This window comes from Aeromonas encheleia, assembly GCF_900637545.1.
In the GTDB taxonomy this organism is placed as follows: Bacteria; Pseudomonadota; Gammaproteobacteria; order Enterobacterales; family Aeromonadaceae; genus Aeromonas; species Aeromonas encheleia.
Window position 1 is genome coordinate 4,165,001 of record NZ_LR134376.1, and the last position, 57,022, is coordinate 4,222,022.

General features: G+C 62.2%; 50 protein-coding genes and 1 pseudogene (2 of these 51 cut by a window edge). 23 read left to right on the plus strand and 28 right to left on the minus strand.

Going from position 1 to position 57,022, the window contains the following annotated elements; translation table 11 throughout:
- Positions 1–662: the 3' portion of an NnrS family protein gene (locus EL255_RS19380; protein WP_042653379.1), read on the plus strand. It extends 535 nt beyond the left edge of the window; 662 of the gene's 1,197 nt are visible here — the last part of the coding sequence; its start codon lies beyond the left edge, outside the window; it ends in the stop codon at positions 660–662.
- Positions 663–665: 3 nt separating this feature from the next.
- Here the strand turns inward: EL255_RS19380 and EL255_RS19385 are convergent, their stop codons facing one another.
- On the minus strand, positions 666–1,235 hold the full coding sequence (locus tag EL255_RS19385; RefSeq protein WP_042653380.1) for a helix-turn-helix domain-containing protein: 570 nt from the start codon (positions 1,233–1,235) through the stop codon (positions 666–668).
- Between the two features lie 116 nt (positions 1,236–1,351).
- On the opposite strand from EL255_RS19385, the gene EL255_RS19390 reads away from it, so the two are divergent.
- The gene (locus EL255_RS19390) at positions 1,352–2,503 is read left to right on the plus strand and encodes a benzoate/H(+) symporter BenE family transporter (RefSeq protein ID WP_042653381.1); all 1,152 of its coding nucleotides are present in this window, start codon (positions 1,352–1,354) and stop codon (positions 2,501–2,503) included.
- 148 nt (positions 2,504–2,651) lie between these two features.
- Entirely contained in the window at positions 2,652–3,713 is a 1,062-nt protein-coding gene (locus EL255_RS19395; protein ID WP_042653382.1) for a DUF3103 family protein, read from the plus strand.
- A 73-nt stretch (positions 3,714–3,786) separates the two neighbouring features.
- Here EL255_RS19395 and metF read toward each other — a convergent pair whose 3' ends face one another.
- On the minus strand, positions 3,787–4,683 hold the full coding sequence (gene metF, locus EL255_RS19400; protein WP_042653383.1) for a methylenetetrahydrofolate reductase: 897 nt from the start codon (positions 4,681–4,683) through the stop codon (positions 3,787–3,789).
- 328 nt (positions 4,684–5,011) lie between these two features.
- Here metF and EL255_RS19405 point away from each other — a divergent pair, with 328 nt between their 5' ends.
- On the plus strand, positions 5,012–5,827 hold the full coding sequence (locus tag EL255_RS19405) for a GNAT family N-acetyltransferase (RefSeq protein ID WP_042653384.1): 816 nt from the start codon (positions 5,012–5,014) through the stop codon (positions 5,825–5,827).
- 51 nt (positions 5,828–5,878) lie between these two features.
- Here the strand turns inward: EL255_RS19405 and EL255_RS19410 are convergent, their stop codons facing one another.
- The 6 genes from EL255_RS19410 to EL255_RS19435 form a co-directional block, all read right to left on the minus strand.
- Positions 5,879–7,321, minus strand: a complete 1,443-nt coding sequence (locus EL255_RS19410) for an ABC transporter substrate-binding protein (RefSeq protein WP_042653385.1) — start codon at positions 7,319–7,321, stop codon at positions 5,879–5,881.
- A gap of 8 nt (positions 7,322–7,329) precedes the next feature.
- Positions 7,330–9,303 (minus strand): methyl-accepting chemotaxis protein, encoded by a 1,974-nt coding sequence (locus EL255_RS19415; protein ID WP_042653386.1) that lies wholly within the window; start codon positions 9,301–9,303, stop codon positions 7,330–7,332.
- Between the two features lie 202 nt (positions 9,304–9,505).
- Positions 9,506–10,117: an OmpW family outer membrane protein gene (locus EL255_RS19420; RefSeq protein ID WP_042653387.1), complete on the minus strand. Its 612-nt coding sequence runs from the start codon at positions 10,115–10,117 to the stop codon at positions 9,506–9,508.
- A 416-nt stretch (positions 10,118–10,533) separates the two neighbouring features.
- Complete coding sequence (locus EL255_RS19425; RefSeq protein WP_042653388.1) at positions 10,534–12,240, minus strand: sensor domain-containing diguanylate cyclase; 1,707 nt, start codon at positions 12,238–12,240, stop codon at positions 10,534–10,536.
- Positions 12,241–12,375: 135 nt separating this feature from the next.
- On the minus strand, positions 12,376–15,204 hold the full coding sequence (uvrA, locus tag EL255_RS19430; protein WP_042653389.1) for an excinuclease ABC subunit UvrA: 2,829 nt from the start codon (positions 15,202–15,204) through the stop codon (positions 12,376–12,378).
- A 95-nt stretch (positions 15,205–15,299) separates the two neighbouring features.
- A complete protein-coding gene (locus tag EL255_RS19435) occupies positions 15,300–15,938 on the minus strand; it encodes a LuxR C-terminal-related transcriptional regulator (protein WP_170176034.1) in 639 nt (212 codons plus the stop codon).
- Between the two features lie 517 nt (positions 15,939–16,455).
- Between EL255_RS19435 and EL255_RS19440 the strand changes: the two genes are divergently transcribed.
- Both EL255_RS19440 and EL255_RS19445 read left to right on the plus strand, forming a co-directional pair.
- Positions 16,456–17,037 carry a single-stranded DNA-binding protein gene (locus tag EL255_RS19440; RefSeq protein ID WP_042653391.1) on the plus strand — a complete coding sequence of 194 codons (582 nt, stop codon included), beginning with the start codon at positions 16,456–16,458 and terminating at the stop codon, positions 17,035–17,037.
- A gap of 168 nt (positions 17,038–17,205) precedes the next feature.
- Positions 17,206–17,976: a substrate-binding periplasmic protein gene (locus EL255_RS19445; protein ID WP_042653392.1), complete on the plus strand. Its 771-nt coding sequence runs from the start codon at positions 17,206–17,208 to the stop codon at positions 17,974–17,976.
- Between the two features lie 48 nt (positions 17,977–18,024).
- Here EL255_RS19445 and EL255_RS21705 read toward each other — a convergent pair whose 3' ends face one another.
- A complete protein-coding gene (locus EL255_RS21705) occupies positions 18,025–18,147 on the minus strand; it encodes a hypothetical protein (protein ID WP_126623417.1) in 123 nt (40 codons plus the stop codon).
- 546 nt (positions 18,148–18,693) lie between these two features.
- On the opposite strand from EL255_RS21705, the gene yjbD reads away from it, so the two are divergent.
- Both yjbD and cspE read left to right on the plus strand, forming a co-directional pair.
- On the plus strand, positions 18,694–18,978 hold the full coding sequence (yjbD, locus tag EL255_RS19455; protein ID WP_042653393.1) for a DUF3811 domain-containing protein: 285 nt from the start codon (positions 18,694–18,696) through the stop codon (positions 18,976–18,978).
- Positions 18,979–19,376: 398 nt separating this feature from the next.
- A complete protein-coding gene (gene cspE, locus EL255_RS19460) occupies positions 19,377–19,589 on the plus strand; it encodes a transcription antiterminator/RNA stability regulator CspE (RefSeq protein WP_025328559.1) in 213 nt (70 codons plus the stop codon).
- A 291-nt stretch (positions 19,590–19,880) separates the two neighbouring features.
- Here cspE and EL255_RS19465 read toward each other — a convergent pair whose 3' ends face one another.
- Positions 19,881–21,266: an ATP-binding protein gene (locus EL255_RS19465; RefSeq protein WP_042653434.1), complete on the minus strand. Its 1,386-nt coding sequence runs from the start codon at positions 21,264–21,266 to the stop codon at positions 19,881–19,883.
- A 10-nt stretch (positions 21,267–21,276) separates the two neighbouring features.
- Positions 21,277–21,999: a response regulator gene (locus EL255_RS19470; RefSeq protein ID WP_042653394.1), complete on the minus strand. Its 723-nt coding sequence runs from the start codon at positions 21,997–21,999 to the stop codon at positions 21,277–21,279.
- Positions 22,000–22,199: 200 nt separating this feature from the next.
- Here EL255_RS19470 and EL255_RS19475 point away from each other — a divergent pair, with 200 nt between their 5' ends.
- On the plus strand, positions 22,200–22,559 hold the full coding sequence (locus EL255_RS19475; RefSeq protein ID WP_042653395.1) for a hypothetical protein: 360 nt from the start codon (positions 22,200–22,202) through the stop codon (positions 22,557–22,559).
- A gap of 159 nt (positions 22,560–22,718) precedes the next feature.
- Here EL255_RS19475 and EL255_RS19480 read toward each other — a convergent pair whose 3' ends face one another.
- From EL255_RS19480 to EL255_RS19490, 3 genes are all read right to left on the minus strand, one after another.
- Entirely contained in the window at positions 22,719–23,138 is a 420-nt protein-coding gene (locus EL255_RS19480; RefSeq protein WP_042653396.1) for a hypothetical protein, read from the minus strand.
- 126 nt (positions 23,139–23,264) lie between these two features.
- Positions 23,265–24,272, minus strand: a complete 1,008-nt coding sequence (locus EL255_RS19485; RefSeq protein ID WP_042653397.1) for a sensor domain-containing diguanylate cyclase — start codon at positions 24,270–24,272, stop codon at positions 23,265–23,267.
- A 186-nt stretch (positions 24,273–24,458) separates the two neighbouring features.
- A complete protein-coding gene (locus EL255_RS19490) occupies positions 24,459–25,379 on the minus strand; it encodes a helix-turn-helix transcriptional regulator (RefSeq protein WP_232018882.1) in 921 nt (306 codons plus the stop codon).
- Between the two features lie 57 nt (positions 25,380–25,436).
- Between EL255_RS19490 and EL255_RS19495 the strand changes: the two genes are divergently transcribed.
- Positions 25,437–25,835, plus strand: a complete 399-nt coding sequence (locus EL255_RS19495) for a VOC family protein (RefSeq protein ID WP_042653398.1) — start codon at positions 25,437–25,439, stop codon at positions 25,833–25,835.
- Positions 25,836–26,118: 283 nt separating this feature from the next.
- On the opposite strand, the gene EL255_RS19500 is transcribed toward EL255_RS19495, so the two are convergent.
- The 9 genes from EL255_RS19500 to EL255_RS19540 form a co-directional block, all read right to left on the minus strand.
- A complete protein-coding gene (locus EL255_RS19500) occupies positions 26,119–26,598 on the minus strand; it encodes a GNAT family N-acetyltransferase (RefSeq protein WP_084228331.1) in 480 nt (159 codons plus the stop codon).
- A gap of 417 nt (positions 26,599–27,015) precedes the next feature.
- Positions 27,016–27,621, minus strand: coding sequence for an HNH endonuclease (locus EL255_RS19505; protein WP_170176020.1), 606 nt, complete (start codon positions 27,619–27,621; stop codon positions 27,016–27,018).
- Positions 27,599–28,720 carry an AAA family ATPase gene (locus EL255_RS19510; RefSeq protein ID WP_084228332.1) on the minus strand — a complete coding sequence of 374 codons (1,122 nt, stop codon included), beginning with the start codon at positions 28,718–28,720 and terminating at the stop codon, positions 27,599–27,601. The genes EL255_RS19505 and EL255_RS19510 overlap by 23 nt, the downstream gene beginning before the upstream one ends.
- 29 nt (positions 28,721–28,749) lie before the next feature.
- Positions 28,750–30,849, minus strand: coding sequence for an exodeoxyribonuclease V subunit alpha (gene recD, locus EL255_RS19515; protein ID WP_042653400.1), 2,100 nt, complete (start codon positions 30,847–30,849; stop codon positions 28,750–28,752).
- Positions 30,846–34,466 carry an exodeoxyribonuclease V subunit beta gene (recB, locus tag EL255_RS19520; RefSeq protein ID WP_042653401.1) on the minus strand — a complete coding sequence of 1,207 codons (3,621 nt, stop codon included), beginning with the start codon at positions 34,464–34,466 and terminating at the stop codon, positions 30,846–30,848. The genes recD and recB overlap by 4 nt, the downstream gene beginning before the upstream one ends.
- Positions 34,466–37,840: an exodeoxyribonuclease V subunit gamma gene (recC, locus tag EL255_RS19525; protein ID WP_042653402.1), complete on the minus strand. Its 3,375-nt coding sequence runs from the start codon at positions 37,838–37,840 to the stop codon at positions 34,466–34,468. The genes recB and recC overlap by 1 nt, the downstream gene beginning before the upstream one ends.
- 229 nt (positions 37,841–38,069) lie before the next feature.
- Positions 38,070–38,462 carry a DoxX family protein gene (locus tag EL255_RS19530; RefSeq protein WP_042653403.1) on the minus strand — a complete coding sequence of 131 codons (393 nt, stop codon included), beginning with the start codon at positions 38,460–38,462 and terminating at the stop codon, positions 38,070–38,072.
- Positions 38,463–38,546: 84 nt separating this feature from the next.
- Entirely contained in the window at positions 38,547–39,233 is a 687-nt protein-coding gene (locus tag EL255_RS19535; protein ID WP_042653404.1) for a pirin family protein, read from the minus strand.
- Between the two features lie 30 nt (positions 39,234–39,263).
- The gene (locus tag EL255_RS19540; protein ID WP_042653405.1) at positions 39,264–39,596 is read right to left on the minus strand and encodes a hypothetical protein; all 333 of its coding nucleotides are present in this window, start codon (positions 39,594–39,596) and stop codon (positions 39,264–39,266) included.
- A gap of 255 nt (positions 39,597–39,851) precedes the next feature.
- Between EL255_RS19540 and EL255_RS19545 the strand changes: the two genes are divergently transcribed.
- Both EL255_RS19545 and EL255_RS19550 read left to right on the plus strand, forming a co-directional pair.
- Positions 39,852–40,766, plus strand: coding sequence for a LysR family transcriptional regulator (locus EL255_RS19545; protein ID WP_042653406.1), 915 nt, complete (start codon positions 39,852–39,854; stop codon positions 40,764–40,766).
- 442 nt (positions 40,767–41,208) lie between these two features.
- Positions 41,209–41,973, plus strand: a complete 765-nt coding sequence (locus tag EL255_RS19550) for a helix-turn-helix domain-containing protein (RefSeq protein WP_042653407.1) — start codon at positions 41,209–41,211, stop codon at positions 41,971–41,973.
- Between the two features lie 155 nt (positions 41,974–42,128).
- Here the strand turns inward: EL255_RS19550 and EL255_RS19555 are convergent, their stop codons facing one another.
- A complete protein-coding gene (locus EL255_RS19555) occupies positions 42,129–42,914 on the minus strand; it encodes a UTRA domain-containing protein (RefSeq protein ID WP_042653408.1) in 786 nt (261 codons plus the stop codon).
- A 239-nt stretch (positions 42,915–43,153) separates the two neighbouring features.
- Here EL255_RS19555 and EL255_RS19560 point away from each other — a divergent pair, with 239 nt between their 5' ends.
- The 6 genes from EL255_RS19560 to EL255_RS19585 all read left to right on the plus strand — a co-directional run bounded on the left by EL255_RS19560 (position 43,154) and on the right by EL255_RS19585 (position 48,564).
- Complete coding sequence (locus tag EL255_RS19560) at positions 43,154–44,200, plus strand: ABC transporter substrate-binding protein (RefSeq protein ID WP_084228333.1); 1,047 nt, start codon at positions 43,154–43,156, stop codon at positions 44,198–44,200.
- 9 nt (positions 44,201–44,209) lie between these two features.
- Entirely contained in the window at positions 44,210–45,049 is an 840-nt protein-coding gene (locus EL255_RS19565; RefSeq protein WP_042653410.1) for an alkaline phosphatase family protein, read from the plus strand.
- Positions 45,049–45,945, plus strand: a complete 897-nt coding sequence (locus EL255_RS19570; RefSeq protein WP_042653411.1) for an ABC transporter permease — start codon at positions 45,049–45,051, stop codon at positions 45,943–45,945. The genes EL255_RS19565 and EL255_RS19570 overlap by 1 nt, the downstream gene beginning before the upstream one ends.
- A gap of 95 nt (positions 45,946–46,040) precedes the next feature.
- On the plus strand, positions 46,041–46,817 hold the full coding sequence (locus EL255_RS19575) for an ABC transporter permease (RefSeq protein WP_042653412.1): 777 nt from the start codon (positions 46,041–46,043) through the stop codon (positions 46,815–46,817).
- A 6-nt stretch (positions 46,818–46,823) separates the two neighbouring features.
- The gene (locus tag EL255_RS19580) at positions 46,824–47,831 is read left to right on the plus strand and encodes an ABC transporter ATP-binding protein (RefSeq protein ID WP_042653413.1); all 1,008 of its coding nucleotides are present in this window, start codon (positions 46,824–46,826) and stop codon (positions 47,829–47,831) included.
- A 73-nt stretch (positions 47,832–47,904) separates the two neighbouring features.
- Positions 47,905–48,564, plus strand: a complete 660-nt coding sequence (locus EL255_RS19585) for an HAD family hydrolase (RefSeq protein ID WP_042653414.1) — start codon at positions 47,905–47,907, stop codon at positions 48,562–48,564.
- Positions 48,565–48,579: 15 nt separating this feature from the next.
- Here the strand turns inward: EL255_RS19585 and EL255_RS19590 are convergent, their stop codons facing one another.
- Complete coding sequence (locus EL255_RS19590; protein ID WP_042653415.1) at positions 48,580–50,142, minus strand: sensor domain-containing diguanylate cyclase; 1,563 nt, start codon at positions 50,140–50,142, stop codon at positions 48,580–48,582.
- Between the two features lie 167 nt (positions 50,143–50,309).
- On the opposite strand from EL255_RS19590, the gene EL255_RS19595 reads away from it, so the two are divergent.
- The 3 genes and pseudogenes from EL255_RS19595 to EL255_RS19605 form a co-directional block, all read left to right on the plus strand.
- Positions 50,310–50,750: a DUF2214 family protein gene (locus EL255_RS19595; protein ID WP_042653416.1), complete on the plus strand. Its 441-nt coding sequence runs from the start codon at positions 50,310–50,312 to the stop codon at positions 50,748–50,750.
- A 168-nt stretch (positions 50,751–50,918) separates the two neighbouring features.
- The gene (locus EL255_RS19600; protein WP_042653417.1) at positions 50,919–51,830 is read left to right on the plus strand and encodes a DMT family transporter; all 912 of its coding nucleotides are present in this window, start codon (positions 50,919–50,921) and stop codon (positions 51,828–51,830) included.
- A gap of 17 nt (positions 51,831–51,847) precedes the next feature.
- Positions 51,848–51,946, plus strand: a pseudogene (locus EL255_RS19605) (EamA family transporter); the annotation flags it as partial.
- 161 nt (positions 51,947–52,107) lie between these two features.
- Here the strand turns inward: EL255_RS19605 and EL255_RS19615 are convergent.
- Entirely contained in the window at positions 52,108–52,983 is an 876-nt protein-coding gene (locus EL255_RS19615) for an AraC family transcriptional regulator (RefSeq protein WP_042653418.1), read from the minus strand.
- The gene (locus EL255_RS19620; protein ID WP_042653419.1) at positions 52,980–53,471 is read right to left on the minus strand and encodes a GNAT family N-acetyltransferase; all 492 of its coding nucleotides are present in this window, start codon (positions 53,469–53,471) and stop codon (positions 52,980–52,982) included. The genes EL255_RS19615 and EL255_RS19620 overlap by 4 nt, the downstream gene beginning before the upstream one ends.
- A gap of 163 nt (positions 53,472–53,634) precedes the next feature.
- Between EL255_RS19620 and EL255_RS19625 the strand changes: the two genes are divergently transcribed.
- The gene (locus EL255_RS19625) at positions 53,635–55,080 is read left to right on the plus strand and encodes a catalase (protein ID WP_042653420.1); all 1,446 of its coding nucleotides are present in this window, start codon (positions 53,635–53,637) and stop codon (positions 55,078–55,080) included.
- Between the two features lie 302 nt (positions 55,081–55,382).
- Here EL255_RS19625 and EL255_RS19630 read toward each other — a convergent pair whose 3' ends face one another.
- Positions 55,383–55,700, minus strand: a complete 318-nt coding sequence (locus tag EL255_RS19630) for a YnjH family protein (protein ID WP_042653421.1) — start codon at positions 55,698–55,700, stop codon at positions 55,383–55,385.
- 223 nt (positions 55,701–55,923) lie between these two features.
- On the opposite strand from EL255_RS19630, the gene EL255_RS19635 reads away from it, so the two are divergent.
- A protein-coding gene (locus EL255_RS19635; protein ID WP_042653422.1) for a hypothetical protein crosses the window boundary here: on the plus strand, positions 55,924–57,022 show its 5' portion. It continues 122 nt past the right edge of the window; the window shows 1,099 of its 1,221 coding nt (coding positions 1–1,099); the start codon lies at positions 55,924–55,926; its stop codon lies off the right edge, out of view.

Below are 57,022 nucleotides of genomic sequence, written 5' to 3' on the forward strand. Positions count from 1 at the left end.
CGGTGCTGCTGTTCAGCACCCTGATTGCGGTCATGGGCGGGCGGGTCATCCCCTTCTTCACCGCCAGGGGAACGGACCAGGAGAAAGCGGCCCCCCTGCCATGGTTGGAGCGCGGGGCGCTCATATCACTGTGGCTGATCATGCTGCTCTGGTTGCTGCTGCCCACCCCATGGACCACCAGCCTCTATATGCTGCCTCTATATATAGTGGCGGCACTCCTTCATCTGTGGCGACAACTGCGCTGGCGGCCGCTGACGACGCTCACCCATCCCCTGCTGTGGTCGCTGCATCTCGCCTACCTGTTTATTCCCCTGGGTCTGCTTGCCCTGGCGGCTCAGGCCGCGGGTTGGCCCATAACCCTGTCGCTGGCCAGCCATCTGTTCAGTGCCGGCAGCATGGGCGCCATGATCCTGGGGATGATAGCGCGGGTCTCCCTCGGCCATAGCGGCAGAGCCTTGCAGGCGGGGCGCAGGATCACCCTGGCTTTCGCTCTGATCATCCTGGCCGCAGTGATGCGCACGCTGATCCCGCAATTCTGGCCCGCCTTCACCCTCGACGGCTGGAACCTGAGTGGCTGGAGCTGGATAGCGGCCTATGGCCTGTTTGTCTGGGTTTATACCCCCATCCTGACTCGGCCCAGGGCCGACGGACGACCAGGTTAATTCTCAAGGACGGGGCGCGGGATAGTGGATCAGGTTGTGGAAGACCACGGGCGCTACCCCGCCATTGCGATAACCATGGGGCCGATCGGCGGCAAAGCGGACCGCCTCCCCCTGTTTGAGTGAATGCCAGCCCCCGTCTATCAACACCTCCATGGTGCCGCTGATGACGATGACATGCTCGGTCACGCCCGGCTCGTGAGGCTCGGACTCCCGCACATATCCCGGCAACAGGGTGAGCTCGAACAGTTCGAAGCCAAAACGGCCTTCATAAGGAAACAGCGGCGCCACCTGCATGCCCTCGCCCGCCGGCTGCTGGCGAATGGCATCGGCGACGCGATACAGGGTCTCATTCTGCACGGCCGGGGCCGGCTCGATAAAGCTGGAGAAGGAGACCCGGAACCCGGTGGCAATCTTCCACAGGGTGGCCACCGTCGGGCTGGACTCTCCCCGCTCGATCTGCCCCAGCATGGCCTTGCTCACCCCCGTCTCTCGGGCGGCCGCATCCAGGCTCCAGCCCCGCTCGGTGCGCAGCCCCTTCAAGTGCTGAGCCAGGTGTTGACCCATCTCTTGCATATCTCCCCCTGAATTTTCCATGACACACCTTGTGCGTCATAACGCACGCGCTTATAGTCAAAAGTACATTGTACGTAATAACGCACGAGCTGCCAGCATCCAACAAGGAAGTCATCATGCCCTTTGCCCTACCCCACCTGGTCGCAGGTCTGATCGCCGTCATGGTCGGCTATACCAGCTCGGTCGTGCTGATCATTCAGGCCGCGACCGCCGCCGGGGCCGACGCGGCCCAAGTCTCCTCCTGGCTATGGACGCTGGGGATTGGCATGGGAGTGAGCTGCATCGGCCTCTCCCTTTACTATCGCATCCCGGTGCTGACCGCCTGGTCGACCCCGGGCGCCGCCCTGCTCATCACCAGCCTGGGCAACTTCAGCCTGGCGGAGGCCATAGGTGCCTTCATGATCTCCTCGTTGCTGATCACCTTGTGCGGTGTCAGCGGCTGGTTCGATCGGCTGATGCGCCACATTCCCGCCCCCCTGGCCGCCGCCATGCTGGCCGGGGTGTTGCTCCGCTTCGGGCTGGATCTGTTCAAGGTGGCCCCGCAGGATCCTCTGCTGCTGGGCACCTTGCTGCTGGCCTTCCTGATCGGTCGCCACCTCTGGCCCCGCTATACCATGGTGCTGGTACTGAGCGCGGGGATGCTGCTCTGCACCCTGAGAGGGGAGCTGCAGCTGAGCATGGTCAGCTGGCAACTCTCCAGCCCGGTCTGGACCTGGCCCGAATTTTCCTCGGGCGCCCTGCTGGGCATAGCCCTGCCGCTGTTCCTGGTCACCATGACGTCGCAGAACATGCCGGGCATCACCATTCTGCGCGCCCATGGCTATCAGCCGGCGACCTCGTCCCTGATCGGCTGGACCGGCCTGACCGGCCTGTTGCTGGCCCCGTTCGGTGGCTATGCCTTCAACCTGGCCGCCATCACGGCCGCCATCTGCATGGGCAAGGAGGTGGATCCCGACGCCAGTCGCCGCTGGCCAGCCGCGGTCTGGGCCGGTGGCTTCTACCTGTTGACCGGCTGCTTCGGTGCGACCGTGGTCGCCCTGTTCGGCGCCTTCCCCGCCGAGCTGGTGACCTGCGTGGCGGGACTCGCCCTGCTCGGTACCATCGGTAGCAGCCTGCACGGGGCACTGCAGCAGGATGAGGAGCGGGAGGCCGCACTGTTGACCTTCATCATCACCGCCTCCGGGATCAGCCTGCTTGGGGTGGGCGCCGCCTGCTGGGGACTGCTGGTCGGCATCGGATTGCATCTCGTCAACCGGCGCCGCGCCTGACCTGACCATCTGGGGAGACTCCAGTGAGACGCCGCACATAATTCAGCAAAGAGGGTTCACAGTTGAAACCTATTGCCGTCTAGTGCGCTTGAGGCGGCGACCCTTCCCCGATGCGCGCCTCTGTCAGACTCAATACTGGAGAACAAGAATGAGGAATCAGGCTGTCATTGTATTACTGGCCTTGCTGGGCACCACGGCTCAGGCCGCCGATCAGGATCGGGAGCTGGCACGCCAGCTCGCGTTGCAACAGAAGAACCTGCAGCCCCTGCTCGGCAACCCGCAGTATCAGAGCCCGCTGCCCAAGCTGTTGCAAAAGGCCAGCCCCAGGCTGAAGCGGCAGGCCACCGATGCCGATCAGGCCGCCATCCGCAGGCAGGGACTGGAGGGCGAGGTCACGCAGTTGATGCAGCTGAGGCTGGCCAACCCCGAGCAGGCTGTCGCACTGAAGCAAGGTGTCGAGCCGCTCGTCGCCTATGTTCCCAGCGGCGATGAGCAGAGCTGGAGCGCCATCGAGGCCTTCGACACGGCCGGCAATCCTGTTTACCTCGATGTGAATCAGCCACCGGCACGCCCGGTACTGGTGGTGGAGGCCGACCCCGTCAAGGCCAAGAATGCCGGTTTGAGGGTGATGCGCAAGGCGCTGGCCGAGGCTGATCTGCAGGCCGCGCCGCGCGCCGCCGACAGCACGGCACCTCTCAAGACCAGCATTCTGAAGAAGATCCGGCTGCAGGACGATCAGGAGCCCTGGCTGCTCGGCGCCGCCGAGGTGTATGCCGTGGTGGCCGGGGTCAATCCCAGCCGGGATGAGCCCGTGGTGGACATAGTCGACCTGCCCTACCTCGACCATGACAACACCGACTACAGCCCCAACCAGATACTGGTGTACTGGGATCGCTATCGCTGGGGCGCCGTCGATCTCGTCATGATGGAGCAGGATGACAACGTCAACTACAAGGAGCTCAGCGCCCTGCTGATTGAGGCGCTCAAGCTCGGCTTCACCGCCGGTGGCGTGCCGGAGGCCCTGCCCTTCCTCGATCTCGGCGGTCGCATCGTCAAGGCGTTGCCCGACTCCTGGATGACCAACAACGACGACTACCTGGATACCTTCTACACCCTGGAGCAGGATCAGATCTATCACCAGTACCCCGGTGCGGCCGGCAATGCCGTCATCACGCTGGAACCAAAAGAGATCCAGCCAACCCGACCCTGACAGACCAGCCAAAACAAAAAGCCAATGAGGTGACTCATTGGCTTTTTTTTTGTCCTGTTCCTTCTGCTCGGGATCAGGCCTGGCCCTTCGGTCTGACCCCCAGGGTGTGGCAGATGGCATAGGTCAGCTCGGAGCGATTCAGGGTGTAGAAGTGGAAATCCTTCACTCCTTCCTGGCTCAGCACCCGCACCTGATCGATGGCGATGCTGGCGCCCACCATGTTGCGCGTCATCTGATCGTTCTCCAGCCCCTCGAAGCGCTGGTGCATCCAACCCGGGATCTTCACGTTGGTGAAGCCGGCAAACTTGGTGAGCGTCTGGAAGTTGGAGACCGGCAGTATCCCCGGCACAATTTCCGTATCGATGCCGATGGCGGCGCAGCGATCCCGGAAACGCAGGTAGGTCTCCACATCGAAGAAGAACTGGGTGATGGCCCGATCAGCCCCCGCATCTATCTTGCGCTTCAGGCTCAGCAGATCGGACTGCGCACTCCTGGCCTCGGGATGACCCTCCGGGTAGGCGGCCACCGAGATGTCGAAATCGGCCTCGGACTTGAGCAGGGCGACCAGATCGGTGGCATACATGTCGGGCTTGTCGATACCCGGCGGCAAGTCACCGCGCAGGGCGACTATATGACGAATGCCGCTGTTCCAGTAGTCACGGGCGATGGTCTTCAGCTCGTCGCGGCTGGCATCGATGCAGGTCAGGTGCGGCGCGGCGATGAGGCCGGTGCGCTCCTTGATGTCCTTGATCACCTTGTGGGTGCGATCCCGGGTGCCCGAGTTGGCGCCATAGGTCACGGAGACAAACTTGGGTTCCAGCACCTGCAGCCGCTCGATGGACTGCCAGAGGGTGTTTTCCATCCCTTCGCTGTTGGGCGGGAAAAACTCGAAGCTGACCGATATGTCGCCACCCAGATCAGCCAGACTCTGGTTGAGTGCCTCTACCTGACGCGCGCTGTGAAATCCCATCTGTTATCTCCCTGTCCTACAACCGATTCCTGTACGTCAAAACGGATGTTTGGACGTCTAAACGTCTTGCTATCTTTATGAGAAAACGGATCAAAGTCAACACCGATTTACCGTCAGGGCGGGATCAGCGGCTTTTTTATTTGGCGATTCAATTTAACTAACCCTGTCCCCCCATCCCAAAATGGCCCCAGTCGCGTTATGATGCGGGCGGATCGTCCTGGACGTTCTGAATCTGCGTGTGATTGTTTGGCCGGGCTTTCCCGGCCTTTTTTTTAACTTCCTCCCCTTCCTGCCGATAATCAATTGAGTCACTTGCAGGAACCCCATCATGGAAGATCATCCCGGCTTTGCCACCGATTTGCTGTTCGATCGCTATCAGGGCGAGGTGGTGGACCATGAGCAGTTCTGGGCCGTACGAACCCCGACCGCCCCGGATTACTATTTCGGCAACTACCTGTTGCTCCCCACCCCGCCCAGCGATCGTGACAAGGGCTGGCTCGAGGCCAGCTTCGACAAGCTGATCGGCAGTGACCCAAGAGTGCGCCACCGCACCTTCCAGTGGCCACTTGCCCCGGGCCAGAACAGCCGGGTCGCCGGCTTCGTGGCGGCGGGTTATCAATATGTGGAATGCGTGGTGCTGGCACTGGATGCCACCAGCTGGCAGCAGACGACCCCGCCACCCGCGACTACCCATGCCCGCCCCTTCACGGCGGCCGACTGGGATGATTGGCTGGTGCTGGAGTGCGATGAACGGGACCCGAGCCACGAGGAGAAGCGCTACCTGCCCTATCTGCAGTCACGCCGCAGCCTGTATCAGGCCATGATCGCCGATGGATTGGGGCAGTGGTGGGGGATCTGGCAGGGGGAGCAGCTGGTCGCCAGTTGCGGCCTGTTCTTCACCGGGACCATGGGGCGCTTTCAGCTGGTGCGCACCCACCATGACTGGCGCAACCGGGGGCTCTGCCGCCAGCTGCTGAGCCAGGTAGCCCGCCAGGGCCTGACCTGCGCCGAGCGCCTCATCATAGTGGCCGACGAGCACTACCATGCCCAGCGCGTCTACCGCTCGCTGGGATTCGTGCCCGTGGCCCGCATCGGCAGCCTCTGTCGCTGGCACTCGACGGCCGTCGACCGCCCGCAGCAATAAAAACGGGAGGCTGATGCCTCCCGTTGTCGATGCTTCCTTTTATTGTGCGCTTTATTGTGTGGGCGTCGCCAGCTCGCTGGCGAGCGCCTCTTCGACCCCGGCTGCCGGTAGCAGGGCCGCCGCAGGCGTACTCATCGAGGGTGCGAGGGAAGCCGATGCTCCTGACACCGCGGCCGAGGGTGCGAGGGAGGCCGATGCACCCGACACCGCGGTCGAGGGAGCCGCCGGCACCTCACACTGGCAGTCAGCCCCCTTGGCCTTGCCCTGATGGGGGCCATACCAGCCCTTCAGCCCCTGCTCCAGCTGCTGCGCCGCAGCCTGTGGCGTCAGCTTGCCCAGCAACACCGCTTGACTCACCTCGGCCAGTTCATCCCCCAGCTTGGGGGTGCCACGGGAGAGGATCTGGGTCGCCACCCGGATGGAGGAGTCGCACTGATCGCGCCACTCCATCATCTCCTTCGCCGCCGGATTGGTCACCTCGAAGAAGTGGTTGGAGAGGGAGAAGAAGCCGGGCAACGAGTTGGTATAGAGCTCGGCAAACTGGGGGGTGGTCAGCCATTGCAGGAAGGCCATGCCCGCCTCCTTGTTCTTGCTGGCCGGGTTCAGCCCCATCCCGATGTCGGTGTGATCGGTGAAGAAGCAGCCGTCACCCTGCTTGGCCACAGGGGGGCGCATGACACCGAAGTCCACCTTGCCGGTGAAGGGGGCTATCTCCCAGGAGCCGGCCGCATAGAAGGCGGCCTTGCCGGAGGTGAACAGCTCGTTGGTGGTGGCATAGTCACGACCCTCGCCCCCCTCCCCCAGATAGGCGCGCCAGCGGGCCAGCTCGTCGAACGCCCGCACGTATTGCGGGTTGTCGAGCCGCTCCTGGCCGCCCAGCAGCGCCAGCCGGCCATCTTCCCCCTTCCAGTAGTTGGGCCCTATGTTCTGGAAGCCCAGCTCGGACGCCACCCAGCTCTCGGATCCGCTCACGGCCAGCGGCACATAGCGCCCGTCCGCCTTCACCTTGTCCAGCACGGCGAAGAAGTCGTCGCGGGTCTGCGGCACTGAGAGACCCAAGTCGCTGAATATCTTCTTGTTATAGAAAAAGCCGTGAATGACGGAGGCCATGGGCACGCAGAAGGTCTGAGCGCCGGTATCCGTCTGCCAGGGCGACTGGGCGAAACTGGGGAAGTTTTCCATCCCGGCCATCTCGCTCAACTCCACCAGATGGCCCGCCTTGAACAGGGCGAGGGAGTCGTCGAACGGGCGGCAGGTGATGAGATCCCCCGCCTTGCCATCCTTCAGGCTGGCCCAGAGGGTCGGCATGTAGTCGACGTTCTGCACCCCGTTGAACCTCACCTGGATGCCCGGATGGGCCGCCTCGAAGGCGGGAATGATCTTCTGCTCCCACAGGGCCTTGTCATCGATCCGCCAGCTCTCGATCACCAACTCACTGGCCATCAGCTGGCCGCATAACAGGAGACTCAGGGCCCCAATCCACTTGTTAGACATAAGCCCTCCTAGACCTTGAAATGTGCGATCAATTGCTGCTGCTTGGCGACCAGTTCCGCCAGCACTTCACTGCTGCCGGCCGACTCCCGCGCCTCCCGCTCGGTTTCGTAGGCCACGTCGGCGATCCCGGCGATATGACGGGCCACCCCCTGACTGACCGAGATCTGCTCCTGGGCCGCGTGGGCCACCTGATCCGCCATCGACTTGATGGCGCTCATCCGCTCGGCGATGGACTGCAGCGCCAGATCCATGGCGCGGGTCTGCTCCACGCAGCCCAGCGTCTGCTCCTGGCTGCGCCCCATCACCTCCACCACCTGCCGGCTCGAACTCTGCAGGTTCTCGATCATGGCCTGGATCTCCTCGGTCGAGGTCTGGGTCCGGTTGGCCAGAGCCCGCACCTCGTCCGCCACCACCGCGAAGCCACGGCCGGCATCGCCGGCCCGGGCCGCCTCGATGGCGGCGTTGAGTGCCAGCAGGTTGGTCTGCTCGGCGATGCTGCGGATCACATCCAGGATGCTGCCGATGTTGTTGCTGAATTCCCCCAGCTTGTGGGTGATGCCGACCGCCTCCTCCATGGCGCCCGCCAGCTGCTCGGTGATCTGGCGGGTGGCCGCGACCTGCCGACGACCGGCACGGGCCTCCTCGTCGGCCAGATCCACCTCCCGCTTGGTGCCATCGGTGGAGCGGGCCACCTCGGTGGCACTCACCTCCAGCTCGGTGATGGCGGCGGCGACCTGGTCGGTCTGGCTCTTCTGATCCTGCACCCTGGCCATGGCGCGCTCGCTGATCTCGGCGGCGCGGCTCGCCTCGCCCACCAGGTGGCGGGAGCCGGCGTTGATCTGGGAGAGCAGCTCTCCGGTCTTGCCCGCCAGGGTATTGATAGAGCGGACCAGGCTGCCGAACTCGCAGCGGCTCTGGTAGTCGATGCGGCGGGTCATGTCACCGGCCGCCATGCGGCCCAGCTCCCGATCGATCAGCTGCAGCGGACGCTGGATACTGCGCGCCGTGGTGTAGCCGATGAGCAGCGCGGCGGCGGCCGAGACGGTCGCCACTATCAGGATCCAGAGGCTGGCACTGCTGACCGCATCATCCGCGGTGAGACGGCTCTGGCTGGCGATGACGCCGGCCGACTGGCCCATCTCGTCGAGCAGAGCCAGGCTGTTGGCCAGGCTGGTATCGAGCCGCTGGTTCAGCTCCTGCTGCGACGCGGCCAGTTGCTGGGCGTGACGCATGGTAGCCAGCAGCCCCTGCGGGCCGAGCGCCAGCTCCTGCATCCGATCCAGGTTGGCGACGAAGCGCTGCTTCACGTCGTCGGGCACCAGCACCCGCTCGAGCCGCTTGCGGGCCATCTCTATGTCCTTGCTGAGCACCTTCTCCAGCTCGTTGAGATCCGTGCCGGCATCGGCCCGGCGGATATTCTTCAGATCCCGCGCTATGCCGGAGGTGATGAGCTCGGCCTTGTTACGCATGGAGCGCTTGCCGGACGCCTGTTGCAGCAACAGGTCGGCGGCCCACTGATAGGTATCTTCCAGCCGGATGAAGGCGATCTCCAGCTGGCGGCGCCGATCGAGGGCCTCGACCCATTGCACATGCTGGGTCAGCACCTGATCCGCCAGGCCGTAGAAGGTCTTGGTGGCATCATCGACCTGCCGGAAGCGCTCGTTCGCCTCGGTCACGAACTTGCCCATCCCCTGGCTCAGTTGCACGAAGTGCGCCTGCTGCGCCTTGAACTGGCTGGCCAGCTGCGGCAACTGGGCCGCATCCTCGCTGCTGCGGTAGACCAGCACCCAGCGGCTGCTGTCCTGCAGTGCCCCTTTGAGCCCCGCCACGGTAATCACCAGGGGGGTGGCCCGATCCGAGACCTGCGACAGCCCCTCGTTGATACCCCGGATCTTCAGGGTACTGATGAGGCCAAGCAGGATAAGAAGCAGCAACATCAACACAAATCCGGCGATGATCCGCTGCACGATAGACAAACCCATAGAGACATCCTCACTCGTTGGGAAAAATGGCGTGAATGCAGAGACTATCGGCAGGGTCGTTCAATAGGAGAGTGCTATCTGGCGCGATGATGGGCTGGATCAACGTTATGGCCCAGTCCCGGGCAGAAAAGGGCCCGAACAGAGCCGGGCCAAAGAGACGTGCTTAGCTGTCATGGCCTTGAGGCGGCCAACCCGCGTCCTATCAGAAGCGATAGCCGACGCCAAACATGAAGGCGACCGGATCGATGGAGGTGTTGATGGTCCCCACCGCGGTGTGCACATCGGTGTCGATATCGATGAGCCAGGCGGAGGCGTTGACGAACCAGCGATCGTTGATCGCCATGTCCAGACCCACCTGACCCGCCAGACCCCAGGAGGAGTCGACGCTGACATCCGTGCCCGCCAGGGCACCGCGTCCCTCTTCATCGAAGAAGGTGGTGTAGTTGATGCCGGCACCGACGTAAGGACGCACCTTGCTGTTGGCATCCCCGAAGTAATATTGCGCCATCAGGGTCGGTGGCAGGTGCTTGACCTTGGCAACCTCACCCAGCCCTGGGGTCGAGACCGAGTGGGAGAAGGGGGTGGCGGCCAGCAACTCGACGCCCCAGTTGTCCGTGATCATGTAGGAGAGGGTCAGCCCCAGTTGCATGTTGCTGTCGATATCCAGCTCGCCCGTACCCAGAACATCGTCACTGCTGGTCTGAGGGGAGACGAAGGCCAGACCACCACGAACCAGAATATCACCGGCCTGATGGGCCATGGCGGCAGGGGAAGCGAGGGCGGCTGCGATCAGCAGCGGCAGGATCTTTTTCATCACGTATTTCCTTTTTTGTTTTCTTTCTATGTTGTAAGCCCGAAAACTATAAAAGGATGTGAATGATCAGTTATTGATTTAGCTCAATAGTTGCCAAGAAATAGATGGATGTACATAACAGCTTTCATTGCTCATCAAATCATCAACAAATTAAAATAAGGCCATTAATTACAATAGATTAACGTGAGATATAACTGAGTCTTGCCCACTTAAATATAATTTAAATACACCTTTGCGGCCGCTCATTCCCGTCTTGACCGTTGTTTACCTATCCTGAAAGGCGTATTTTATTAAGGTGATGTAACACGCCTGTAAGCGATATTTTATGAAAGAGCAAACCACCAGAGACAAAGTATTAGGCATCCTGGCAGCCATCTGGGGCATAGGCTCCTTCCTGTTCATCTTGCTGGGATTTGTTATCGCGCTGGCGTGGCTGGTCCTGATGCACTAGTGTCCTCCGCCGGGCCGGACGTCCGATAATTCAGCACCCCACCGGCGACGATCTGCTCAGGCGACGACGCCCACCACTCGCGAGGCAACTCGCCGTCGAACCCCTGCCAACGATCACGCCCCTCCTGCTTGGCACGATAGAGCGCGATGTCCGCCAGCTTGAAGCTCAGCTCCCAGAACGACTCCTCCAGCTCCCGGTGCAAGGGGTAGTCGCAATAACCCAGCGAGACCGTCATGTGCAGCGGCGCCGTCTCTGGACCGAACGGATAGGCGGCGATCTCGCGGTGCAGGCTGGCGAGGCGGACCTGCCCATCCTGGCGGGAGAGCAGCAACAGAAACTCCTCCCCACCCAGTCGGATCAGCGGCTCCCCCTCCCTCAGCGAGTGGCGCAACAGCGCGGCCAGCTGGCGCAGTACCAGATCCCCCATGTCGTGACCGAAGTGATCGTTGACCCGCTTGAAGTGATCCAGATCCAGCAGCACCGCCAGCCTGGGCTCGGCCAGCTCGTAGCGGGCCAGCAACCACTCCTCCAGATAACGGCGATTGAAGGCCCGGGTCAGGGGATCCGTGTAGGCGGCCATCTCCAGCCGGGAGGAGTGCGCCTGCATGGCGCTGTGCTGCAGGCTGATCTTGGCCGCCATCTCCCTGAATTTGCGGCTGAGCAGGGCCATCTCCCAGCTGCTGTCGAAGATGGGCAGGCGGCTCACATCCGGCTGCTCGCTGAAATGCTGCAGGGCGGTCACCAGCTCGTTGACGGGCTCCAGCACTATGGAGCGCAGCCGCTGCCGGGCGATGAGGATGCAACACAGGCTGATCAGCAGCATGCCAAACAGCATCCAGAGGGTCCCCTCCAGCGCGCCCCGCAGCACGTCCCGCTCCTCCTCCACGATCAGCGTCAGCACGGGATTGCCCGCGCTGTCGAGCAGCAACCCCTCTCCCCGTACCCAGCGCAGGCCGAGATCCACCAGCCGATAGCGCACCCGGTTGCCGAGCGTGTCGAACCCCGCCATCTCTCTGGCCGACACCGGCGGCGCGAAGCGAAGGGGGATGGCGACGCGCTCGGCCAGCTTGGCCATGTAGCGTCGATCCAACCAGCGCAGCGCCAGCAAGAAGCCGTTGGGTTGGTGCAGCCCCGCACTGTCGGTCACCGGCTGCAACGAGAAGATGAGCGGCCCCCACTGGGAGCCCAGCACCCCGCTCAGGGCCCGCATCTGCCCCTGGCGCGACTCAGCCAGCAGGCGCGACGTCAGCTCATCCAGAAAACGGGGTAGCAGCGTCGTATCCACCCCCTCGGTGTCCGGCAGCATGGTGCGGGTCCAGACCTCCTCCCCCTGCAGATCCAGATAGCTCAGCAGGTTGAGCTCGAAATCCCGCATCGGGGTATCGACCAGCAGATTGGAGTTGATGTAGCCCCGGTTGGGTTTGGCGATGAAGGTTCGGGTCTCGTCCCAGATGCCCCAGTCCCGGGTGAAGGCGTTGATCGCATCGATGTCCCCCTGCACCGCCCTGCACACCCGTTGCAGATGCTCCCTCATCCTCTGCTCCTCGAGCCGCTCCACCGCCGGTATCTGCGACAGGGCGATCACGATCAGCAGCATCAGCACGGCGCCCACCCAGACGGGTAACATGGAGTAGGCCAGCAGATGATCGATGGGACGGGGATTGTGGGTCATAGACGCCGGGATCCTGATGACAGCAAACAAGGGCGGAGACGAGATCAAGTATGGGGCATGGCCCTGAGGGAGCAGCTCCCGCCAGCCCATAAAAAAACAAGGGGCCCTGGGCCCCTTGTTGCATGACTGAGACGCTTATTTTACCAACAAGGGCGCCAAAAAGCGCGCCGTATGGGAATCTTTGCAGCGGCTCATCTCCTCGGGCGTGCCGGTCACCAGGATACGGCCACCGCCGGCGCCCCCCTCGGGACCGAGATCGACGATCCAGTCGGCGGTCTTGATGACGTCCAGGTTGTGCTCGATGATGACGATGGTGTTGCCCCTATCCCGCAGCTGGTGCAGCACCTTGAGCAGTTGCTGGATGTCGTGGAAGTGCAGCCCGGTGGTCGGCTCGTCCAGGATGTAGAGAGTCTGGCCGGTGTCGCGCTTGGAGAGCTCCCGCGCCAGCTTGACCCGCTGCGCCTCGCCGCCAGAAAGCGTGGTGGCCGACTGGCCGAGCCGGATGTAGGAGAGGCCCACATCCATCAGGGTTTGCAGCTTGCGCGCCACCGCCGGCACAGGATCGAAGAACTCGCGGGCATCCTCCACCGTCATGTCGAGGATCTCGTGGATGTTCTTGCCCTTGTACTTCACCTCCAGGGTCTCGCGGTTGTAACGCTTGCCCTTGCAGACGTCGCAGGGCACATAGACGTCTGGCAGGAAGTGCATCTCCACCTTGATGACGCCATCCCCCTGGCAGGCCTCGCAGCGGCCCCCCTTGACGTTGAAGGAGAAGCGGCCCGGCAGGTAGCCGCGCGAACGCGCCTCCTGGGTGCCGGACAGCAGCTCGCGGATCGGGGTGAACAGGCCGGTGTAGGTCGCCGGGTTGGATCTCGGGGTACGGCCGATGGGGCTCTGATCGATGTCCACCACCTTGTCCAGGTGCTCCAGCCCTTCCACTTCGCGGTAGGGCGCCGGGGTCGATTCGGTGGCCTTGTTCAGCTCCCGGTGGGCGATGCGGAACAGGGTGTCATTGATCAGGGTCGACTTGCCTGAGCCGGAGACCCCGGTGACGCAGGTCATCACCCCTATGGGCAGATCCAGGTTGACGTTGCGCAGGTTGTTGCCGCTCGCCCCTTTCAGCTTCAGCCACTTGCCGGTGAGCGGGGTACGCTCGGCGGGAATGGCGATCTGCTTGCGGCCGGAGAGGTAATCCCCCGTCAACGAGGCGGGGTTGGCGATGATCTCCTCCGGCGTGCCCTGGGCGACGATGACACCACCGTGAACGCCCGCCCCGGGGCCTATGTCGAGCACGTGGTCGGCGAGGCGGATGGCGTCCTCGTCGTGCTCCACCACGATCACGGTGTTGCCGAGGTCGCGCAGGTGAGTGAGGGTCTTGAGCAGCCGTTCGTTGTCCCGCTGGTGCAGGCCGATGCTGGGCTCATCCAGCACATACATGACCCCCACCAGGCCGGCACCGATCTGGCTGGCCAGCCGGATGCGCTGCGCCTCGCCACCGGACAGGGTCTCGGCGCTGCGGGACAGGCTCAGATAGTTGAGGCCCACGTTGACCAGGAAGCCGAGCCGCTCGACGATCTCCTTGAGAATTTTGTCGGCGATCTGAGCGCGCTGACCGGTGAGCGCCAACCCCTCGAAGAAGGCCAGGGCATCGCCGATGGATTGCTCGGCGATGGCGGGCAGGTTGCGGTTATCCACGAACACGTGGCGCGCCTCCTCCCTCAGCCGGCTGCCACCACAGCTGGTACAGGACTTGTTGGCGATGTACTTGGAGAGCTCTTCCCGCACCGAGTTGGATTCTGTCTCCCGGTAGCGCCGCTCCATGTTGTGCAAGATCCCCTCGAACGGGTGCTTGCGCACCACCACATCGCCGCGATCGTTCATGTAGCGGAACTCGATCTCGGTGCGACCCGAGCCACGCAAGATCACCTCCTGGGTCTTGGCCGGCAGATCCTCCCAGGGGCTCTCCAGATCGAACTTGTAGTGCTCGGCGAGGGATTTCAGCATCTGGAAGTAATAGAAGCTGCGCTTGTCCCAACCGCGGATAGCACCGCTCGCCAGACTCTGGCTCGGGTCGTGGATCAGCTTGGCGGGATCGAAATATTGCTGCACCCCGAGGCCGTCACAGGTCGGGCAGGCGCCGGCCGGGTTGTTGAAGGAGAAGATGCGTGGCTCCAGCTCCGACATGGAGTAGCCGCACTCCGGGCAGGCGAAGTTGGCGGAGAAGGTCATGGGAACCACCCCCTTCTCCCCGTCCATGGGCGCTACCAGCACTATGCCGCCGGAGAGGGTCAACGCCGTCTCGAAGGATTCGGCGAGGCGCAGCGCCAGATCGGCACGCACCTTGAAGCGGTCCACCACCACTTCTATGGTGTGCTTCTTGTGCAGCTCCAGCGGGGGAGGATCGGAGAGATCGCACACCTCGCCATCGATGCGGGCGCGGATATAGCCCTGCGCCGCCAGATTCTCCAGCAGCTTGCTGTGCTCACCCTTGCGATCCCGTACCACGGGTGCCAGCAGCATCAGCTTGCTGCCCTCGGGCTGGGCCAGCACCTGATCCACCATCTGGCTGATGGTCTGGGCGGCGAGCGGGATGGCGTGGGTCGGACAGCGGGGTTCACCTACCCGCGCAAACAGCAGGCGCAGGTAGTCATAAATTTCGGTGATGGTGCCCACGGTCGAGCGCGGGTTGTGGGAGGTGGACTTCTGCTCGATGGAGATGGCCGGTGACAGCCCCTCTATATGATCCACATCCGGCTTCTCCATCAGGGAGAGGAACTGACGGGCATAGGCGGAGAGTGACTCCACGTAGCGGCGCTGCCCCTCGGCATAGAGCGTATCGAACGCCAGCGAGGATTTGCCGGAACCGGACAGACCGGTGACCACGATCAACTTGTCGCGGGGCAGGGTCAGATTGATGTTCTTGAGATTGTGGGTGCGGGCACCCCGAATCACGATTTTTTCCATCTTCTTGCACGCTCGATACACAAACCAGAGCGAACCAGTATGGCACAGTGACTACTGGATGAATAGACAGGCTTTTATCAGCCTGACCCCGCTCTTCAGAGATATTCCTTGGCCCAGCTCACCGCCTGCAAGCGGTTCTTGACGTTCAACTTCTTGAATACGTTATAGAGGTGGGACTTGATGGTGTGTTCGCTCACAAACAGGCTGTCGGCGATCTCGGTATTGGAGGCCCCCGTCATCAGATGACGGACTATCTCCTGTTCACGGGCCGTCAGCAGCGTCTGGTTGCGCAGCGGCTGGCCGCTGCCCTTGCGGTAGTAATCCACCAGATCACAGAGCAGATGGCGCGGGATCCAATACTCCCCCTGCAGCACCTTGCCGATGCCGATCACCAGCCGATCCAGGCTGTCCTGGCGGAAGAAGAGTCCGCTGGTGTGCGGCCACATCAGCAACAGCTCCCGGTCCGTACTGGTGGGGGCATTGAGCAGCACGGTGCTGGCCCCACCGAATCGACTGCAAAGCGTCTGGCTCCAGTCCGCCTGCTGAGTCGACTTGAGGTAATCCAGATCGATCATGAACAGGGACTGGCTGTCGGTATCTGCCGGTTCCGGCAGGGCATCCAGCTCTCCCACCAGCAGGATGGCCAAGCCCAGCTGCTCGCCGAGGTGACGCTGAAAACTGATAGCTTGTGCGTTATGTTCGGTGATCAGCACTAAGGGGTATTCGGGCGTCATCAAGAAGACTTCCTTGCACATTCGGATCTGGGCTTTTCGACGGGAGAGAGTACCAATCCCCCCTCCTGACTGAAGTATTAAAAAAGTATTAGGCGCTACTGTGATTCCTTTGAAGCTTGCCAATTTCTCAATCAATACAAATGACTAGCATACCCTCCCCATTTGGGGGGTCTACTAGTACCTGCCGGCACAGGCATGGCCCTCCCGGGTGGATACCGCTCTCACGGGTAGCGCCGCTTGCTGGCAACCCCGCACCTCGGGTAAGTTAATGAAGGATCCGACGGCGGGATTGACACCCGCCGGGCAGGAAGATGTGCCCTCATGCCCGCCAACTCTGTTACTATTGCGGGCAAACGCTGGGACGAGCGGCTGGTGATTTATTCGGCCAGATCGGGCGCAGCCATGACATGAGTGAAGATCCCCCATCCAGTGGGGCGCATCTCACCGAACACGAACGAAATGTTGAATTGGTCCGGGCATTTGGCCCGGCCGGTATATAAAGGGTGGAAGAGAGATTATGGCCAGTCGAGGCATCAATAAAGTCATTCTGATCGGTAACCTGGGGCAAGACCCGGAAGTGCGCTACATGCCGAGTGGCGGTGCCGTGACCAACATCACCCTGGCCACCTCCGAATCCTGGCGCGACAAGCAGACCGGTGAGCAGAAAGAGCGCACTGAATGGCACCGTGTGGTGTTCATGGGCAAGCTGGCCGAAGTGGCTGGCGAGTACCTGAAAAAAGGCTCCCAGGTCTATGTCGAAGGCAAACTGCAGACTCGCAAGTGGCAGGATCAGGGGGGTCAGGAGCGTTACACCACCGAAATCCTGGTCGACAGCTTCAGCGGCGTGATGCAGATGTTGGGTGGCCGTCCGCAAGGCGGCGCCGGTCAGAGCATGGGTGGCCAGCAATCCCAGGGCAACTGGGGCCAGTCGCAACAGGCCGCTCCTCAGCAGAACATGCCACGCCCCGCGGCCGCACCGCAGCAGAACATGCAGCAGCAAGGTGGCTACAGCCGTCCTCAGCAACAGCAGCAACCTCAGTCTGCCCCGCCGGTTTACAACGAACCGCCGATGGATTTCGACGACGACATTCCATTCTAGGCTCGCGTGACTGACTACCAGGCCCTGACTGTTCAGGGCCTTTTTTTGCCTGCTTCTGACGCAGCCATCGTCCCCATCACCCCGTTACCGGGACTGGCGAACAGGTTGGGTCTCTCTCATTGGGAGTTGTGGGTATCATCAGACCGAGTCATCCGCCTGAGAACAAGCATGGCCTTCCTTAACCGCCTGCTGCGCTTCACCCTGCTGCTGCATATGGGCACCCTGGCCGCCGAGCCACTACGGGTGGGCGTCAATTTCGCCATCCCGCCTTACGTGATCAAGCACCAGGGCCGCGGCATCGAGCTGGATCTGCTGACACAGGCCTTTGCCGGCAGTGGCTACGAGCCCCGGTTCATCTACCTGCCGCTGGAGCGTACCTTCCGCATGCTGGAAGAGGGCAAGCTGGATGCCATCATCAACGTGAAGCCCGGCATGCTGAAGCACGCCTATCTGTCGCAGCCGGTGATCACCTTCCACAACAGGGTCTTTACCCTGGACGATAGGGTCATCCACTCGATCGCGGATCTGAAGGGGTTGCGTGTCAGCGCCTTCCAGCGGGCACGGCAAATCCTGGGGGAGGATTTCGCCAGCATGGCCGCTCAGAATCCTCGCTATGAAGAGGTGGCCAGGCAGCAGAGCCAGGTACAGATGCTGCTGTTGGGCCGCACTGATGCCGTGATCCTGGAGCAGAGGGTGTTCTACTACTATCTGGCGCAGCAACGCGAGAGTGAATCGGACAGCGGGCGCCATGCCCCCGTTCGGGTCAGGCAACATACCCTGTTCGCCCCCACCCACTATCACTTTGCCTTTCGTCGGGTCACCCAGCAGCAGTGGTTCGATCGCCAGCTCGCGCGCATGAGAGAGGATGGGCGCTATGAACGGATCTTGGCGAGCTATGAGGCGAGCTCATCGGCCGAAAACATAAAAGCCAGCCCATGATGGGCTGGCTTGATACTGGCTCCAGAGGAACAACAGTGTAGCGGAGCGTTACTTCAACACGCTGCCATTTTTCAGGTCGGCTTTCTGCCGTTTGGCATCGCGCTTCTCTTTCAGTGACATCTGCGGTTTTTTCTTGGCATCTTTGCCGTGATGCTGTTCTTTGTTACTCATCATCAGACTCCAAAAATGTTACCCAGACAGGCTGGAACCGGGGCTCCAGCGTGTCAGCCGAATCATAGATCACAGTACGCTAACAGTGACGATCGGGGATCGCACTGGTACCAGCATACCCCCAACCTCAGGCCAGGATCCAGCCTCACACAATAACAGCAGATCGCCGACCAGGCACGCTCACCGCCAGCACAGCCCAAATGGCCCGCCACGCCGCCCACACCGCAGTACCTACTGCCAATCCGGCCAGGACATCTCCCGATGCGATGACCTGCCGATCTGTTGAAAGCACTGTGACGGGACCCAGTCGCCCCATTCCTTCCTTATCCCATGATTGATCGGGTTCAGAGCATCCCTAACCGCCCTGCTCGGGTCCGGACAATGGGTTCCATCAGCAACAAGCCGCCGGAAACTGTCCATAAAAGGGTGAGAACATGGTGGGAAATGGCCCTCAATCTGCCCTTTTGGTGGCAAGGCGACGATAGCATAAGAGATGTACCGTCAGAGTGTGCTAGGGTGTGCTATCCCCTGCCGCAGGAGCGCGCCATGAAAAAACTGGAAATGAAAGACCTCACCGAGGCCGAGAAGGCCGAGATCACCCTGCTGCTGCAGAAAGCCCAGGCCAATGCCGATCACACCCTGACCAATGGGGAGCGCAACAAGATCCGTGAGGAAGGGCGGCTGCTGATCGCCGCGGAGCGCGCCAAGGTCGCCAAGGTCGCCTCAGCGCTGGCGCGGGAGAAAGCCAAGGAGCGCGCCAAGAACCAGGTGTTGCCCGATACCTTCAGCTGGATTGACTCCGTCAGCAACAAGTTCCGCAGCAAGCGCTAATCTCTTCTATATTCATGCATTCATGCCCGGACGCATCCCCTGCGTGCGGGCATGAACATTATATCGCTATGCCTCCCCAACCTGAATCAACATCTATCACGTTGTTAAACAACGATATTTCTCACAAATGAGACCCAAACGCCAGCGTCACTGGGTAATTAATATCAAGATAAAGATTGCCACATCAGGGTGAGCGTGTTCTAATCAATCTCGATGGTTCGGTAGTTCAGACCTGATTATGTTAGGCAGTCATTTTAAAGCAGTGATTTGTTTAGAGTTGTCCCAGATAGCTCTTATCAAATAATTTCCTTCTTTAGTGCTCCCCATACGTATTGCTGACGAAAAATCATGGATTGCCACAACCGTGGCGTTTCAATATCACTATTAAGGAAATTATTATGTCTAACAAAATGACTGGTACCGTTAAGTTCTTCAACGCAGAAAAAGGTTTTGGCTTCATCTCCCCGGCTGACGGTGGCAAAGACGTGTTCGTACACTTCTCCGCTATCCAGTCCACCAGCTTCAAAACCCTGGACGAAGGTCAGCGCGTTGAGTTCACCATCGAGCAAGGCCAGAAAGGCCCGGCTGCTGCCAACGTAGTTGGTCTGTAATTCAAGCCAGGAAGCCTTCCCGTTAATCGGAAAGACCTTCTGCAAGAATTGAAAAAACCCGCCTCGGCGGGTTTTTTGTTGCCTGATTTTCGGCCAGTCCTGTCTATTCCTCCCCCACATTCACACCGGTCACAGACCACAGCCCCGCAGTTCCTCGCACCACACCCTGCGAGCTCCCCACTCACTCGATCTTTCCCCCATGCACCATGTCGTCAGCCTCGCGTAATCTCGGATACGAAGAGGGCGCCAACCCGGGCGCCCTCTTGTCAGATCGGATGAAGGTATAGGCCCTCACAGCGGCAGGCTGATCCTCGCCTCCAGTCCGCCTTCGGCACGGTTATGCAGGCTGAGCTCCCCACCGTGCTGGTGTACCAGAGTACGAGCGATGGCAAGCCCCAGCCCCACACTGCCGGATTCCGTGTTACGAGCCTCATCGAGGCGCACGAAGGGCTTGAACACATCCTCCAGCCGGCTCGGATCTATACCAGGTCCCCGATCGCAGACCCGAATAAACAACTCCCCCTCGCCTCGCTCCAGCGACACCTCGGCGCTGCCCGCGTACTTGATGGCGTTGCCGATGAGATTTTGCAGCACCCGGCGCAGGGTATTGGCACGGCAGGCATAGACCTGCTTGCCCTCGGCCAGGCAGGTGACCGGCTGGCCGGTGTCGGCATAGTCGTCACACAGGCTCTCCAGCAGGCTGACCAGATCCAGCTCCCGGGTCGCTTCCTGCTGCCCCTCCTCACGGGCGAAGCTCAGGGTCGCCGCCAGCATCTGCTCCATCTGTTGCAGGGTCTGCTGGATGCGCTCCTTGTCCTCCCCCTCCGCCAGAAACTCGGTACGCAGGCGCAGGCTGGTGATGGGGGTGCGCAGATCGTGGGAGATGGCCGCCAGCATCCGGGTCCTGTCCTGCACGAAGCGATCGAGCCGGGTGTGCATGCGGTTGAATGCCTGAATGGATTCGCGGATCTCGGTCGGCCCCTCCTCCCGCAGCGGCTCGATATCCTCGCCGCGCCCCAGCCTGTCCGCGTTGGCGGCCAGTTGCTTGAGCGGTTGGGTGGCGCGGCGGAACAGCCAGATCATCAGGCCGATCACCAGGCTCGCTACCAGGATCAGGTTGAGGGTGGTCTGCCAGGACCAGCTGACCGACTCCTTGTCCACCAGAGAGCTGAACTGCAACCAGCCACCATTGGGCAGCTGGATGGAGCCATAGAGCCGCATGTCCTGGGGTGGCGGCATGCCGTTGCGATCCTTCATCATGCGATTGTGGTGCCGCCAGGCCTGGCTGCGCTGGAACTCCTGCTTCAGCTCGGCGCTGATCTCCACCGCCAGTTGCGGCGGATAATCCAGCTTGGCCCGCACCAGCTTCTCGAAACGGGGGCTGCGATTGTCAGGCTGCAGCGGTTCGTCGGCGAGGCGCAGCAGCAGGGTCTCGCTGCGGCTCGCCTTGAGGATCTCGTGATAGAGAGAGGGGGGTGAGAGGGTCAGCAGCCGCACCACTGAGACGATGCGCTGCATGGCATTGCGGCTGTTGACGTAACCGAGCGCCTCCTCTCTGTCGGAGCGGTAGATCTGGATGCTGAGCAGCTGGATCAACACCAGCCCCGCCAGGGCAACCAGTACTATCTGGCCGGTCAGCCCCTTCGGCAACAGCCTGGCGCAGAGTCGCTTGATCATGGCCACCGGCTCACTCCTGGGTCACGTCGGCGGCGAACAGGTAGCCACCGCCCCAGATGGTCTTGATCAGCTCAGGATTCTTGGGATCCCGCTCCAGCTTGCGGCGCAGGCGGCTCACCAGGGTATCGATGGCGCGATCGAAGGCCACCGTCTCGCGGCCTCTGGCCAGATCCAGCAACTGATCCCGGCTCAGCACCCGCTGCGGCCGCTCGAGGAACACCCGCAACAGGTCAAATTCGGCGGTGGAGAGGCTCAGTCCCACCCCTTCCTCATCCACCAGTTCACGGCGGTTGATGTCGAGCAGCCAGCGATCGAAGCGCAGATCCCGGGTCAATGCCTCGGGCGCCGGCTGGGATTCGGCCTGGGTGCGGCGCATCACCGCCTTGATACGGGCCAGCAATTCACGGGGATTGAACGGCTTGGCGAGATAGTCATCGGCGCCCATCTCCAGCCCGATGATGCGATCCGTCTCCTCGCCCATGGCGGTGAGCATGATGATGGGCAGCCTGGACTTCACCCGCAGCTCGCGGCACAGGGTCAAGCCATCCTCCCCCGGCATCATCAGATCCAGCACCAGCAGGTCGAACTCCCGCTCGTCCAGCAGCCGCTTCATCTCCTTGCCATCCCGGGCACAACTGACACGCATGCCATGTTGTTCCAGAAAGCGCTTCAGCAGATCGCGGATCTCGCTGTGGTCGTCGACCACCAGAATATGGGGACTGCCTTGGTTCATCACTGTCTCTCCCGTTATCGAGCTGGGGCGATTATACGAAAATCAATCGGGCGGGTTGTGTCAAAGTGTGCCAGAGCGCCAAGATGCCACACTCTGCTACAAAATAGGCTCCAACTGGCAAAATTCAGACACCTCCCGGGTGTTTACTTGGGGTCAAGGCGAACAAGCCGACCCAGACTCAATCCGACAGGAGTAATGATATGAAATCACTGACCAAGACCTTCCTGACCGCCACCCTGATCCTCGGCCTGCCGCTCGGCGCCTACGCCGCCAGTGAAGCCGTGAGCACGGCCCAACCCACCGCAGCAGCGACCACCACCGGTTGCCCCATGGACGGCTCAGGCATGATGGGCGGCAAGCACCACGGTGGCCGTCACGACAAGATGGCCCGCATGCAGAACATGACCCCGGAGCAGATCCAGGCTCACCTGCAGCAGCGCTATGACAAGATCGAAGATCCGGTCAAGAAGGCCGAGTTCGTCAAGAATCTGGAGCTGCGGGCCGACGGCATGACCAAGCACGCCGAGGTGATGAAGCAGTTCGCCGAAGCCAACAAGTAAACGGATCCGGATACGAGAGAGGGTGGCCCAGGCCACCCTCTGCTATTGGTGTCGCCAGCTGGCTGCGGCTTAATGTAGCGTCGCCCATCTGCACGTTTCGTTGTCATCGCCAATCAAAAAGGGGCCACAGGGCCCCTTTCTCATGCACGGATGTCAGACTCACGCCTTGGCGTTGTCGGCCAGGCTCAGGGTCTTGACGGTCTCGCCTTCGAACTTGATGACGACGCTCTTCTGAGCGGCTTCGGCATCCTTGAACAGGGTCTTGGAAGTCTCCGCCAGCATGGGAGAAACCTTGTTCAGGGCGGTCAGATCATAGCTCCACACTTCCTGACCGGCTTCGGTCCTGGTGCTGGCCGGGGCGCCCAGCTTGTCCTTGATGGCCTGCTTGTTGGAGGCACCTTCCTTGATGTCCAACGCCTTCTTGATCGCTTCGTTGGAGGCGCTGTCCATGGCGCTGCCCGCCATCTCCTTGGCGCTGCTGGTGAGGCTGCTGGTCACGGTATCGGTCAGGGAATCCATCAGGCCGGCGTGGGCAACCAGAGGCAGGGCGGTCAGGGCAATCAGGAGGCACTTCTTCATTAAGATACATCTCACAGGAATGAAAGAGCGCGCATCAGACCAGTGCATAGAGTCGGAGTCAAGGTGATCCCTTGGTCAAGCCACATCCGGGGGGGAGGTAAACGTATCGATGCCAAAAAGGCCCCGTCAATGCCAGCCACAGAGCTGATTCTTGCCTGACAGCTTGGCCTGATAGAGCGCCCTGTCCACCCGCACCATCAGCTGGCTCTGGGATTCGCTCAGGTGATATTCCACCAGGCCGAAGCTCATGGTGATGCCCTCCTGCTCGCCCACGCTGAGCTGGCTCAACCGCTGGCGCAGCTTCTCGGCGACCACCTGGGCATCCGGCAACCGGGTATTGGGCAGGATCAGCATGAACTCGTCGCCCCCCCAGCGGGCAATCAGATCGATCTCGCGGATGTTGTCCCGCGCCAGCCGCACTATGTCGATCAGGGTCTGATCGCCGACCGCGTGGCCATAGCGATCGTTGATCCGCTTGAAGTCGTCCACGTCCATGGCGATGACGGAGAAATGATCCTTGAAGCGCTTGGCACGTTCGGACTCCAGCCTGATGACCTGCTCCAGCCGATAGCGGCTGGCGGCCCCGGTCAGGGAGTCCGTCTCCGCCAGCCGGCGATTCTCTTCGACCTGCCGCTGCAGCTCCCGATTGAGCCGCTGCAGCTCGGCGGTGCGCTCCGCGACTTGCTGCTCCAACGAACGATTCTGCAGTTCCAGCCGGGTGTAGAGCAGCTTCTGGGCATGGATGTCGCGATGAGCCCCTATCATGCGGGCCACAGAGCCATCGGGATTGCGGGCGATGATCCGGCCATAATCCTCGACCCAGGCGAAGTCGCCATCCCGGGTGCGGCAACGGTACTCGACCTTGTAGTGCGGCGCCTCCCCGCTCAGATAGGCATCAAAGCAGGCCATCACCCGCGCCAGATCATCGGGGTGGATCACGTTCTCCCAGGTGAACACCGTATTGCCGAGGGAGTGTGGCTCATACCCCAGCATCCGATACCAACCCGAGTTGCGGTAAACGAAACCCGTGTTGGCGTTCCAGTCCCAGACCCCTTCGCTGATCACCTCGAGGATGCCGTGTACCACCCCCTCGCTGACATCCGATATCTTGATCGTATCCGTATCTGGCAGCATAAAAGACTATCCTTGTCCTCTATCCCCATGGCCATGGGGGCGCAAAGCTTGAGTGTAGAAGTCAGAACCCGGCAAGGCACTGTCCGCGCCTCATCCCGTTGCCGGTTCGCTCTGGGCCGGCCTGTCTGGTTATCGGCCCATTATGGCTCTGGATGAGTGGAATACCCACGCATCTGGTGCAGGATCTCAGAGTAGTCCGGATTTAAAGCCAGGATGATGCAAACTGCGATAATGGCTGGGGGCCAGCCCGTGCTGGCGCTTGAAGGCGGTGGAGAAGTGGTATTCGTTCTTGAAGCCACACAGCCTGGCCACCTCCTTGACCGGCTCGCCTCGACTGGCGAGCAGCAGCGCGGCCCGTTGCAGCCGCAGCCGTTGCAGCAGCGCCATGGGCGCCAGCGCGAAGTGCTGCTGGCAGAGGCGATAGAGCTGCCGCTCGGAGAGGTGCAGCGCCCCGGCCATCCGGCTGATGTCCCAGCACTCGCCGAGCGCCTCTTTCAGCAGCAGCTCGAGACGCAGTGCCAGCCGCTCGCCACGTTTCTGTCCCTCCCCTTTTTGCAACAGGCGGCGCAGATAGAAGCCGAGCTGCTCCACCAAGAGCGCGCTGAGCAGCGGGTCCTGATGGCGCTCCTGCTCCGCATAGAGGTTCTCCAGGGTATGCAGCAGGCTGGCCTGCTGGGAGGTGCAACCCAGTCTGGGGCTGCTTGCGAAGGCATCCCAGGGGGAGCCCTTGTGCAGCAGCAGCCACAGCAGCTCCCACTGACCGCCAGTAGGCAGTTGCGGCTCCGGCAACTGCGTCTCTGCTAACCGGTAGCAGAGCGGCTGGCCCGCCGGGATCAGCGCCCACTCCCCGCTGACAAGCCGCTCATAGCGCTCACCGATCAGCACCTCCCCCTCGCCGCCCAGGGTGATCAAGAAGCAGTGCACGTCCGCGAAGCGGCGTTCGATCCGATAGTGGGTCTGCAGGTGGGAGTGGCCCGCCAGCCACACTCGCTCCTGGGTCAGCGCCAGCAACAGGCTGTCGCAACAGATCTGCTCGCGGCAGTCGGGGGAGACTTCTATCACTTCCAGATTGGCAGTTTCAGACATCATCAGGACGGGCTCAGCCATGTCGAACCATAGCCGTCGAGCATAGCATGGAGGGCATCAACGCAAAGGAGACCCACCATGCATATCCATCACGTCGCCATCTGGGCACAGGATCTGGACGCCCTCAAGAGCTTCTACTGCACCCTGTTTGGCGGCCAGGCGAATGAGTGCTACCACAACCCGGCCAAGCAGTTCAGCTCCCACTTTATCCGCTTCGAGGGGGGCGCCAGTCTGGAGCTGATGCACAGCCCCAACCTGTTTCCAGCTGATCTAACTCTGCCTCACCCGCTGCAGGGGCTGGCCCATATCGCCTTCTCCCTCGGCAGCACTGAGGCGGTGGACAAGATGACAGCCCGCCTCAAGCTGCTCAAAGGCGCCGAGGTGAAGCACCTGGACGGCCCCCGCTGGACCGGCGACGGCTATTACGAGAGCACCTTCCTGGATCCCGAAGGAAACCGGTTGGAGTTGACCATCTAGCCCCTGTATTGGCCCCTCACCCTAACCTTCTCCCAAAGGGAGAGGGGATAAAGCGGCACCGAGGATATGATCGCCAGCCAGGCAGGTTCGATTAGCGAAGCGTAATCGGACAGCGGTAACGATATTGCTCCCTTCTCCCGTTTATTAAAAAAGGAGGAGAAGGGCTGGGGATTAGGGGAAGGAAAAAAGAGATTACACGGTAAACGTTGGGCTTCGCTTCGCTCAACCACAACCTACACAATCGGTAGGTTGGTGCTGAGCCTGCGAAGCCCAACATACGAGATTATTTTGCCAGTTCAAGTCGATAAAAATCCGTCTCTTCGTGTTTTGGATTGGAACGCAAAAATGTCCAGCCCGAACGCCGGTAATGGTTCAGCGCCCGCAAATTGGTGCGGCTAACCGACAGTAGCGCCCATCTGCAACCCGCGCTTAACAAGTGATGACGGATATACGCCTGCAATTCTGCCGCCAGGCCGGAGCCACGATACTCGGGAAACAGATAGATAAGCTGCACATAGCCGGTTTCGGGCTCATCGGAGAAGCTGCGAAACTCCAGCTGGCCAATCAGCTGCTCGCCAGCCCAGACATGCAAGTAATGCCATTCACCTTGCGCCCGCCGTTCACGGATCCGCTCCCGATAACCGGAGATAAACTCGGCAAAGCCATCATAAGTCTGAAAGCTGCAGAAATAGGCATCCCTGCGCGCCTGCACACAGAGTTCATAGTCCCGCTCCAGGTCGATAGTTTTAAATTCAAGTCGCAATGAATGACATCCAGTCGTGTGTAAGTAGGGTGTGATAAGCGAAGCGCATTACACCTTTTGCCAGATAAATAGCAGCGGTGCAATTTCCTTCGTTTATTGCACCCTACCCGATTTTACCAAGTGGGCGAAGTGGGTATTGTGGCAACCCGTTCCCCTCACCCTAGCCCTCTCCCAAAGGGAGAGGGGATCAATCAGCATTGGGGATATGGCGTGCCAATTCGGCATATAACCACGGAGCCAAATCTCCCTTCTCCCGCTTATTTATAAAGAATGAGGAGAAGGGCTGGGGATGAGGGGAAGAAAAAATGATATCTCGCGGTAAACGTTGGGCTTCGCTTCGCTCAACCACAACCTACACAATCGGTAGGTTGGTGCTGAGCCTGCGAAGCTCAACATACGAGATGAAAAAAATTCAATTCATTTAGATATTTTTTCAAACAGTTCCATTAGGATAGGATTTTCAATTTCTCTTACTGTTCCACCTTGAGCATTATTGAATGATGCTCTTTCTAATTCAGATAATTTGAAATACTCTCGAGTAAAAAGACCTTTTTCACTATTATTTTTTACAATATACTTCACAATTATATTGCGACCACTTTGCCTCATATCTCTAATTAGATGGCTGGTATAATTATCAAGATTTGGATGAATTATTCTATAATATTTAGACCTAAAAATTCTTTTAGGTAGACTTTCCAATGGAATAACAAGAAAGCTTACATCATCCTTTTTGATTTTCATATTACATCTTTTACATGCCACACTGAGATTTTTAGTTGTAAACAAATGTTTCTTTAATTTTGATTTAGGGATGACATGTTCAATATCTAGAGATAGATTGTACTCATTATAAATATCTTTTTGACAATAACAACAAAACCAGCCCTGCCTTTTTATCTTTTCTGATTTTATTTTCTCCTTTATTGTCGCGACTCTAATATTAGACCACTCTGAATGACCATGATTATAAACCCTAATCATTTCTTGGATCTCATCATCAGTAAAGCTTATTCTTGCCATTTTGCATCCCTGCTGCCACAGCCAATATTTCATAAATACTTTCTAAGAAACTCTTTTGCTTATTATCATAAGAGCCTAATTCATACTCTTGCAATATACTTACTGCTTCTTCATAACTGACAACCCCACGCTCAACATCATTAATGAGATCTATACATATTTGAGATAGAGCATTATTTTCTGGTGTCACAATACCAAATTGTTCCATATAGGCTTTTTCAACATTTTTTATCTCTGGATCCACAGGATAAAAATACGAGCCACTAGATCTAAGAACACTGACATCATGCTCATTAATTGAGCCAGATATAAGTAAAGGAGAGTGAGTTGCAATGAATAAATCTATGTTTGAATGAGGAAAAATATTCAATAGATTCTTAATGTATTGTTGCTGCCAGTTAGGGTGCAAACTATTTTCAGGCTCATCGATGAATATTGCAGTGCCTGATTTTTTTATATTGGCAGCAATAAACAATGAAGTCGCAATCAGCGATAACTCTCCAGAACTAGCATCTTGCAATTTAAAATAATTGCTGTTTTTCGATAGAAAAATATCTAGTTTCTTTATAAATTTAAATTTTCTCAGCTTTCGTTCATTCAAAAGAATTTTAGAAATTATCTCGCCTGAAAGGCCCTCTCCATATCTAGTATAAGCATTAGCCCACAACATATAGCCTAGGTCTTGTATATGATGCCTTATTAAATATAGTAGCGACATGAACTCTTCGTCATAAGTTTCATTTAGCTCATCAACATAATATTTATAGCTTTCAATGTTCATGTTAAAGGATGACATGTCAAAACCTATTTGAGGTTCGAAACCAGCATACTCTAAGATGTTAGATAACGTATATGAGTATAAATCCGCCTCATTGACAGCGGAGATAAAAGCTTTCTTAACAGCCTTTAAATAAATGTTTCCATTTAACTTCCGCCCCATGTAACAATAGCTACCCCGAGAACTCCTACTTGGAAATCGGTCAGTTAGTGAGGTGGAAATTGCAATCACATGTTGGTTGTTATTTACAGCATCTCTCGCCAACATTGACAACTGCCTGCTCTTCCCTGAGCCATTATCCCCTGTATATATTGTGATCATGTAACCCTCTAAATATATTTCCGATTATATTAAATCTTATCCCCCAACCTCTCCGCCAAGCCGGAATAACGCTCGGTCTTTTTCCGCACGGCTTGAGCCAGCAGGGCGCGATCGCCGTAGAGATCGAGGCGCGCCTTGGCCCGAGTGATGCCGGTGTAGACCAGCTCGCGGGTCAGCAGGGGGCTGGGGCTGTCCGGCAGCACCAGCACGGTATGGGCGAACTCCGAGCCCTGGGATTTGTGGATTGTCATGGCGTAGACCGTCTCGTGGGGGGGCAGTCGGCTTGGCAAGAGCGCGCGCAGGCTGCCGTCCGGCTGCTCGAACCACACCTTGAGGCGGCCAGTTTCATCGGGCAGGCAGAGCCCCATGTCGCCGTTGTAGAGGCCGATGCCGTGGTCGTTGCGCACCACCATCACCGGGCGGCCCGCATACCAGTCGCCATCGCGGGAAATCAGCCCGGCCCGAGACAGGGCCAGTTCGAGCCGCTGGTTCAGCCCCTCCACCCCGAAGGGGCCATCACGCAGGGCGCAGAGGATCTGGAAGCCGTTGAATGCCTTGAACACCGCCGTCGGATCCTGCCCCTCCCGGGCCGCCTTGAGATAGCTGCCGTAACCGGCCACCCCCTGGGCGATCAGCCCTTCGTAGGCCTCGCCGACCCAGGGATGCAGGCTGATATCCTTGAAGCCGGCGCTCCAGACCACCTCCACCGCCGCGGCGTCACCCGCGTTGCAGGCCCGCGCCAGCTGGCCTATGCCCGAATGCTGATCGAAGCGCCAGCTCTTGGCTAAAAGGCAGAGGCTATCGCGCACCGAGGCCCCGCCTGGGATGCCACCAAGAGCGCCCGTTGGCGTGCCCTGCAGCCGATAGCCGGTCTGGCGGGAGAGCCAGGCCGCCTGCTCCGGGCTGATGCCCTGCTCGATAAAGCTGCAGATATCGCCGAGCACGGCCCCCGCCTCCACCGAGGCGAGCTGATCCTTGTCGCCCAGCAGGATCAGGCGGGCATGGCTCGGCAGCGCATCCAGCAGGCGCGCCATCATGGGCAGGTCGACCATGGAGGCCTCGTCCACCACCAGCAGGTCCAGGTGCAAGGGGTTGCCCCCGTGGTGGCGGAACTGGCTGCGGCCGGGGATCACCCCGAGCAGCCGGTGCAGGGTGCCCGCCTCGGTGGGGATGGCATCGACCCACTCGGGGGGCAGATCCAGGGCCTGCAGGGCCGCGCCTATGCTCTCGGTGAGGCGCGCCGCCGCCTTGCCGGTGGGAGCCACCAGCCGCACGGCCGGGGCCTTGCCCCCTTGCAGGCCGGTCTCCACCAGGATGGCGAGCAGCTTGGCGACCGTGGTGGTCTTGCCGGTGCCGGGGCCGCCGGAGATGACCGCGAAGGGGCGCGCCGCCGCGGTGGCCGCCGCCAGCTTCTGGCCGTTGCAGCAGAGCGCCTCGGGCACCAGGGCATCCAGCGCACTCAGCTCGCTCGCCGCCTGGGCACTGGCCAGCAGGGTTTCGATAACGGGCCAATCCACTTCATTCGGAAAGACCAGATCCAGATACTTCTCGATAAAGTGGCGCGTCGAAAAATCGGGGGCGAGCCGCGCCTTGAGCAGGGCGGCGAAGATCAGCCCATAGTCGCGGGCAAACAGCCGCGCCAGCGCCGGGGCTATCTCCGGCCATTCGGCTCGCTCGCTCAGGGCGCGCAGGTGGCGGGCCACCCCCTGCTCGTGATCGTGGTAGCGGGTGAGGTAGAGCCGCCCCTGCCAGAGCCGCAGCGGCCAGCGGGGGGCATAAGCCTCGCTCCCTTCGTGACCCGCTTGCTCGGTGCCAACCAGGGGGCTCTCGGCAAACAGGCTCGGCCAGCGGCCAGGATCCGCCAGATCCGCCAGCAGATCCCGGCTCTGTTGCGGATCCAGCCCGAACGGGCGCAAGGCTCCCTGTCCGTTACCAGAATGCGCCAGCAGATCCAGCGGCAGGCAGACGTGGCCGCGCCCCAGCTCGAAGCAGGTGAGCGCCGCCCCCAGCACCAGCTCGGGGCTGCCGCCAAGATCGGCCACCAGCTTGGCAAACTGCAGATCCAGCTGGCGGATGCGGCCCGCCAGCGCCAAGGTCTTCAGCCGTTCGATGATCATCCCGCTGCTCATGATTCAACCTCATTCCACTCTTGTGCACCGGCAGCGGGCTGCGCCGCGCCCTCGCTAAATAATTCGTCCAGCCCCAGCACCAGCTCGCGGCTGGGGCGGGTATGGAAGACACCCCCTTGCGGCATGCCGCGCAGGAACAGATAGAAGACACCGCCAAAGTGCTGGTCGAAGTCGTAGCCCGGCAGGCGTAGGGAGAGCAGCCGGTGCAGCGCCAGGGAGTAGAGCTGGTATTGCAGATCGTAGCGATGCTCCGCCATCGCCCGCTCCAGCGCCGGACGGCCGTAATCCGCCGGACTCATGCCGAGGTGGTTGGATTTGTAGTCGAGCAGATACCAGCGCCCCTGCCACTCGAACACCAGATCGATGAAGCCCTTCAGCATGCCCTGCACCGCCGCAAAGCTGAGGGGCTTGTTGCCTCTCGACAGCGGATCGTGCCGCTGGCACAGCGCGGTCAGGGCCGGCGCCGTCACCCGCCCCATGGGCAGGAAAAACTCCAGCTCCACCTGCTTGTGGCGATCGGTAAGCTGGCGCAGCCGGACCGGCTCACCGCCTTCGTCTTGTTGCAAGGGAAGCGGCAACTCGGTATCGAGCACCGCCTCCACCTGCTGCTGCAGCACCGGGGCCCAGGCTGCGTCGAAGCCATCCTGCACCAGCAGCGCGGCAATGTGCTGCGCCAGCTCGTCGCCGCCGGCGCTCGGGAAATCGATGGTCTCGAACAGGCTGTGCAGCAGGGTGCCGGGGCGGGCGCCCTTGGGGAAGGTGAAGATGGAGGGCTGGGGCGCCTCTGCCTCCTCCGGCAACGCGGCGGCCGCCTCGGGCGCCACCTCGTCATCGAAGCCGGGGTTGGCCAGCACCCCCTTGCTGTGGCCGTTGCCCTGAGCCGCCAGCCCGGAGTAGGAGCTGATCCACCAGTCCCGCTCGAGCTTACCGGTGAAGTGGCGCACCTGGGGCTCGCCCAACTGCACCAGCTCAGGTGCCAGCGGGGCCGGACGGCGGAGCGAGGGCTCACCGACGGCCACTCCGGGCAGCGCCTGGGCCAGCTCCTGCAAGGCGGTGGCCAGGGTGCTGGCATCGCCCGCCTCCCCCTTCTGCAGCAGATAGCCGATGGAGGTGTGGTGCAGATCCGTGGTCTCGGACTTGCCGCTGCCCGAGCGCACCGGGGCCAGCCCTAGCCAGGTGGCGTAGACGCCACGGGTCAGCGCCACATAGAGCAGCCGCAAGTCTTCGGCGAGCCGCTCCCTGTCCGCCTCGGCCAGGGAGCCTTCGGCGCCGGTCAGATCGAGAATGGTGTGATTGCCCGCCTCATCCGCCTCGTGATAGAGCGGCGTCTCGGCGGCTCTGTGGCTGCAGATGAAGGGCAGGAACACCAGCGGGTACTCCAGCCCCTTGGATTTGTGGATGGTGACTATCTGCACCAGCTTGCGCTCGGACTCGAGCCGCAGTACCTGCTCCGCCACCTGGCCGTTGGGGTGCGCGATCGCCTCCCCCAGCCAGCGCAGCAGGGCATACTCCCCGTCCAGCTCGCCGCTCGCCTGCTGCAGCAGCTCCCCCAGATGGAGGAAGTTGGTGAGGCGCCGCTCCCCGTAAGGGCTCGCCAGCAGGGAGGAGGCGAGATTGCGCCCGTGCAGCAGGGCCCGCAGCATGGCCAGCACGCCGCGGCGGTGCCAGATCTTGCGGTACTCCACGAACTCCTGCACCGTGCTTTCCCAGGCGCGCTCGTCCGATGCCAGGGTGTCGAGCGCCCTGGCGTCGAGATCGAACAGGCCGGTGGCCAGCGCCGCCCGCAGGCTGCGCTCCTCGCTCGGGTTCTGGCAGGCGTGCAGGATGAGCAGGATCTCCCGCGCCTCCACCTGCGCCAGCACGCTCTCGCGATTGGACAGGTAGACGGATGCGATGGCGAGCCGCGCCAGCTCTTGCTGCACCAGCCGTCCCTCGGCGCCGGTGCGCACCAGCACGGCGATATCCCCCGCCTTGACCGGCTGGTCGCCGATCAAGGCCTGCTCCTCCCGGGCCAGACTCAGCAGCCGGTGGATCTCGGCCGCCGTGGCGCGGGCCATCAGGCTCTGGTAATCCCCCCGGTTGAAGGTGGGCTGGCCACCGAGCTGCCAGCAGTGCAGCACGGGGGCGACCTGGCCATCGAGTCGCAGCGCCTTGCCCTTGCCCTGCGCCTCCACCGGCAGGAAGGGGATGTCCGCCTCGTAGATGAAGGGATCCCTGGCCCGCTGGAACAGGCCGTTGACCGCCGCCACCAGGGCGCCGCTGGAGCGGTAGTTGCGACCCAGGGTGTAGTGGGCGCTCACATTTCGCCGCGCCTGAATGTAGGTGAAGATGTCGGCGCCGCGAAAACCGTAGATGGCCTGCTTGGGGTCGCCGATCATCAGCAGCGCAGTGTCGCGCTGACCGCCATAGAGCCGATGGAAGATGCGGTACTGCTGGGGGTCGGTATCCTGGAATTCATCGATCATGGCGACCCGATAGCTGGTGCGAATGCGCTCGCACAGTCGGTCACCGAGGTTGGAGCCGAGCGCCCCGTCGAGATCCTTGAGCAGATCGTCAAACGACAGCTGATGGGCCTGACGCTTGCTGATGCGCATCCGCTCGTGCACCACCCGCGCGGCCCGCTGCAGGATCAGATCCCGGATGCCGGGGCGGCTCGCGAGCAGTTCATCGATCTGCGTGAACAGTGGCAGGGTCGGCAGCGCCTTGCCCTTGCTCAGCTTGGCTTCCAATGCCTCTTGACCGAAGCGCTCGAGATCCTTGGCCAAGGCGTAGCCAGTGGTCGGGTCTTGTGCCCAGTCGGTTATCTTGGTGAGCCAACCTTCGTAGTTCTTGCCGGTATAGAGCTTGATCTGACCCTCGGTCTGGCGGCGGATCTCGTCAAGCTGACTGAGCCAGCCCTGCTTGATCGCCTCAATGCGGCTCATGGCTTGTTCATGACGCTCGGCCAGGGTCTCATCCCCCAGTTGAGGGCGTATTTCCAGCTCGCTGTTGTCCAGCCAGCCGCTCATGTCCCGCAGCAGGGCGGCGGGGCTCGGCCACTGCTGGCGCACCGCCCGGGCCAGCGCCTCGTCCACCGGATAGAACTCGGCGCGCCAGTAGTCGCTCACCGCCTGCAGCCTGAGCTGGCTGTCGTCGGTCAAGAATTCGGTTTCAAACAGGGCGCCAGATTCGAAGGCGTTCTGTTTCAGCATCCGCTGGCAGAAGCCGTGGATGGTGAACACCGCCGCCTCGTCCATCTGCCGCTCGGCGGCCAGCAACCGGCGCGCCGCCTGCTCGTGATCCTCCACTTCCAGCAACAGCTGGGCCAGCAGCGGATCCGGACTCTCGCCGCGCAGGAAGGCGAGGCGTGCCTCGTGGATGCGGGCGCGGATCCGCCCCCGCAGCTCGGCGGTGGCGGCTTCGGTGAAGGTCACCACCAGAATTTCGGTCACCGACAGCGGCCGCTCGTGGGCGCTGGGCTGACCCGCCTCCTCCCCTTCCTCGATGAGCGGGCCGTGGCCCAGCAGCAGCCGCAGGTAGAGGCCGGCGATGGTGTAGGTCTTGCCGGTCCCGGCAGAGGCCTCGATCAGCCGCTCGCCATGGAGGGGGAAGCGCAGGGTATTGAGTGCTTGGGCCATTACTTCAGCTCCTCCAGGCAGTTGAGCAGCGGGGTCAGATGCTCGCGGGCCAGCCCTTGCAGCTGGCTCAGCACCTCCTCGTCGAGGGCGGGGAAACAGCGTGCGACATAGGGATCTTCGCCCTCACCTATCAGTTGCCAGCCGCCCTGGAAGCGGGCCAGCGCCGCCTTGTCGGCGGCCTCCGGCTTGTCCGGATCCTTCTCGATGGCCTTGAGCCAGTCCCAGGCGGTGTTGGGGAAGAAGGGCAGCGGCCGCTTCATCCCCTGCTGCCAGAGCGCCACCAGCGCCGCCAGCCTGGGCCGCGCCTCGTCGGCGGACAGCGCGGGCAGTCGCCAGCCCAGCTTGGCATCGAGCAGCAGGGTGTCACCGGGGGCCTCGCTCAGGGCGAGGCAGAGGTGCTGGACCCAGCCCAGCAGCAGATCCTTGCCGTTGAAGCTGCCGGGCTTGACGATCAGCTGGCGGCCCCGCTGGGTGTCGATCCAGCCCTGCAGCTGGCCCTGGGCCAGGGAGATATCGATCTCCACCGCCTGCTTGCCGCCATCCTCTTCACCGGCGAGCCAGGGGCGCAGCCGATCCGCCAGCTTGCCCATCTGCTCGTCCAGATCGTCGAGCAGCAGGTTGCCGAACCAGCCTTGCGGCAGCTGACCCGACAAACGCAACCGCTCACACCGGATCTCGCTGTTGCCCTCCTTGAGATGAGCATCGAGCAGCAGGCTTTTGAGCTGATAGTGCTGCAGGCCGTCCAGCTCGAACGGCTCGCTGTCCTCGATGTTGGCCTCGTTCAACTCGAACCACACCTTGAGGCGGCGGTTGAGGAAGTAGCGGGCCGGCTGGCGATAGAAACGCAGCAGCTCGGCCAGCTCCAGCCCCTGCTCCTTGCCCCATTCGGGAGGTAACGGCAGCTCGCCGCTCTGGAAGTTGCTCGCCCCCGGCACCGGATTGAGGGCCGACAGCCAGTCGGTGGCATAGGTAAAGAGTCGCGACTCATGTTCAGAATCGGGCTCGGGGTAGAAGTAACTATGGCTATAGGGGGTGAGCGGGTGCTCGACCACCAGGTGCGCGAGCAGCCGCTCGCCGGAGACCTCGTCGGAGAGCGCCTCGTCCCCCGCCAGCACGAAGCCCTGGCGCACATAGTCGACCAGCTCCGCCAGCAGCACAGAGGGCACCTTGGGACTGTTGTCCTCGGCGCTGAAGCCCTGATAGCTGATGTAGAGTCCCTGCTGGGCGCTGAGTAGCGCCTCGAGGAACAGATAGCGGTCATCGTCCCGGCGGGATCTGTCCCCGCGGCGGGAGGCCGTGGCCATCAGATCGAAGCCCATGGGGGCCAGGGTGCGCGGGTAGACGCCGTCATTCATGCCGAGCAGGCAGACCTGCTTGAAGGGGATGGAGCGCATCGGCATCAGGGTGCAGAAGTTCACCTGACCGGCCAGGAAACGCTGGCTGGAGCGCTGCTCGCCGAGCTGATTGCCGAGGTAGTCCTGCAGCAGCTCAGGGCTGATGGGGTGGTCGAAACGCGCCTCGCCCAGCTGGGTCTGCCACTCGGCCAGCTGGCTGCGGATGAGTTGCAGCAACCGCTCCTCCTCTTCGTCCGCCAGATAGAAACGATCCAGCAGCTCGTTGAGGCAGGCTACCCAGCCGGGCAGGCTCTGCGCCTGCTGCAGGCGGGGCAGGAATTCGGCGAGGGAATCCACAAACCAGGCCAGCTTGCCGAGCGCCAGCCCCTGCTGACCCTCGATGTCGGCGTAGGGCAGTATCCCCGCCACCGGCTCGCCGTCCCCCATGGCGAAGCCGAGCAGCATGCGGCGCAGGCCGAACAGCCAGCTGTTGCCGCTGAGCGGCGGCAAGTCGAAGCGCAGCGGATAGGCATCGTCCAGCCCCCAGCGGATGCCGGTCTCCTGCACCCAGACCCGCAGCTGGTTGAACTCGCCGTCATCCAGCTCGAAGCGGCGCAGCACGGCGGGCACCTCCAGGATGGCGAGCAGCTCCCCCGCCCCGAAGCGGGCATTGGGCAGACGCAGCAGGGCGAGGAAGCTCTGCAGCAGCGGGCTCTCCTGACTCGCCGCCCGATCCGAGACCGCGAAGGGGATCTGGCCGCGGGCGCCGAACACCGCCTGGATGTAGGGGCCGTAGCTGTTCACATCCGGCATCATCACCACCACGTCTTTGGGGGTGAGGCTCGGATCCTGCTCGAACAGCCCTAGCAGCCGATCGTGTAGCACTTCCAGTTCACGCATCGGGCCGTGGCAGGCGTGGATCTGCAGGGATCCATCCGCCGGATCGAGCGGGCTCTTGTGCTGGCTGCCGTCCAGATCGAATCGACCGGCGCCCCGCTCTGCCAGCTCCAGCACATCCTTCTGGATGGCGCGCAGCAGCCTGACATTGCCCTTGGCATCGAGGTCGTCGATATCGACGAAGGCCTCTATTTGGGGCACCTCCAGCTCCATCAGCTGGTGCAGGTAGTCGCGCCCCAGCTTGCCCATGGAGGCGAGCAGCGGGTTGGCGGGCCCTTGCAGGGTCTCGATGTCGGTGCCGGGCTTGAGCTTGTTGGCCAGCCGGGCGAGCGTCTTGCGATCCAGCAGATCCCCCCAGTAGTAGCGGCAGGGGTTGGTGATGAACAGGTGCACCTCCACCCGGCTGCCGAGGGCCTGCAGCGCCTCCACGTAGCGCGGCGGCAGCGCCGAGATGCCGAACACGAACACCCGCTCCGGCAACCTGCCCGGCAGCTCGGCGCTCTGTTGCAGCCCCTGGATAAACTCCTCATAGAGGTTGGCTCTGTGATAGCCGCTCGGGCTCAGCGCCAGGGTGCGGGCCACCAGCTCGCGCCACAGCTCGGGCTGCCAATCCTGGCCGCTCACCCCCGCCAGCTCCAGCCCCAGACCCTCACCCTCTTCCCAGCGGGCGATCCAGTCCGGCCGGTAGACCAGATACTGGTCGAACAGATCCGCGATCTTCTGGCACAGCTGCCACAGCCGCACCTGTTCGGGCTCCTGCCGGGGATCTGCCTGCGGATCCTGTTCCTCGGCGCCCCCCAGATAGGCGGCAAGGGGGGCGAAGGCGGGGCGCTCCAGCAGGGCCGGCAATATGGTCATCAGCTGCCAGCTCATGGCGCCCTTGTTGTAGGGGCTCTGGCGCGGCACATCCGCCAGCACCTGGGTGAACATCTCCCAGATGAAGCTGGCGGGCAGCGGGAAGTCGATGTTGGCGGCAATGCCGAAGGCCTTGGCCAGCTCCAGCTTGAGCCACTGGGCCATGCCGGGGCTCTGCACCAGGATCTGTTCCCGCTGGAAGGGGTGAGAGAGGGGGGCCTGCCGGATGCGGTTCACCAGCAACTCTTTGAGCAGATCCAGCTGATTGGAGTGGTAGAGGGTAAACATGGACGACTCCCGCCAATTCGAAAGAGGGGTGCGCGCGAGAAAATGTGAGTCATTCCCGTCACTTCACACGAAATGGGATTGTCGGGGATCGGGGGGGAAGATGCAAAAGGCGCTTGCGGCCGCCGATCACGGCGTCGGCACAATTCCGGATAGGAGGCACTGGCGGGCATAAAAAAGCCGGTGCCGCTGCACCGGCCAAAGGCGTTGGAAAACTCGAACTATCAGGCTATTACCAGTTCTTGCCGAGACGGGCATCCAGGCTGAAGGCCCCCGCACCGGCCGCCGCCAGGGCCAGGAAGCCACCGGCGATGGAGAGGTTCTTCATGAACATCAGCATCTGCATCTGTTCGGCAGGCTGATAGTGGAAGAGGAAGGCCGCCATCAGGGTGAAACCGGCAAGCAGCACGGCGATGCTACGGGTAAACAGGCCCAGCACTATGGCGAGACCGCCACCCAGCTCCAGCAGGATCACCAGCGGCAGCACGGCCCCGGGCACGCCCATGGCTTCCATGTAACCCTGGGTACCGGCATAACCGCCGATCTTGCCCCAGCCTGCAATCACAAACATCAGCGCCAGCAGTACACGACCCACCAGCAGTGCCACGTCTTTCATCTTGTCCATCATCAGATTCCTTTGATTACCCATAACTGTGTTAATAGTGTAAGACCGAATTGTTAACTCATTCATTTCGCCAAGATTTATTTATCAGGGCAGATCAAATAACAGGGCCTCACTGGCCTGGGAGGCGGTGAGCACCCAGGCCTGCTCGTCACGGCTGAGCAGGCCATCGCCGGGTCGGGCAGCCAAACCGTTGCCAGTCAGCTCCCCCGAGATCATATGCAGGTAACCATGCCGACCTTGCAATGCCCATTCGAGGGTCTCCCCCGCGGCAAGTTGCAGTCGCCATACCTTGGCCTGTTGGCGGATCCTGAAGGATCCTTCCTCACCCTCGGGTGACGCCACCAGCGTCAGCCCGGGCTGGGCTTCTATCTTCTTCTGCTGATAGCCTGGGGTAGTGCCGTATTCATTCGGCTCGATCCAGATCTGCAACAGGGAGAGCGGCTCGGTCTGCGAGGGGTTGTACTCGCTGTGCCGGATGCCGGACCCTGCGCTCATCAGCTGGAAATCCCCGGCCGGGATCTGCTCGGCATGACCGAGGCTGTCCCTGTGCTCTATGGTGCCTCTCAGCACGCAGGTCAGGATCTCCATGTTGGCATGAGGGTGGGTGGCGAAACCGCCACCCGGCGACACCAGATCCTGATTGATGACCCGCAAGACCGAGTGTCCCATCCAGTCCGGGTCATAGTAGTGCCCGAACGAGAAGCTGTGACGCGCGTCCAGCCAGCCAAAGTTGGCATGACCTCGCTCTTCTGCGGCTCTCAATTTCATCATGGTGTGCTCCTCAAATATCGATATGGTTGATTAACGCTGGCGACCGCCACCCACCCCGTACGGGATGCGGTAGCTGCTGCTCTGATCACCCAGGCTGACCGTCAGGTTGCCCTGGGTGCGGCTCGGGATCTTCACCTGCTGGGTGCCCGTCAGGCTGGCGTGGACGGATGCCAGCACATCGCCAGACTCGTCACGCACCTCCAGCATGGGGTTGGCAGGGCCGTCGACGGCGGCACTGGCCTGCCAGTTGACAAACAGGACCCCAGGCGCGGCGTTGAAGTCGGCGGGGACACTTGCCTGGGCGGCACCAGCGGTCATCAGGCCTGCAACGGCCAGCATCTTGATTAGGTTTTTCATGCTCATTTCTCTCTTGAATTGTTATGTCATTGATAGGCCGTTCAGCCTGGGCCAATGCCTCCATGCAAGAGACTATTCAAATATTATGTTGTTCTTTTACTGACGACTGACCGCCTGTTTGAGAGGGGTCACAGCCTTGAACTGCACTTATTTGGTCGCTGAACCATCCTGTCCGAGCGGTGATTGAATAATAGAGTCGCTTGTCTTAACTTGTTAGCGAGATAATCTGGCAAACATATTCAAAAAAATTGAAGGGTAGATATGGCCAAAGATGGGAACAAGGAGCGGGCGCTGACCCTGGAGGCCATCCGGGTGCTGGATGCCATCGAGCGCCGTGGCAGCTTCGCGGCCGCCGCCGATGAACTGGGCAAGGTGCCGTCGGCGCTGAGCTACACGGTACAGAAGCTGGAAGACGAGCTGGGCGCCATGCTGTTCGATCGCAGCGGCCATCGCACCAAGTTCACCCCGGCCGGGCGCATGCTGCTGGAGCGGGGCCGAGTGCTGCTAGAGGCCGCCGAGCATCTGGTGGGGGAGACCCGGGCCCTGGCCCGTGGCTGGGAGACCGACATCACCATAGCCGTGGATGCCCTGGTGCCGCTGCAGGCGCTCTACCCGCTGGTGGAGCGCCTGGCCGAGCTCACCGACACCCGGCTGCGGCTGCGGGCCGAGGTGCTGGCGGGCAGTTGGGAGTGCCTGGAAGATGGCCGGGCCGACCTTCTCATCTCCTCCCTCAACCCCGACATCATGCTGACCGGCATCAAGCACCAGCCGCTGCAGGAGGAGGTGATGCTCTATGTCGCCCACCCGGATCACCCGCTGCACCAGGAGCCTGAACCCCTGGCGGACGATACCCTGCGCCGCTACCGCGCCATCGCCATCGCCGACTCGGCGCTGCGCAAACCCGTGCTCACCTATCGGCTGCTCGACAAGCAGCCGCGCCTCACCGTCAGCACCATGAGCGAGAAGCGCGACGCCCTGCTGGCCGGGATCGGCGTGGGCACCATGCCGCTGAGCTGGATCGAGGAGGACATCAAGGCGGGGCGCCTCAAGGTGATAGGCCCGGAGTATCGCCATCAGATCCAGGTCGTGCTGGCCTGGCGGCGGGATACCATGGGCAAGGCCAAGAGCTGGCTGGTGCGGGAGATCCCCAAGCTGTTCCCCTGCAAGGGGGAGTGAGCCCTATGGTTTGAGCCCAGATCCGGGGGAAAGTGTCGAAAAATGCGCCCCATCCTTGACGGCAGGCTCAGATTCGGACAAAAGAAAAAGCGGACCTCTTGCGAGTTCCGCTCAATGCCAGGAAAGAATAAAACCTTGCGGTTAAAAAAACCCTTAAATTGGAAGCAAACAATCGTTTTCTCAACCAGGAAGGTCATGAATCCGATTCGAGTTGAATTATGTGCGATGTAATATGCATCACCAGCAAAATGTTGAAAGGTTGAAGGATATGCACCGTAGAGTGTCATTATCTGCCACCTTGCCTCATAACTGGTCAGGCCATTTCAGCCGTTTTCGCCGGGTTTATTTCCTCTGGTTTTTACAGGTGTCAAAATCTGAGCCCAAAACAGAAAAATAACTCACTTTCTGACACGACTAAAAATGCAGATAAAGGAATAGTTGCATGACCTACAGCCAGACCCTGGCCAACCATGTTCTCGACACCCTGAAGAAGACCCTGACCGACAAGGGGATCCGTTACCAGACCCTGGCCGAGGCCATGGGTGTCTCCATCGCCACCATCAAGCGGATGATGAACAAGCCCTCCCTGCCATTCGACACCCTGCTGGAGATCTGTCACCTGGTGGGACTGTCGTTCGAGGAGTTGCTGGACCGCACCCAGGATGCCCAGAGCCGCCGCGCCGTCTTCACCCAGGAGCAGGATGAGGCATTCCACAAGGAGCCCGGGCTCTACGCCTTCCTCGCCAACATCTTCTGGCGCGACAAGACCCTGATCGATCTGAAGCGGGAGTATGGCCTGACCGATGCCTCCTGCTATCTCTACCTGCGCAAGCTGGAGAAGCTCGGCATACTGCAGCTCGGCATCGACAACAGCTACCACTTCCTCATCAGCGAGCGTATCAGCTTCGAGCAGCACAGCCGCTTCGCCCGCCAGCAGGCCAGGCAGGCCATGGCGGTGCTGGGGGACTATCTGGTGGAGAACATGCACAAGTCCAACAACTACATGGCGCTCTGTCAGCTCCATCTGGACGAGGCCGAGGCGCTGGCGCTGATCGATCGCATGAAGGAGTACTGGCATCAGGAGCTCAAACTCAACCGCCCCGCCATCGGCCAGCGGGAGGGCAGCAAGACCTACACCATGTCGCTGCAGCTGGCCGACTGCGGCTACCAGAGCTTCGACGACCTGATCCCCAACATCGACAACTGATCCCGCAGGATCCTGCCGGGATCCGCTGCGCCTTCCTCACCTGTTATCCGCGCCTGTCGCCTCCCCTCGTCGGGCGGCGGCATGGCACGGCCATCCAGGCTGATGCGGATCGCCATTGAACCCTCCCGCGCCGCCTGGATAGCCCCCGAGCGTCCCTAATCCAGCATCGGTTCCTGCAGGCGCCTCCCGTTGGCGACTTGCAGGGCCCGGGTATCCAGGCTGATGCGGATCGCATCCGGTCGCCAGTGCTCGATGTCGCAGTCCACCAGCCCACCCCGCTCGTCGTAGTTGACCCGCACCAGCCGCAGCACCGCGCTCCCCTCCGCCAGGTTGAGGGCGCGGGCGATGGGGCCCCGTGCCGCCGAGGGGGTGATCTCCAGGCTGGCCCCGCCCTGGCCTATGCCATAGCGCTGCTGGTAGAGCTCGGTGAGGGAGCTGGCCAGCGGCGCGCTGGCGATATCGGGAAATCGGCTCGCCAGCAGGTGGTGGCTGACGTGGAGCACAGGTCGCCCATCGATCAGCCGCTGGCGGCGGATTTCATAGAGCGGGGTGAAGGGCGCCAGCCCCATCCAGTGGCACAGTTCGCTGCTGGCAAGCTGACCGCCGTGGGCCAGCACTCTGGTTTCGGCGGTGCGCTGCTGCTCGCCTATCCACTGGTGAAAGTGGGTATGGATGGCGGGGTCGTAGGTGAGGCGGGGCGGCGCCACGAACCAGCCACGCCGCTCGGCCCGGTAGATGAGGCCGTCCGCTTCGAGGCTGGAGAGCGCCTCCTTGATGGTGATGCGGGTGGTGGCGAAGCGCTCGCTCAGGGCGCGCTCGGCGGGCAGCTGTTGCCCCGCCCCCAGCTGGCCGCTGCCGATGTAGCGGCGCAGGATCTGGCAAATCTGTTCACTCTTGGATGGCTCTCTGCGGTTGCTCACTGTCGGGTCCCTGTGGCTCATGGCTGGCATAGACCAGCCGCTATCGACTCTGGGTTGTAACCCGGCAGGATGACAGCCCCATGACAGGATCGCCGCCATCAAGCGGCCATCCCGCTGTCCCGCCATCGTCGAGTTGACGCTCATTGGCAATCCGACCAGAGACCGTCATCAAACTGCCATCAAAGCGCCCCGCCACCGTCATATTTCCCCTCTAGCATCCCTCTCGAACCTTAACTGACCTAGTCCAGAGGGATGGGATGATGAAAATCGTGATCGCAAGTGCACTGGCCATGGCGGCCATCAGTCAGCCACTGTTTGCCGCCGACAACATCGCGGATCTGGAGAAAGCCGCCCGCGGCGAAGGCCAGCTCAACAGCATCGGCATGCCGGACAGCTGGGCCAACTGGAAGGACACCTGGCAGCAGATCGGCAGCGTCTACGGCATCAAGCACCAGGACACCGACATGAGCTCGGCCCAGGAGATCGCCAAGTTCGCCGCCGAGCGGGACAATGCCACCGCCGACATCGGCGACGTGGGCGGCGCCTTCGGCCCTGTCGCGGTCAAGCAGGGGGTCACCCAGCCCTACAAACCCTCCACCTGGGCAGACATCCCGAACTGGGCCAAGGATGCGGACGGCCACTGGATGCTGGCCTATACCGGCACCATCGCCTTCCTGATCAACAAGGATCTGGTCAAGGCCGCCCCCACCAGCTGGCAGTCCCTGCTCGGCGGTGACTACAAGGTGACCCTGGGGGATGTGGGTGTCGCCTCCCAGGCCAACAACGGCGTGCTGGCGGCGGCCTATGCCACCGGCGGCAGCGAGAAGAATCTCAAGCCCGCATTGGAGCTGTTTGGCCAGCTGGCCAAGCAGGGCCGCCTGTCGCTGAACGACCCGACCATCGCCAACATCGAGAAGGGTGAGGTGGAGGTGGGCGTGCTGTGGGACTTCAACGCCCTCAACTACCGCGACCAGATAGATCCGAACAAGTTTGCCGTGGTGATCCCGAGCGACGGCTCCGTCATCGCCGGTTACACCACCATCATCAACAAGTGGGCCAAGAACCCCAACGCCGCCAAGCTGGCGCGGGAATACATCCTCTCCGACGCCGGTCAGGTCAACCTGGCGCGCGGCTACGCCCGCCCCATCCGCAGCAACGTGGTGCTGCCGGATGACGTCAAGGCCAAGCTGCTGCCGGCCGAGCAATACGCCAACGCCAAACCGGTCAGCGACCATGCCGCCTGGGAGCAGAGCTCCAAGGCCCTGCCGCGCCAGTGGCAGGAAACCGTCATGATCAACATGCAGTAAGGAGTGCCAGTGCAACACAAGGTGATACTGGTACTTGTGGATGGCCTATCTGCCGAGGTAGCCCATGCCATGGGCTACCTCACAGGCATGGTGGAGGCGGAACGCGGGCTGTTCACGACCCTGAGCTGCGCCCTGCCCTCCCTCTCCCGGCCGCTCTACGAGTGCATCCTGACCGGGGTGCCGCCGGTGTCGAGCGGCATCACCCACAACGGCGTCAGCCGACTCAGCCAGCACGACTCCATCTTCCATCTTGCCCGCGCCGGCGGCAAAGGCACCGCGGCCGCGGCCTATCACTGGGTGAGCGAGCTCTACAATCGCAGCCCCTGGCAGGTGGCCAGGGATCGCTTCACCCAGGACGAACAGCTGCCGATCCAGCACGGCTGCTTCTACTGGGACGACGGCTACCCCGACAGCCATCTGCTGATGGACGGCGAGTGGCTCAGGACCCAGCACGATCCCGACTTCCTGCTGATCCATCCCATGGGCGTAGATGATGCGGGCCACCGATTCGGGCTCGATTCCCGCCAGTACCGCAATCAGGCGCGGCGCATGGACAGCCTGCTGGCCGATCTGCTGCCCCAGTGGCTGGCAGAGGGTTATCAGGTGCTGGTCACCGCGGATCACGGCATGAACGAGGATCTGAGCCACGGCGGCACCCTGCCCGAGGAGCGCAACGTGCCGCTCTGGCTGTTTGGCGATGCCTTCGTCAGCCGCTGGCCGGAGGGGCCTGATCAGCAGTTGCAACAGACCCAGCTCTGCGCCCTGATGGCCGAGCTGCTCGGGGTTGCCCACGACAAGCCGCGCGGCCCCCAACTGCTCAAGGCAGCCTGCCTGCGGGAGGTGCACTGATGATGCCTGCCAGCACGCGGATCCTGACTGATCAAAAGTCGATCCCGCGCCCCGTCCGTCGCCACTGGCTGCCAGCCCTGGTGCTGCTGCCCTTCGCCCTGTTGCTGATCCTGTTCCAGCTCGCCCCCATGGTCTGGGTGCTGGTGGGCAGCTTTCAGACCCCGGATGGCTGGGGCCTGGGTTATTACCGGGAGATCCTCAGCTCCCCCTTCTATTTGCAGTCGTTTGGCAACTCCCTGCGCATCGCCGGCATCGCCAGCCTGACGGGGCTGGTCATCGGCACGCTCGGGGCGGCGGCGCTGCGCCACAGCGGCGAGCGGGTCAAGCGGGTGCTACTGGCGTTTGTCACCATGACCGGGAATTTCAGCGGCGTGCCGCTGGCGTTCGCCTTCATCATCATCCTCGGCATCAACGGCGCCCTCACCCTGCTGCTCAAGTCCTGGGGCTGGATCGACGGCTTCAACCTCTATTCGGGCGCTGGGCTCATCCTCATCTACAGCTACTTCCAGATCCCCCTCGCCCTCTTGCTGCTCTACCCGGCCTTCGATGCGCTGCAGGATGACTGGCCCCAGGCCGCCGCCCTGCTCGGTGCCAGCAAGCGGCAGTATGTGTGGCACGTGGCGCTGCCGGTGCTGACCCCGGCCCTGCTCGGTACCCTGATCATCCTGTTTGCCAACGCCGTGGGGGCCTATGCCTCCGCCTACGCCCTCACCACTGGCAACTTCAATCTGGTGACCATCCGGGTGGCCAGCCTGGTCTCCGGCGACATCTTCCTCGAGCCCAATCTGGCGGCGGCGCTGGCGGTGATCCTGATGCTGCTGCTGGGAGTGGTGACGGCCGCCAACCAGTGGCTGCTGAAGAGGAGTTATGTGAACAGGGGGAACAAGCATGCGTGACCTTAAACCGAGTCTGGGATCGAGCACGCTGGGTGCCATCAACCCGCCGCAAGGCGCCAGTGGCAAGGGCCGCGATCAGGGCGGGAGGACGCGACATGCATGACCTTAAACCAAGCTGGCCGCGCTGGGTGCTTGGCGCTCTGGTAGCCACCCTGCTGCTGCCCCTGCTGGCGACCCTGGTCTATTCCCTCTCCACCCGCTGGGGGGCGACCTTGCTGCCGGATGGCCTCACCCTCGACTGGTATCTGAAACTGTGGGGGGATCCGCGTTTCCTGGCCGCCTTCGGCCGCAGCCTGCTGGTCTGCTTCGCGACCCTGCTGCTGGGCACCCTGGTGCTGGTGCCGACCGTGCTGGTGGTGGCCTACTACTTCCCCCGGCTGGATCCCTGGATGAACCTGCTGATCCTGCTGCCCTTCGCGGTGCCGCCCGTGGTCTCCTCGGTGGGGCTGCTGCAGATCTACTCAAGCGGCCCACTGCCCCTCATCGGCACGCCCTGGATCCTGATCGGCACCTGGTTCACCATAGTGCTGCCCTTCATGTACCGGGCACTGGCCAACAGCCTGCAGGGGGTGCCGCTCAAGGATCTGATGGATGCCGCCCACCTGCTCGGCGCCAGCAGCGGACGCGCCTTCGCCCTGGTGGTGCTGCCCTGCCTGCGCAAGGGACTGCTGGCGGCGCTGTTCCTGTCACTCTCCTTCCTGCTCGGCGAGTTCGTGTTCGCCAACATGCTGGTGGGTACCCGCTACGAGACGCTGCAGGTCTATCTCTACAACATGAGATCCACCTCGGGCCACTTCACCAGCGCGCTGGTGATGAGCTACTTCCTGCTGACCCTGCTGCTCACCTGGGCGGCGAACAGATTCCATCGGTGATCCAACATGTTCCATCTAGAAGTAAGCCAACTGCACAAGTCCTACGGCGAGACCAGGGTCTTTGAAGGGATCGAATTCGGCATCCGCAAGGGGGAGCTGGTGACCCTGCTCGGCCCCTCCGGCTGCGGCAAGTCCACCCTGCTGCGGGCCCTGGCCGGGCTGACCCCGGTCGACGGCGGCCAGGTGCGGGTGGCCGGCGAGGACATCACCTGGCAGGCGCCCCAGAAACGGGGCATCGGCATGGTGTTCCAGAGCTATGCCCTGTTCCCCAACATGACGGTGTGGGACAACGTGGCCTTCGGCCTCAGAATGAAACCCCAGCCGGGGCGGGAGCTGACCGCCAGCGTACGGGAGGCGATCGGTCTGGTGGAGCTGGACGGCTTCGAGCGCCGTTACCCGAGCGAGCTCTCCGGCGGCCAGCGCCAGCGGGTCGCCCTGGCCCGCGCCCTGGTGGTGCGCCCGCGGATCCTTCTGCTGGACGAACCGCTGTCGGCCCTGGATGCCCGCATCCGTCGCAGCCTGCGCCTGCAGATCCGCGAGATCCAGCAGCGGCTCGAGCTGACCACCCTGTTCGTCACCCACGATCAGGAGGAGGCGCTGACCCTGTCGGATCGGGTGTTCCTGATGAACGAGGGCGCCATAGTGCAGAGCGGCACGCCGGAGCAGATCTACACCAGGCCCGCCAGCGCCTTCGTGGCGAGCTTCATCGGCCACTACAACCTGCTGACCCCGCAGCAGGCCAGCGTCCTCTGCGGCTCTCACATTCATACCCGGCTGGCCCTGCGGCCCGAGTCCATCAACCTGCTGCCGGCGGGCGCCCTGAGCCAGGATCCCAGCCTGCCCGGCATAGTGCGCCAGCAGCAGTTGCTCGGCAACGTCATCCGCTACCAGGTGGAGTGCGCGGCGGGCCTGCTGACGGTGGATCTGCTCAACCGCTCGGCCCGGGATCTGCTGGCGGTGGGCACCACAGTCACCCTGACGGTCGCCCGGGATCAGCTGTGTGAGGTAGCATAACCCCTTGGCATGCACTCTCTTTTCACCGGTTGCGCCGCCAGCGTGACCGCCGTTTTAATAGCAAGGAGCCGATATGGCACTGGCACTCTTTGATTTGGACGAGACCCTGATTGCCGGGGATTCCGCCAGCCTCTGGCTGGAGCACATGGCGGCGCAGGAGCTGGCCCCGGCAGCCATGGTCGCCGAGGAGCAGGCCATGATGTCCCTCTACCATCAGGGCAAGATGGACATGCACCAGTACATGGCCTTCACCCTGCAGCCCCTGGTGGGCAAGTCCCGCCACTGGCTGGATCAGCAGTGTCAGCACTTCGCCGAGCGGGTGCTGCGGGAGCGGATCTACCCGGAGGGGCTGGCCCGCATCGAGTGGCATCGGAAGCGCGGTGACGAGCTGGTGCTGATCTCCGCCTCCGGCGAGCATCTGGTGGCGCCCATGGCCAGGATGCTGGGGATGGATCACTGCGTCGCCATCCTGCTGGAGGAGCAGCAGGGCATGCTGACCGGCCAGACCAGAGGCACCCTCAGCTTTAGAGAGGGCAAGGTGGCCCGCATCGAGCAGCTGTTCGCCGGCCAGGCCGGACTCTGGCAGGGGAGCCACGGCTACAGCGACTCCCACAACGATCTGCCGCTGCTGCGGGCGGTGGCCCATCCCCATGCGGTCAACCCCGCCCCCAGCCTGCGCCAGGTCGCCGAGGCGCTGAGCTGGCCGACCCTGAGCTGGCGGCTGGCGGCCTGAAAACAGAAGAGACCCTCAGGTCTCTTCGTTGCTCAGCAGGCTCCCCTGGGGCGAGACGTCCTCGGCCGGCCCGGGCGGCTGGCCGAGGTAGATGCGGTTCTTGCCATCCCGCTTGGCGCGATACACCTCGGCATCGACGATCTCCAGCAGGCCCTTGGCATCCAGACCGGACGCACTGGCCACCAGCCCGCCGCTGAAGGTCAGCCTGAGGCCGGGTTCGCGCCAGTCCAGCGAGGTAACCCCGAGCCGGAACTGCTCGAGCAGCATCAGGCAGAAGTGCACATCCGACTTGACCAGCAGCACCATCAGCTCCTCGCCGCCGTAGCGGCAGACCCAGCCATGATCCCCCAGCAGCTGGTTGCCGAGCGCGGCCACCCGCTTGAGCACCACGTCCCCGGTGTGGTGGCCGTAGGTATCGTTGACCCGCTTGAAGTTGTCGAGATCCAGCATGGCCAGGCAGAAGGGCTGCTGCTCGAGCAGCAGGTGCTGCAGCCGCTCATCGAAGAAGCGCCGGTTGTAGAGGCCGGTCAGCTTGTCCATGTTGGCCTGCTGGCGCACCTCATGATAATCCTTGCTCACCTCGGCCAGCTCGGCATAGACCCGACTGAGCTCGCGCATCCCCCCCTGAGGCACATCGTCGGGGCGCAGGCGGCTGGCCCGGATCATGGTTGAGATCTCGTCGAGCATGCGCCTGAAGTTGCGGGCCCAGAGCAGGGCCAGCAGCACATAGAGCACGCTGGCCAGCACCACCACCCCCAGCACGTTGAGGGAGGCGCTCGTCACCACGGCCTGCACGCTGGCCGCAGGCTGGACGCTGATCAGCACCCAGTTCCAGCGGGGCAGGCGACGGTAGGCCACGTACTGCCGGGACTCGGCATCCAGGAAGATGCCCTCATTCTGGCTGAACTGGGTGCGCCATTGGGGAGAGGGCATTGACTTGAGCAGCCGCTCGGGATCCGGCCCTGCCAGCACCTTGCCGGACGAGTTGATGATCATCTGATAACCCGAGCCCGGCTGGCGATTCAGCTGGGCCGAGAAGGGGGCCAGCACGGCATCGATGGCCAGCACGCCCTGCACCCTGCCCTGCTTGTCCACCAGCGCCCGCGCCAGGGAGACCATCAGTATGTTCTGATAGTCGCCATAGCCCTGATAGGGTTCGGTCCACACCATCTGGCCCACATGCTGGCTGGCCAGCTGGTACCAGGGGCGGGACCTGGGATCGTACTCGGCAGGTACCTCAGGCGCGGGGTAGATCAGCATGTTGCCCTGAGCTGTGCCCACATAGGCATAGCTGAGATCGGCGATGACCCCCTTGTAGAGTGCCCACTCCCGCAGATAATGTTCCGGGTTCAGCAAGACAGGGCCGCTGAAGTCCTCGACCTTCACCCGGTCGTAAATCAGGATAAACTGGCGTTCAAGCTCGTTGAGATAGGGCTCGATGAAGGTGTGCTGCAACTGCTGATTGGTGGTGAGCAGGCGCTGCTGCAGCTCGCTTTGCAGGCTGCGTTCCATGTGCAGGTAGTAGATACTGCCCAGCATCAGCACCGGCAGAAACAGCAATACCAGCCCCAGTCGCATGCGAGCAACCAGGGACCAGTTTTGCGTGGTAACAACCCGCTTGTCGCGCTTGGCCAATCCAGGCCCCCGGCTACCGTAAGATGTGATGTAGTGTCAGAATATCAGCCCCGCCGGATGGCGTCCAAAAGGAAGCTTGTGATGAGGTCGACGAGAGGGAACTGGCTCCGATGTTGAACCCGGATCTGTTGATGGCGCTGCACTATTGCGCCGTGATCACCCTGACCGGGGCCGTGACCTCGGTCTATTTTCTGTTCCGGCGCGGCATGTCCATCGATCAGGTTCGCAAGCTGCTGCTGGCAGACAGCCTGGCGGCGGTGGCGCTGTTGCTCATCTTCATCACCGGCGTCTTGCTGCTGCTCGCCCACCCGGTGGCGCCGGTCACTCTGCTCGCCAACCCCGGCTATCGCACCAAGCTGCTGCTGTTCTTCGGCATGGCCATCAGCTTCGGCTATCCGAGCCGGCTGTTCCATCACTGGCGCCGCTCCCTGCGCCAGGGGCGCCCGCCCCTGGTCTCCATCCAGCAGCAGTTCTGGGTGATCTGGATCCTGCGCGGCAACCTGCTGCTGCTCGCCCTGCTGCCCTTGCTGGCCAAAATTGCCAATGGCTAAAGCGTTGCAGGCTGATCAGGATCCGCCGTCACCACTGCGCCGCGATTGACCGCCTCCCCCCGCGAGCCAAAGATGCAAATCGCTGGCGACAAAGCCCCCCGCACGAGGGTATCGTGACAAGGGGGCTCAGGAGTGCCCCTTCTACCGCCTGCTCAGGGATGAATCCGTATGCGTTCGAACATGATGTTATTGATGGCCGCCGCCATCTGGGGACTGGGCTTCGTCGCCCAGCGCCTGGGGATGGATCACATGGGGCCTTTCACCTTCAACGGCCTGCGCTTCCTGCTCGGCGCAGCCTCCCTGCTGCCGCTGCTGTGGTGGCTCAAATCACGCCAGCCCAGGCCACAACCCGGGCAACCGTCTGGCGATCACCGGCTGCTGCTGACCGGCGGCCTGCTCGCCGGCACTGTGCTGTTCAGTGCCGCCTCCCTGCAGCAGGTGGGACTGCTCTACACCACGGCCGCCAAGGCGGGCTTCATCACCGGCCTCTACATCATACTGGTGCCCGTCATCGGCCTGGCCCTGCGTCACAAGACCGGGACCAACACCTGGGTCGGCGCCCTCATCGCCATGGCCGGGCTCTACTACCTCAGCGTGACCGAAGACTTCAGCATGGGTTACGGGGATCTATTGCAGGTCGCCGGCGCCCTGTTCTGGGCCATCCATCTGCTGGTGCTGGATCACTACTCGAACCGGGTCGCGCCTATCCGCCTCGCCGGGGTGCAGTTTGTGGTGTGCGGCCTGCTCAGCCTTGGCACGGCGTTTGTCATAGAGACGCCGACCCTGACGGGCGCCGTGGCGGGCTGGCAGGCGCTGCTCTACGCCGGCCTGGTGTCGGTCGGGATCGGCTACACCCTGCAGGTGGTCGGCCAGCGCGGCGCCCATCCGGCCCACGCCGCCATCATCCTCAGCCTGGAGACGGTGTTCGCCGCCATAGGGGGCGTGCTGCTACTCGGCGAGACCCTGGACGAGCGAGCCGTCGTCGGTTGCAGCCTGATGCTGGCAGGTATGCTCATCTCCCAGATCCGGCTGCGCTGGTGGTGGAAGTCCCGTCGGGACAAGGTGCCCAGCCAGTCTTGACGAGCGCGTCATCACCGGTCGGCTGCAGCCTGATGCTGGCGGGTATGCTCATCTCCCAGATCCGGCTGCGCTGGTGGTGGAAATCCCGCCGGGACAAGGTGCCCAGCCAGTCTTGACGAGCGCGTCATCATCGGCCGGTTGCAGCCTGATGCTGGCAGGTATGCTCATCTCCCAGATCAGGCTGCGCTGGTGGTGGAAGTCCCGCCGGGACAAGATGCCCAGCCAGTCCTGAATGCAACGAGGCGCCCGTGGGCGCCTCGTTGCTGTCGGGAGCGGTCTAGCCCCTGACGCTGGAGCAGAAGCTGACGTCGTCGCGCAGGGGATCGTCACTCATGCTGTGATAGAGCTCGAAGCAGGGGCCATCGCTGAACTCCAGCCCGGCGGCCACCACCTCGCCGATGTGCTCCTGCCACAGCACGCCGTACTGGCTGCGATCCGTGATGAGGTAGCGGGACTGGGCATAGCGGCCGGCCGGGATGAGCTGGGTCTCCACCTCCCCCTGGGTCGATGTGCCCGCCGGCACCGTCACCCCGATATCGGTGCGGCACAGGGCCGGCGCCGTCACCTCGGGGTTGTCGTGGTAGATGAAGATCCACTCCGACTCCGCCAGCCCGCGCGCCGCCGCCCACTGATAGAGCCGCTGGCAGACGGGGCCATAGCCCTCACCATAGGGGCCGGTGACGCGAATATAGGCCAGGGTGCGGCCACTCATCTGTTCGGTTTTCATCCTGAAACTCCTCTCGTTTGACACCCCCTCATCATGACCGGCGGCCGGCTCGGATGCGTGTCCATGCTTGCTCTCTAGGTGTCCGATTTTGCTGTTTGGCAGCCGCTCCGGGTGGCTGCGTACCTCACCCGGGGTCATGGCAAACTGCTTGCGAAACGCCTTGGCGAAGGCCTGGGAGCTGGCGAAGCCCGCCGCCAGGGCCACGCTGGTCACCGGCGCCTGGCCGTAACGCAGCGCCACCGCGGCCCGCTCCAGCCGCAGCCGGCGCTGCATCTCGCCGGGGGACTCGCCGGTGACGGCGGTGAAGATCCGGTGAAAGTGGTAGCAGGAGAGGCAGGCCAGGGCCGCCACCTCGGTCAGGCTCAGCTCGGGATCCTGCTCCAGCGCCCGGATGGCGGGCCGCAGGCGGGCACGATAGTCGATCATGCTACGCGTACTCTCCCCATATGGAGCGCATCCACGAAGCGCCCCTGGCGAAACGCATAGGCGGGCGCGCAGCCCTCCTGCTCGAAGCCGAACTTGCGATAGAGCGCGATGGCGGGGGCATTGTCGCTGTAGACGGTCAGCTCGAGCCGCTGCAGGTTGAGCCAGTTGTCCGCCAGATCCACCGCCGCCCCCAGCAGGGCCGAGCCCACGCCGCGGCCGGCCCAGTCATCCCGTACCCCCATGCCAAAAGAAGCCACATGGCGACGACGTGGATTCGGCTCGAGCCAGAGCCCCAGATCGCCGACCAGCAGCTCATCCACTATGGCCACCAGGCCGTAGCCGCTACGCTCCGCCAGCCGTTGCTGCCACATGGCCAGGGTCGGATAGGGCATCTGCAGCGTGCCTGCCTGAGCCTTTGGCATGGCATAGAGATCCCGCAGCCCCTGCGCATCGCCGGTCTCCGCCTGACGGATGTGGATTTCGTGCATTTTCGTCTCCTCCCTGATGAGCTCTTATCTTGCCTAAAGACGGCGCCGCATGCATCCACAACTGTCATCATTCGGGATACCTATCAAAGAGTTATAAAAGGCCTATTGGCCCGGGGACAGGCATATCTCCTAGAGTGGGCGCCTCATCACAAGGAGATGCCCCATGACTGACAAGAGCCTGCATAGCGCCAATGGCGCCCCCGTCGTCGACAACAACAACAGCCTCACCGCCGGCCCCCGTGGTCCGGTGCTGATGCAAGACATCTGGTTGATGGAGAAGCTGGCGCATTTCGATCGGGAGCGGATCCCGGAGCGGGTGGTTCACGCTAAGGGCTCCGGCGCCTACGGCACCTTTACCCTGACCCACGACATCGGCCGGTTCAGCAAGGCCGATCTGTTCAACAGCGTCGGCAAGCAGACCCCGGTGTTCCTGCGCTTCTCCACAGTGGCGGGGGAGAAGGGCGCCGCCGATGCCGAGCGCGACGTGCGCGGCTTCGCCTTGAAGTTTTACACCGAGCAGGGCAACTGGGATCTGGTGGGCAACAACACCCCTGTCTTCTTCATCCGCGATCCGCTCAAGTTCCCGGACTTCATCCACACCCAGAAGCGGGATCCGCGCACCAACCTGCGCAGCGCCACCGCCGCCTGGGATTTCTGGTCCCGTCACCCGGAGTCCCTGCACCAGGTCACCATCTTGTTCAGCGATCGCGGCATCCCCAAGAGCCTGCGGGAGATGAACGGCTACGGCAGCCACACCTTCAGCTTCATCAACGACGCCAACGAGCGCTCCTGGGTCAAGTTCCACTTCAAGAGCGAGCAGGGTCACAGCTTCTACACGGATGAAGAGGCCGCCACCGTGGTCGGCCAGGATAGGGAGAGCAGCCAGGCGGATCTCTACAACGCCATCGAGCGGGGCGACTTCCCGCGCTGGAAGGTCTATGTGCAGGTGATGCCGGAGGCGGAGGCCCACAGCTACCACATCCACCCCTTCGATCTCACCAGGGTGTGGCCCCACGGCGACTACCCGCTGATCCCGGTCGGGGTGCTGGAGCTGAACCAGAACCCGGACAACTACTTCGCCCACGTGGAGCAGGCCGCCTTCACCCCGGCCAACGTGGTGCCCGGCATCGGCTTCTCGCCGGATCGCATGCTGCAGGGTCGGCTGTTCTCCTATGGCGATACCCAGCGCTACCGCCTCGGGGTCAACCATGGCCTGCTGCCGGTCAACGCCCCCCGCTGCCCGTTCAGCGGCGCCCATCGCGATGGTGCCATGCGCAGCGACGGCAACGGCGGCGCCAGCCCGAACTACCAGCCGAACCGCTTCGGCACCCAGCAGCCGAGCGAGCAGCACGAGCCGGCGCTGAGCCTGGAAGGGGCCGCCCTGCACTACGACTTCCGCGACTACGACAGCGACTACTACAGCCAGCCGGGCCAGCTGTTCCGCCTCATGGACGAGGGGCAACGCTCGCGCCTCGCCGCCAACCTGGCGCGCTCCCTCATCAATGTGGAGGACGACGCCATAGTCGCGGTCCAGCTCAGGCACCTGGAGCAGGCCGATCCGGAATACGCCAAGCGGGTCGAGCTGGCGCTGGCCGCCCTGCAGCGCTAGGCCGCTGGCACGCAATACAAAAAGGGGGGCCATCAGGCCCCCTTTTTTGCAGCATAGATATTTGATGAATAAAAAAACGGAGCCCTGAGGCTCCGTTTACCGATGCTGTTTCAATCCCGAACGGAACGCGCTTCGCGCTCTGCCCGTTCCCGTACCAACAGGCGTTTGTACCACCAACTACTGCGACGACGTTGCATATTGGAAGAGCGACGAGCCATTTCTTAGGTCCCAGCCAAGAGAAGAAAGAGCCGCATTATGCGACAGAGATCACTTCCATGTCTGTAGCTGGATCAAGAAAAGCCTCACTGGCCCACGCTGATCGTCTCTCTATTGGCGGCCCCTTCGGCGGCGGGCAGGCGCACCACAGGCTCGCGCCAGGCCAGGGGACCGTTGCTCTCCTGCGCGTTTTGCGGGCCGCACTCCAGCCAGCCGTCACCCTGCTGGATGCGGGCACCGAGGGAGTATTTTTGATCCTGATACCAGCAGACCCGCTCCGGCAAGGCGCCAAGCGGCAACACCAGCTCCGCCCCCACCCCATGGCTGAGGGAGTTGGCGGCCGGAGCGGCGAGCACGGGGGTGAGACCCGTCAGGGCAAACAGATAAAACGCGGTTCTGAGCATGAGATGAAACCTGTGACGACGAGGGGGAGATCCACTAAAGCGACCATCATTGTCGCCGACTTGACCAATAAATATCGGCTCATCTGGCATTCCGGGGGCAATATGGTAGCCTGCCAGCGACCGCCGCATCCCGCCAGGAAGCGGCGCTCCAGTTCAGGTGATATTGTCGGGATATGGCAATATATACCCTTATTAATCAAATAATTACTTGGATATGTTGTCAATGCGTATCATGCCGTTGCTGCAGGCTACCTGCCTGAGTCTGATGTTGTCCGCCTGCGTTGCCCCCCTGCTGCTGATGAGCCCCACCAGCCAGTTGATGTGGGCGCTGCTCAAGCCGCTGGTCGGTTTCGATCCGAACGAAGTCAACCTGTTCGAGCAGCCGCTGATCAAGGACAGGATGACCGCCATGCTGGGGCCGAATTACGACAACACCATGCAACTGCTCAAGACGGCCAACGAGTTGCAGCAGGAGGGTCCGCTGTTCTACGTCGTCTCCCGCTACGCCCCGGTGCCGGATATCGCCAAGCAGGCTGGCATGGTGTGGAACGCCGATACCAACCAGCTCTCCGTCATGCTGCAGAAGAGCGATGGCGCGACCCAGGTGTTCGGTGAAAACCTGACCGCCGCGACCCCGAGCTGGCCAAGTGCGATGCAGGGATGGCAGAGCCAGGCCACCGCCCTCGGTGACGTCGGCAAGGTGTTGACCGGTTCGAGCGGTTCCCTGCTGGGCAATGTGGTGGGCGCCATGCAACAGGGTGCGACCCAGGCCGTGACGAATTCAGCCAAACAGGCGGTCGGCGGTGCCACCAACGCAGTGCAGCAACAGGCCAACAAGGCCCTGACCGACGCCACCACCCAGGCGGTGAGCAGCGCTACCGGTACTGTGCAGCAGCAAGTCAGCAAGAGTGCCACCAGCCCCCTGCAACAGGCCAATCAGGCCGTGACCGATTCAGCCAAGCAGGCAATGAGCGGCACCACCAATGCGGTGCAGAAGCAGGCCAGCAAGACCCTGACCGATACCGCCACCCAGGCAATGAGCGGCACCACCAATGCGGTGCAGCAACAAGCTAACAAGGCCCTGACCGATACCGCCACCCAGGCGGTGAGTGGCGCGACCAACACGGTACAGCAACAGGCCAGCAAAGCCCTGACCGATACCGCCACCCAGGCGGTGAGCAGCACCACCAACACAGTGCAGCTACAGGCCAGCAAGAGTGCCACCAGCACCCTGCAACAGGCCAATCAGTCCGTGACCGATTCCGCCAAGCCGGCGGTCAGTGCCGCTACCACCACGCAGCAGCAGGCCAGCAAGGCCTTGA

Excerpts from the sequence above, each read along its gene's own strand:
- EL255_RS19385 (WP_042653380.1), bottom strand. The coding sequence starts at position 1,235 with ATGCAAGAGATGGGTCAACACCTGGCTCAGCACTTGAAGGGGCTGCGC.
- EL255_RS19390 (WP_042653381.1), top strand. The coding sequence starts at position 1,352 with ATGCCCTTTGCCCTACCCCACCTGGTCGCAGGTCTGATCGCCGTCATG.
- EL255_RS19395 (WP_042653382.1), top strand. The coding sequence starts at position 2,652 with ATGAGGAATCAGGCTGTCATTGTATTACTGGCCTTGCTGGGCACCACG.
- metF (WP_042653383.1), bottom strand. The coding sequence starts at position 4,683 with ATGGGATTTCACAGCGCGCGTCAGGTAGAGGCACTCAACCAGAGTCTG.
- EL255_RS19405 (WP_042653384.1), top strand. The coding sequence starts at position 5,012 with ATGGAAGATCATCCCGGCTTTGCCACCGATTTGCTGTTCGATCGCTAT.
- EL255_RS19410 (WP_042653385.1), bottom strand. The coding sequence starts at position 7,321 with ATGTCTAACAAGTGGATTGGGGCCCTGAGTCTCCTGTTATGCGGCCAG.
- EL255_RS19415 (WP_042653386.1), bottom strand. The coding sequence starts at position 9,303 with ATGGGTTTGTCTATCGTGCAGCGGATCATCGCCGGATTTGTGTTGATG.
- EL255_RS19420 (WP_042653387.1), bottom strand. The coding sequence starts at position 10,117 with ATGAAAAAGATCCTGCCGCTGCTGATCGCAGCCGCCCTCGCTTCCCCT.
- EL255_RS19425 (WP_042653388.1), bottom strand. The coding sequence starts at position 12,240 with ATGACCCACAATCCCCGTCCCATCGATCATCTGCTGGCCTACTCCATG.
- uvrA (WP_042653389.1), bottom strand. The coding sequence starts at position 15,204 with ATGGAAAAAATCGTGATTCGGGGTGCCCGCACCCACAATCTCAAGAAC.
- EL255_RS19435 (WP_170176034.1), bottom strand. The coding sequence starts at position 15,938 with ATGACGCCCGAATACCCCTTAGTGCTGATCACCGAACATAACGCACAA.
- EL255_RS19440 (WP_042653391.1), top strand. The coding sequence starts at position 16,456 with ATGGCCAGTCGAGGCATCAATAAAGTCATTCTGATCGGTAACCTGGGG.
- EL255_RS19445 (WP_042653392.1), top strand. The coding sequence starts at position 17,206 with ATGGCCTTCCTTAACCGCCTGCTGCGCTTCACCCTGCTGCTGCATATG.
- EL255_RS21705 (WP_126623417.1), bottom strand. The coding sequence starts at position 18,147 with ATGAGTAACAAAGAACAGCATCACGGCAAAGATGCCAAGAAAAAACCG.
- yjbD (WP_042653393.1), top strand. The coding sequence starts at position 18,694 with ATGAAAAAACTGGAAATGAAAGACCTCACCGAGGCCGAGAAGGCCGAG.
- cspE (WP_025328559.1), top strand. The coding sequence starts at position 19,377 with ATGTCTAACAAAATGACTGGTACCGTTAAGTTCTTCAACGCAGAAAAA.
- EL255_RS19465 (WP_042653434.1), bottom strand. The coding sequence starts at position 21,266 with ATGATCAAGCGACTCTGCGCCAGGCTGTTGCCGAAGGGGCTGACCGGC.
- EL255_RS19470 (WP_042653394.1), bottom strand. The coding sequence starts at position 21,999 with ATGAACCAAGGCAGTCCCCATATTCTGGTGGTCGACGACCACAGCGAG.
- EL255_RS19475 (WP_042653395.1), top strand. The coding sequence starts at position 22,200 with ATGAAATCACTGACCAAGACCTTCCTGACCGCCACCCTGATCCTCGGC.
- EL255_RS19480 (WP_042653396.1), bottom strand. The coding sequence starts at position 23,138 with ATGAAGAAGTGCCTCCTGATTGCCCTGACCGCCCTGCCTCTGGTTGCC.
- EL255_RS19485 (WP_042653397.1), bottom strand. The coding sequence starts at position 24,272 with ATGCTGCCAGATACGGATACGATCAAGATATCGGATGTCAGCGAGGGG.
- EL255_RS19490 (WP_232018882.1), bottom strand. The coding sequence starts at position 25,379 with ATGGCTGAGCCCGTCCTGATGATGTCTGAAACTGCCAATCTGGAAGTG.
- EL255_RS19495 (WP_042653398.1), top strand. The coding sequence starts at position 25,437 with ATGCATATCCATCACGTCGCCATCTGGGCACAGGATCTGGACGCCCTC.
- EL255_RS19505 (WP_170176020.1), bottom strand. The coding sequence starts at position 27,621 with ATGGCAAGAATAAGCTTTACTGATGATGAGATCCAAGAAATGATTAGG.
- EL255_RS19510 (WP_084228332.1), bottom strand. The coding sequence starts at position 28,720 with ATGATCACAATATATACAGGGGATAATGGCTCAGGGAAGAGCAGGCAG.
- recD (WP_042653400.1), bottom strand. The coding sequence starts at position 30,849 with ATGAGCAGCGGGATGATCATCGAACGGCTGAAGACCTTGGCGCTGGCG.
- recB (WP_042653401.1), bottom strand. The coding sequence starts at position 34,466 with ATGGCCCAAGCACTCAATACCCTGCGCTTCCCCCTCCATGGCGAGCGG.
- recC (WP_042653402.1), bottom strand. The coding sequence starts at position 37,840 with ATGTTTACCCTCTACCACTCCAATCAGCTGGATCTGCTCAAAGAGTTG.
- EL255_RS19530 (WP_042653403.1), bottom strand. The coding sequence starts at position 38,462 with ATGGACAAGATGAAAGACGTGGCACTGCTGGTGGGTCGTGTACTGCTG.
- EL255_RS19535 (WP_042653404.1), bottom strand. The coding sequence starts at position 39,233 with ATGATGAAATTGAGAGCCGCAGAAGAGCGAGGTCATGCCAACTTTGGC.
- EL255_RS19540 (WP_042653405.1), bottom strand. The coding sequence starts at position 39,596 with ATGAGCATGAAAAACCTAATCAAGATGCTGGCCGTTGCAGGCCTGATG.
- EL255_RS19545 (WP_042653406.1), top strand. The coding sequence starts at position 39,852 with ATGGCCAAAGATGGGAACAAGGAGCGGGCGCTGACCCTGGAGGCCATC.
- EL255_RS19550 (WP_042653407.1), top strand. The coding sequence starts at position 41,209 with ATGACCTACAGCCAGACCCTGGCCAACCATGTTCTCGACACCCTGAAG.
- EL255_RS19555 (WP_042653408.1), bottom strand. The coding sequence starts at position 42,914 with ATGAGCCACAGGGACCCGACAGTGAGCAACCGCAGAGAGCCATCCAAG.
- EL255_RS19560 (WP_084228333.1), top strand. The coding sequence starts at position 43,154 with ATGAAAATCGTGATCGCAAGTGCACTGGCCATGGCGGCCATCAGTCAG.
- EL255_RS19570 (WP_042653411.1), top strand. The coding sequence starts at position 45,049 with ATGATGCCTGCCAGCACGCGGATCCTGACTGATCAAAAGTCGATCCCG.
- EL255_RS19575 (WP_042653412.1), top strand. The coding sequence starts at position 46,041 with ATGCATGACCTTAAACCAAGCTGGCCGCGCTGGGTGCTTGGCGCTCTG.
- EL255_RS19580 (WP_042653413.1), top strand. The coding sequence starts at position 46,824 with ATGTTCCATCTAGAAGTAAGCCAACTGCACAAGTCCTACGGCGAGACC.
- EL255_RS19585 (WP_042653414.1), top strand. The coding sequence starts at position 47,905 with ATGGCACTGGCACTCTTTGATTTGGACGAGACCCTGATTGCCGGGGAT.
- EL255_RS19590 (WP_042653415.1), bottom strand. The coding sequence starts at position 50,142 with ATGCGACTGGGGCTGGTATTGCTGTTTCTGCCGGTGCTGATGCTGGGC.
- EL255_RS19595 (WP_042653416.1), top strand. The coding sequence starts at position 50,310 with ATGTTGAACCCGGATCTGTTGATGGCGCTGCACTATTGCGCCGTGATC.
- EL255_RS19600 (WP_042653417.1), top strand. The coding sequence starts at position 50,919 with ATGCGTTCGAACATGATGTTATTGATGGCCGCCGCCATCTGGGGACTG.
- EL255_RS19615 (WP_042653418.1), bottom strand. The coding sequence starts at position 52,983 with ATGATCGACTATCGTGCCCGCCTGCGGCCCGCCATCCGGGCGCTGGAG.
- EL255_RS19620 (WP_042653419.1), bottom strand. The coding sequence starts at position 53,471 with ATGCACGAAATCCACATCCGTCAGGCGGAGACCGGCGATGCGCAGGGG.
- EL255_RS19625 (WP_042653420.1), top strand. The coding sequence starts at position 53,635 with ATGACTGACAAGAGCCTGCATAGCGCCAATGGCGCCCCCGTCGTCGAC.
- EL255_RS19630 (WP_042653421.1), bottom strand. The coding sequence starts at position 55,700 with ATGCTCAGAACCGCGTTTTATCTGTTTGCCCTGACGGGTCTCACCCCC.